The 56781-nt window shown below is 61.6% G+C and carries 55 protein-coding genes, 3 tRNA genes and 1 pseudogene (1 of these 59 only partly in view); 17 read left to right on the top strand and 42 right to left on the bottom strand.

Annotated features, from left to right (window positions below; genetic code table 11):
* From H3T92_RS07380 to H3T92_RS07350, 7 genes are all read left to right on the top strand, one after another.
* Positions 1-324: the 3' end of a hypothetical protein gene (locus H3T92_RS07380; RefSeq protein ID WP_110412868.1), read on the top strand. It extends 735 nt beyond the left edge of the window; only the last 324 of its 1059 coding nucleotides appear in the window; the start codon falls outside the window, past its left edge; it ends in the stop codon at positions 322-324.
* Positions 324-953, top strand: coding sequence for a class II glutamine amidotransferase (locus tag H3T92_RS07375; protein ID WP_045924385.1), 630 nt, complete (start codon positions 324-326; stop codon positions 951-953). The genes H3T92_RS07380 and H3T92_RS07375 overlap by 1 nt, the downstream gene beginning before the upstream one ends.
* A 330-nt stretch (positions 954-1283) precedes the next feature.
* Positions 1284-1484 carry a hypothetical protein gene (locus tag H3T92_RS07370; RefSeq protein WP_045924384.1) on the top strand — a complete coding sequence of 67 codons (201 nt, stop codon included), beginning with the start codon at positions 1284-1286 and terminating at the stop codon, positions 1482-1484.
* A 442-nt stretch (positions 1485-1926) separates the two neighbouring features.
* Entirely contained in the window at positions 1927-2445 is a 519-nt protein-coding gene (locus tag H3T92_RS07365; protein ID WP_052692764.1) for a DUF4192 family protein, read from the top strand.
* A gap of 91 nt (positions 2446-2536) precedes the next feature.
* Positions 2537-2740 carry a helix-turn-helix transcriptional regulator gene (locus H3T92_RS07360; RefSeq protein ID WP_082067678.1) on the top strand — a complete coding sequence of 68 codons (204 nt, stop codon included), beginning with the start codon at positions 2537-2539 and terminating at the stop codon, positions 2738-2740.
* A 222-nt stretch (positions 2741-2962) separates the two neighbouring features.
* A complete protein-coding gene (locus H3T92_RS07355) occupies positions 2963-3256 on the top strand; it encodes a hypothetical protein (RefSeq protein WP_198189710.1) in 294 nt (97 codons plus the stop codon).
* A complete protein-coding gene (locus H3T92_RS07350) occupies positions 3249-3437 on the top strand; it encodes a helix-turn-helix transcriptional regulator (protein WP_045924381.1) in 189 nt (62 codons plus the stop codon). The genes H3T92_RS07355 and H3T92_RS07350 overlap by 8 nt, the downstream gene beginning before the upstream one ends.
* A gap of 111 nt (positions 3438-3548) precedes the next feature.
* On the opposite strand, the gene H3T92_RS07345 is transcribed toward H3T92_RS07350, so the two are convergent.
* Positions 3549-4817, bottom strand: a complete 1269-nt coding sequence (locus tag H3T92_RS07345) for a tyrosine-type recombinase/integrase (protein WP_052692763.1) — start codon at positions 4815-4817, stop codon at positions 3549-3551.
* A gap of 91 nt (positions 4818-4908) precedes the next feature.
* Between H3T92_RS07345 and H3T92_RS07340 the strand changes: the two genes are divergently transcribed.
* Positions 4909-5133 (top strand): helix-turn-helix domain-containing protein, encoded by a 225-nt coding sequence (locus H3T92_RS07340; RefSeq protein ID WP_045924380.1) that lies wholly within the window; start codon positions 4909-4911, stop codon positions 5131-5133.
* 104 nt (positions 5134-5237) lie between these two features.
* Here H3T92_RS07340 and H3T92_RS07335 read toward each other — a convergent pair.
* Positions 5238-5311: transfer RNA gene (locus H3T92_RS07335), tRNA-Pro, on the bottom strand.
* 179 nt (positions 5312-5490) lie between these two features.
* On the opposite strand from H3T92_RS07335, the gene H3T92_RS07330 reads away from it, so the two are divergent.
* The 6 genes from H3T92_RS07330 (at position 5491) to H3T92_RS07305 (ending at position 13100) form a co-directional block, all read left to right on the top strand.
* The gene (locus H3T92_RS07330) at positions 5491-6921 is read left to right on the top strand and encodes a UTP--glucose-1-phosphate uridylyltransferase (RefSeq protein ID WP_198189709.1); all 1431 of its coding nucleotides are present in this window, start codon (positions 5491-5493) and stop codon (positions 6919-6921) included.
* A 144-nt stretch (positions 6922-7065) separates the two neighbouring features.
* Positions 7066-9021, top strand: a complete 1956-nt coding sequence (locus H3T92_RS07325) for a helix-turn-helix transcriptional regulator (protein WP_144085932.1) — start codon at positions 7066-7068, stop codon at positions 9019-9021.
* A 21-nt stretch (positions 9022-9042) separates the two neighbouring features.
* Positions 9043-9366: a hypothetical protein gene (locus H3T92_RS07320; protein WP_144085931.1), complete on the top strand. Its 324-nt coding sequence runs from the start codon at positions 9043-9045 to the stop codon at positions 9364-9366.
* Between the two features lie 13 nt (positions 9367-9379).
* Complete coding sequence (locus tag H3T92_RS07315) at positions 9380-11944, top strand: DEAD/DEAH box helicase (RefSeq protein WP_144085930.1); 2565 nt, start codon at positions 9380-9382, stop codon at positions 11942-11944.
* An 84-nt stretch (positions 11945-12028) separates the two neighbouring features.
* A complete protein-coding gene (locus H3T92_RS07310) occupies positions 12029-12376 on the top strand; it encodes an RNA polymerase-binding protein RbpA (RefSeq protein ID WP_198189708.1) in 348 nt (115 codons plus the stop codon).
* Entirely contained in the window at positions 12369-13100 is a 732-nt protein-coding gene (locus H3T92_RS07305; RefSeq protein ID WP_198189707.1) for an HAD hydrolase-like protein, read from the top strand. Before H3T92_RS07310 ends, H3T92_RS07305 begins: the two co-directional genes overlap by 8 nt.
* Positions 13101-13325: 225 nt before the next feature.
* Here H3T92_RS07305 and H3T92_RS07300 read toward each other — a convergent pair whose 3' ends face one another.
* The 24 genes from H3T92_RS07300 to H3T92_RS07185 all read right to left on the bottom strand — a co-directional run bounded on the left by H3T92_RS07300 (position 13326) and on the right by H3T92_RS07185 (position 34825).
* Positions 13326-13922 (bottom strand): MerR family transcriptional regulator, encoded by a 597-nt coding sequence (locus tag H3T92_RS07300; protein WP_024627698.1) that lies wholly within the window; start codon positions 13920-13922, stop codon positions 13326-13328.
* Between the two features lie 13 nt (positions 13923-13935).
* Positions 13936-14379 carry an FHA domain-containing protein gene (locus tag H3T92_RS07295; protein ID WP_024627697.1) on the bottom strand — a complete coding sequence of 148 codons (444 nt, stop codon included), beginning with the start codon at positions 14377-14379 and terminating at the stop codon, positions 13936-13938.
* Between the two features lie 6 nt (positions 14380-14385).
* Positions 14386-15219, bottom strand: a complete 834-nt coding sequence (locus H3T92_RS07290) for a DUF881 domain-containing protein (RefSeq protein ID WP_101432310.1) — start codon at positions 15217-15219, stop codon at positions 14386-14388.
* A 4-nt stretch (positions 15220-15223) separates the two neighbouring features.
* A complete protein-coding gene (locus tag H3T92_RS07285) occupies positions 15224-15556 on the bottom strand; it encodes a small basic family protein (protein WP_015021764.1) in 333 nt (110 codons plus the stop codon).
* 1 nt (position 15557) lies between these two features.
* Positions 15558-16514, bottom strand: a complete 957-nt coding sequence (locus H3T92_RS07280; protein WP_144085928.1) for a DUF881 domain-containing protein — start codon at positions 16512-16514, stop codon at positions 15558-15560.
* Positions 16507-17121 (bottom strand): CDP-alcohol phosphatidyltransferase family protein, encoded by a 615-nt coding sequence (locus H3T92_RS07275; protein ID WP_186279442.1) that lies wholly within the window; start codon positions 17119-17121, stop codon positions 16507-16509. Before H3T92_RS07275 ends, H3T92_RS07280 begins: the two co-directional genes overlap by 8 nt.
* 4 nt (positions 17122-17125) lie before the next feature.
* Positions 17126-17977 carry an ATP phosphoribosyltransferase gene (gene hisG / locus H3T92_RS07270; RefSeq protein WP_144085927.1) on the bottom strand — a complete coding sequence of 284 codons (852 nt, stop codon included), beginning with the start codon at positions 17975-17977 and terminating at the stop codon, positions 17126-17128.
* 49 nt (positions 17978-18026) lie between these two features.
* Positions 18027-18290, bottom strand: coding sequence for a phosphoribosyl-ATP diphosphatase (locus tag H3T92_RS07265; RefSeq protein ID WP_144085926.1), 264 nt, complete (start codon positions 18288-18290; stop codon positions 18027-18029).
* A 31-nt stretch (positions 18291-18321) separates the two neighbouring features.
* Positions 18322-18987: a ribulose-phosphate 3-epimerase gene (gene rpe, locus H3T92_RS07260; RefSeq protein ID WP_198189706.1), complete on the bottom strand. Its 666-nt coding sequence runs from the start codon at positions 18985-18987 to the stop codon at positions 18322-18324.
* Between the two features lie 90 nt (positions 18988-19077).
* Entirely contained in the window at positions 19078-19989 is a 912-nt protein-coding gene (gene lgt, locus H3T92_RS07255; RefSeq protein ID WP_198189705.1) for a prolipoprotein diacylglyceryl transferase, read from the bottom strand.
* A gap of 36 nt (positions 19990-20025) precedes the next feature.
* On the bottom strand, positions 20026-20970 hold the full coding sequence (gene trpA, locus H3T92_RS07250; protein ID WP_144085981.1) for a tryptophan synthase subunit alpha: 945 nt from the start codon (positions 20968-20970) through the stop codon (positions 20026-20028).
* Positions 20970-23075, bottom strand: coding sequence for a tryptophan synthase subunit beta (trpB, locus tag H3T92_RS07245; RefSeq protein ID WP_144085923.1), 2106 nt, complete (start codon positions 23073-23075; stop codon positions 20970-20972). Before trpB ends, trpA begins: the two co-directional genes overlap by 1 nt.
* Before the next feature lie 64 nt (positions 23076-23139).
* Complete coding sequence (hisI, locus tag H3T92_RS07240) at positions 23140-23553, bottom strand: phosphoribosyl-AMP cyclohydrolase (protein ID WP_144085922.1); 414 nt, start codon at positions 23551-23553, stop codon at positions 23140-23142.
* 140 nt (positions 23554-23693) lie between these two features.
* Positions 23694-24470, bottom strand: a complete 777-nt coding sequence (hisF, locus tag H3T92_RS07235) for an imidazole glycerol phosphate synthase subunit HisF (protein ID WP_144085921.1) — start codon at positions 24468-24470, stop codon at positions 23694-23696.
* A gap of 112 nt (positions 24471-24582) precedes the next feature.
* The gene (gene rlmN / locus H3T92_RS07230) at positions 24583-25770 is read right to left on the bottom strand and encodes a 23S rRNA (adenine(2503)-C(2))-methyltransferase RlmN (RefSeq protein WP_144085920.1); all 1188 of its coding nucleotides are present in this window, start codon (positions 25768-25770) and stop codon (positions 24583-24585) included.
* Positions 25771-25814: 44 nt separating this feature from the next.
* On the bottom strand, positions 25815-26804 hold the full coding sequence (locus H3T92_RS07225) for a phosphatidate cytidylyltransferase (RefSeq protein WP_144085919.1): 990 nt from the start codon (positions 26802-26804) through the stop codon (positions 25815-25817).
* A 25-nt stretch (positions 26805-26829) separates the two neighbouring features.
* Complete coding sequence (frr, locus tag H3T92_RS07220) at positions 26830-27384, bottom strand: ribosome recycling factor (RefSeq protein WP_101432300.1); 555 nt, start codon at positions 27382-27384, stop codon at positions 26830-26832.
* A 114-nt stretch (positions 27385-27498) separates the two neighbouring features.
* Positions 27499-28254 carry a UMP kinase gene (pyrH, locus tag H3T92_RS07215; RefSeq protein WP_144085918.1) on the bottom strand — a complete coding sequence of 252 codons (756 nt, stop codon included), beginning with the start codon at positions 28252-28254 and terminating at the stop codon, positions 27499-27501.
* A gap of 209 nt (positions 28255-28463) precedes the next feature.
* Positions 28464-29318 (bottom strand): translation elongation factor Ts, encoded by an 855-nt coding sequence (tsf, locus tag H3T92_RS07210; RefSeq protein WP_144085917.1) that lies wholly within the window; start codon positions 29316-29318, stop codon positions 28464-28466.
* Positions 29319-29344: 26 nt separating this feature from the next.
* A complete protein-coding gene (gene rpsB / locus H3T92_RS07205; protein ID WP_144085916.1) occupies positions 29345-30214 on the bottom strand; it encodes a 30S ribosomal protein S2 in 870 nt (289 codons plus the stop codon).
* A 225-nt stretch (positions 30215-30439) separates the two neighbouring features.
* Complete coding sequence (locus H3T92_RS07200; protein ID WP_015021747.1) at positions 30440-30922, bottom strand: peptide deformylase; 483 nt, start codon at positions 30920-30922, stop codon at positions 30440-30442.
* 3 nt (positions 30923-30925) lie between these two features.
* Positions 30926-32908: an AMP-dependent synthetase/ligase gene (locus H3T92_RS07195; RefSeq protein WP_144085915.1), complete on the bottom strand. Its 1983-nt coding sequence runs from the start codon at positions 32906-32908 to the stop codon at positions 30926-30928.
* Positions 32909-32946: 38 nt separating this feature from the next.
* Positions 32947-33501, bottom strand: coding sequence for a hypothetical protein (locus H3T92_RS07190; protein ID WP_144085914.1), 555 nt, complete (start codon positions 33499-33501; stop codon positions 32947-32949).
* Between the two features lie 199 nt (positions 33502-33700).
* Positions 33701-34825: a GuaB3 family IMP dehydrogenase-related protein gene (locus H3T92_RS07185; RefSeq protein WP_144085913.1), complete on the bottom strand. Its 1125-nt coding sequence runs from the start codon at positions 34823-34825 to the stop codon at positions 33701-33703.
* A gap of 163 nt (positions 34826-34988) precedes the next feature.
* Here H3T92_RS07185 and H3T92_RS07180 point away from each other — a divergent pair, with 163 nt between their 5' ends.
* Positions 34989-36248 carry an NADP-dependent isocitrate dehydrogenase gene (locus H3T92_RS07180; protein ID WP_144085912.1) on the top strand — a complete coding sequence of 420 codons (1260 nt, stop codon included), beginning with the start codon at positions 34989-34991 and terminating at the stop codon, positions 36246-36248.
* A 269-nt stretch (positions 36249-36517) separates the two neighbouring features.
* On the top strand, positions 36518-38065 hold the full coding sequence (locus tag H3T92_RS07175; protein ID WP_186279452.1) for a hypothetical protein: 1548 nt from the start codon (positions 36518-36520) through the stop codon (positions 38063-38065).
* Here the strand turns inward: H3T92_RS07175 and H3T92_RS07170 are convergent.
* The 16 genes and pseudogenes from H3T92_RS07170 to H3T92_RS07095 all read right to left on the bottom strand — a co-directional run bounded on the left by H3T92_RS07170 (position 38035) and on the right by H3T92_RS07095 (position 56258).
* Positions 38035-39861 (bottom strand): AMP-dependent synthetase/ligase, encoded by a 1827-nt coding sequence (locus tag H3T92_RS07170; RefSeq protein ID WP_186279451.1) that lies wholly within the window; start codon positions 39859-39861, stop codon positions 38035-38037. The two genes, H3T92_RS07175 and H3T92_RS07170, sit on opposite strands and share 31 nt — an antisense overlap.
* 120 nt (positions 39862-39981) lie before the next feature.
* Positions 39982-40647, bottom strand: coding sequence for a M23 family metallopeptidase (locus tag H3T92_RS07165; protein WP_144085910.1), 666 nt, complete (start codon positions 40645-40647; stop codon positions 39982-39984).
* 193 nt (positions 40648-40840) lie between these two features.
* Positions 40841-42375 (bottom strand): annotated as a pseudogene (gene arfA, locus H3T92_RS07160) (arabinosylfuranosidase ArfA).
* 316 nt (positions 42376-42691) lie between these two features.
* Positions 42692-42764: transfer RNA gene (locus H3T92_RS07155), tRNA-Asn, on the bottom strand.
* 78 nt (positions 42765-42842) lie between these two features.
* Positions 42843-43886, bottom strand: coding sequence for a tRNA (adenosine(37)-N6)-threonylcarbamoyltransferase complex transferase subunit TsaD (tsaD, locus tag H3T92_RS07150; protein ID WP_144085909.1), 1044 nt, complete (start codon positions 43884-43886; stop codon positions 42843-42845).
* Entirely contained in the window at positions 43879-44391 is a 513-nt protein-coding gene (rimI, locus tag H3T92_RS07145) for a ribosomal protein S18-alanine N-acetyltransferase (protein ID WP_144085908.1), read from the bottom strand. The genes tsaD and rimI overlap by 8 nt, the downstream gene beginning before the upstream one ends.
* Entirely contained in the window at positions 44388-45176 is a 789-nt protein-coding gene (tsaB, locus tag H3T92_RS07140; protein ID WP_198189704.1) for a tRNA (adenosine(37)-N6)-threonylcarbamoyltransferase complex dimerization subunit type 1 TsaB, read from the bottom strand. Before tsaB ends, rimI begins: the two co-directional genes overlap by 4 nt.
* Entirely contained in the window at positions 45173-45775 is a 603-nt protein-coding gene (tsaE, locus tag H3T92_RS07135; RefSeq protein WP_198189703.1) for a tRNA (adenosine(37)-N6)-threonylcarbamoyltransferase complex ATPase subunit type 1 TsaE, read from the bottom strand. The genes tsaB and tsaE overlap by 4 nt, the downstream gene beginning before the upstream one ends.
* Complete coding sequence (gene holA, locus H3T92_RS07130) at positions 45772-46749, bottom strand: DNA polymerase III subunit delta (RefSeq protein ID WP_144085905.1); 978 nt, start codon at positions 46747-46749, stop codon at positions 45772-45774. Before holA ends, tsaE begins: the two co-directional genes overlap by 4 nt.
* Positions 46746-48263 carry a ComEC/Rec2 family competence protein gene (locus tag H3T92_RS07125; RefSeq protein WP_198189702.1) on the bottom strand — a complete coding sequence of 506 codons (1518 nt, stop codon included), beginning with the start codon at positions 48261-48263 and terminating at the stop codon, positions 46746-46748. Before H3T92_RS07125 ends, holA begins: the two co-directional genes overlap by 4 nt.
* Positions 48264-48703: 440 nt before the next feature.
* On the bottom strand, positions 48704-49369 hold the full coding sequence (locus H3T92_RS07120) for a ComEA family DNA-binding protein (RefSeq protein WP_198189701.1): 666 nt from the start codon (positions 49367-49369) through the stop codon (positions 48704-48706).
* 100 nt (positions 49370-49469) lie between these two features.
* Positions 49470-52439 carry a leucine--tRNA ligase gene (gene leuS / locus H3T92_RS07115; protein ID WP_198189700.1) on the bottom strand — a complete coding sequence of 990 codons (2970 nt, stop codon included), beginning with the start codon at positions 52437-52439 and terminating at the stop codon, positions 49470-49472.
* Positions 52440-52514: 75 nt separating this feature from the next.
* On the bottom strand, positions 52515-53345 hold the full coding sequence (locus H3T92_RS07110; RefSeq protein ID WP_198189699.1) for a glutamate ABC transporter substrate-binding protein: 831 nt from the start codon (positions 53343-53345) through the stop codon (positions 52515-52517).
* Positions 53346-53354: 9 nt separating this feature from the next.
* Positions 53355-54305 carry a magnesium transporter CorA family protein gene (locus H3T92_RS07105; protein WP_024627661.1) on the bottom strand — a complete coding sequence of 317 codons (951 nt, stop codon included), beginning with the start codon at positions 54303-54305 and terminating at the stop codon, positions 53355-53357.
* Between the two features lie 106 nt (positions 54306-54411).
* On the bottom strand, positions 54412-55227 hold the full coding sequence (locus tag H3T92_RS07100; RefSeq protein ID WP_029676252.1) for a DUF1287 domain-containing protein: 816 nt from the start codon (positions 55225-55227) through the stop codon (positions 54412-54414).
* A 5-nt stretch (positions 55228-55232) separates the two neighbouring features.
* A complete protein-coding gene (locus tag H3T92_RS07095; RefSeq protein ID WP_144085900.1) occupies positions 55233-56258 on the bottom strand; it encodes a D-2-hydroxyacid dehydrogenase in 1026 nt (341 codons plus the stop codon).
* 213 nt (positions 56259-56471) lie between these two features.
* Here H3T92_RS07095 and H3T92_RS07090 point away from each other — a divergent pair.
* Positions 56472-56544 (top strand) — tRNA-Ala (locus H3T92_RS07090).
* Positions 56545-56781 lie beyond the last annotated feature (237 nt).

Below are 56781 nucleotides of genomic sequence, written 5' to 3'. Positions count from 1 at the left end.
CACATGAAGCCGCTCGAAAACAGCTGGTGCAGGCTCTCGCACGGCCACTACGGGAGCAAGTTCTGCGCCGTCAACGACGAGCACTGCGACACCATCGAACTGCGCACCTTCGGCCCCTGGCACCACGGCACGGCCGGCAAGCTCATACCGGCCATCACCTGGGCCCACACCATGTGGCGCTGCTTCCAACACAGTGAGCCGGGCACCCTGCGCGCCACGGACATACAAGCCATGAGCCGCACCGCCTACCGGGCCGCCATGCCAGCACCCCTGCCGATATCCGAGCGGCTGGCCGTCCGCCGGCGCGAGGAGGTGACCGTCTGATGTGCGTCATCGTCACCGCCCCGGCAGGGGCCATGCCCACCACCACCCAACTGGCCCTCATGAGCGAGGCCAACCCCGACGGGGCCGGCATCGCCTGGCATGACGGACAGCGGCTGCGCCGCTACCGCAACGCCGACAACCACAAGACCCTGGGCTTCATCATCGCCAACCACGAGACGTTCTCCCGGGCCCCCTTCCTCCTGCACTTCCGCCTGGCCACCCACGGCGAGGTGGCTGAGGAGAACACCCACCCCTTCGCCTACAAGAAGAACGGGCGGACGGGATACATCGCCCACAACGGCATAGCCCAGCGATACACCCACGGCCCCCACGCCTCGGACTCCCGCAACGCCATCAACGCCTGGGAGCACGGCAGGGACTCGCTCACGGACGGCAGCCAAGGCAAGTTCGCCCTCATCGACCAGGACGGACGAATCGAATGGCTGGCCGGCGGCCAGGACATCGAAGGCGAGCGCGGAACATTCCAAGTGAGCAACACGAATTGGACGCTCATGGACCCGGACGACCCCTACGGCATATGGCAGGAGGCATGGGACGACGGCTACCGGCAAGGGGCCATCGAAGCCGGGCTCGACATACCCGACTATGCCGGCACACACGGGGTCTGAGCGAACCAGCGTCCCACTCGCGCCGGCAGGAGACAACCGGAGCTGAGGACCCGCCGGAACCCGGACACGGGCGACGGCGGGAATCCGTCGGGACAAGACAGCCAACCAGCCCCGACCAAGGAGGACCCCGGAACGGAACAGAGCGGCGACCCGCCTTGGCTCTCCCGGCAGGCTCCTTGTTGGGTTGTCCGTTTGAGTCGTTCCGACTGTAACTGCGCTGCTCCTACGGGCCCGTCGGAGCGTCGGCGAAGCCGCCGCACGCGAGAGCCCTCCGTGCGCTGCTCGCCACCGCTCCACTTGTTCAAACGGACAACCCAACAAGGAGCAGACATGCGATACACAATCGAACAGTTCACCACCCCCACCACCTACGACGACCCCTGGCAGCCAGATCCCAACTGGATGGAGAGCCCCTTCTTCTACGGAAAATCATGGAAGACCGAGCAAGGCGCCACCAGGGCACTCAACAAGCTCGTCAAGATGGGCAACTACGACCCGTCCAACTTCCGGCTCAAAGTCAGCCAGGATTAGGAGCGGACCAGCCCCCGAAAGGAGGCCAACGCATGAAAAGCGCCGGGAGGACGACAACCTCCCGGCGAACGTGAGGCAAATGCAATTCACCACACACTTCCAAGCATAGCGCGTCCAAGCCCCGACCATGAAAGCCACGCTGTGGACAGCACCCGGCAGACTCATGTCAATCGGTGCCGCCCAGTGCCCCGCCAGGCATGTCCTGGAGGAAGGAAGAAGAGAGGGCCTGCCAAGGATGGTCGTGCCGAATCGTTCACATGCGAACAAGGAGAAAGCTGGCCCAAATCCCACCACGATAATCGAAGGAATTGCAACGTACCCAGCTTGCTTATGTACCCCGATGGGGGTACAATAGTAGGTGTCGGCACGGGATACGAAACCGGGCCGACGGGTGACGACAACACCCCAACCGAATAGGCAAATGCAAGCAAAGGAACACCACATGAACACGCCAAACAACGACACCTCTAGCCAGGCAATCCGCATATGGCTGCGAGCGCTGGAAAAGGACACCGAACTGACCGGCAGCGAGTGCGACACCATACTCGGGGCTATAACCACATCAATGCCCTGCCGTGATACCTTCGTCCTCGCCAGCACCGGGTTCCACGGGTCCACCGAAACACTGGAACACATGGCGGTAGACAATCCGAGCAGGGATAGCGTGGACCTGTTCAGCAGGTCCGCTATGGACCTCTTGACGGGCGAGGCTCAGCCTGATGTGCCCGTACTCACCAAAGCCTGCCGCCTACTCACCCAACTTGAGGAGAGGGCGGAAGGGGGCCAGGCCGCACAGCCCTATGCCATTCACTCGTGGCTGGCATGGCTGGTCGGTGACTTCCACGCCGCCCAGATGGCTGCCCTGCTCGCTCTGGCAGAGGACGAAAACGTGACACTGGCCCATACCGTGCTCACCGGAATCAGACTAGGAGTGCATATCAAACGGGCTAAGACCATCTAACGCCCGAAACAGGCACGGAGAATCTGGGCCACCGACATACAGTCGGCGGCCCAGATTCTCTGCGCGCGCCAAACGCCAAGAAAGGAAGAAGATGACACAACGACCAGCCACAGGAATGCGCCGTATGCGACAGTCTCAGAACCTCACCCAGGCCCAACTCGCAGACAAGGCAGGCTTGAGCCGGCACCGCGTCAGCGACATTGAGTCCGGCACCCGTTCCATCGAAAACATCTCAGTAGCCGTGGCCCTACGAATCGCACAATCCTTAGACTGCACCATCGAAGACCTCCTATGACAATCACAGAGCAAGCACTCACCACAGCCAGAACCAGTCACACATCAGAAGCCAGCACCCGACTAACTCAACCCACCCAAACCAATAACGAACAGTCCACCATTCATCCTCTAATCACCCCACTTTTATACCAATCCAGGTCTGGTCAGCGGTATCGTTCTGGGAATTATTGTCGCCAGCTTCATGCCGCAGACTATGCCATGGATTATTAAGGCACTTATCGTGGCTGCGGCATTTTGTCCAGTATCAGTCAGCCTTTGCTGGGTCATCTTGGTGGACACCGACACCTTGCCCGGAGCAGATCAGCATGCCGGGGAGAACATAGAGAACCACTGGTACGGGAAAGCCGAACAGCTCTCATATCGCATTTTTTTGGGAGTTGTTTCTTTCAGCTGCCTGCTGGCCAGTTTGTTGGGTAAGGATCAGTGGGCGTTCATGTTGGTGTGCATTCTGATAGCAATGCTCTTGGTTTTTGTCCTGGCCTACACAATCGTGAGGTTCATCAGTCGTGGATAACCATCTGGCAAAGTTGCGAAAAGAACACGGTTGGTCTCAGGGGGAATTATCCAAAAAACTGGGAGTGAGCCGTCAGACCGTAATTTCGATTGAAAAGGGCCATTTCGATCCATCGCTGCCAATTGCTTTCCGCCTGGCGGATGCATTCGATTTAACTATAGAGGACATATTCGAACCCTGAACATGCCCGACGCTCAGACCCGGATTGGAAATAAGGGAACTCACTGGAAATTATGCAGAGGTGCTTTTGCCTAACAACAGGCAAAAGCACCCTTATTTATACTCCGCCATGTCAGATTTGAATATCCTGGCCGATGACTTCGGCCACCTCGCCCGTCCGGTTGGGCCAAAGATCAGCGTAAGTGTCCAAAGTCTCTGTGGCCGAGGCATGGCCCAGGACGGCCTGCAGGGTTTTCACGTCCGCCCCGGCCTTGATCGCCAGGGAGGCGTAGGTGTGGCGCAGGGAGTGGATGACCAGGCCCTCGATATCCTGCATGCCCGCATCCCGCAGTGCTGGAGCCCATACCCGGTTCCGCCAGTTAGTGGTGGTCTGTCTGCCGCCTCTCGGCCCGCGCAGTAGGTAATCCTCGGGGCCATGGCCGTCGAGCAAATCTTTAATTCTGGGCAGCAGTTGGCTGGGTATGGGCACAAACCTGGTCCTGTTTCCCTTTGGCAATGTCTCAACGATATGCGAATCAACATCGACCGACTGGGTGCGTAGGACATTAATCCGGTTTCTCCCCAGATCCACGTCCCCGCACCTCAGAGACAGTGCCTCGCCGATGCGCAGTCCCGTATACGCAAGCAAGTAAATGACCGTGGCATTGGCCTCGTCCATCTGACCCGCCAGGATCTTGATCTCTTGTGGGGTTAGATATATTCGCCGTTGAACCGCTCTGTTATGTGGCACCTTGGCTTTGGCGACGGGATTGGTATCTATCCAGCGGTTTTCCACAGCCACATCCAGAATCGAGCCCAACACAATCTTGCCTACGGAGCGGATTGAGGACGCGGACAGCGAGGAGGCCGAGCCTCGTTCACCTCCATAAGGCGCCGTCCCATCGGCTAGGCTGACGTACCAGCGCTGGATCCTCGCCGTGGAAATGTCCTTCAAAGCTACGTCACCCCATTGAGGCAGAACCCACACGCGCAGCTCACGCCGGTAGCGTCCCTCTGTCGATCCCTTGATAGTGCCCGCCAGACCCTGCTGCCATAAGTCCGCTGCCTGTCGCAACGGCCTGCAGGAGTCTCGGGGATCCATGTATCGGTTCGACCGTATCCGGTCCTCGATCTCGGCCATGAAAGCCTCCGCTTCACCCCGGTAGCGAAACAACTTCCTTCGTGTGATTCCATCAATCCTCCATCGCACCTCCCAGCGTGACCCTTTGCCGAAGTCCTTGGCCCTGTATCGCTCAGGGACCTTGGCGTTCTCAGGGTCGTCGGTGTGCTTGGATAGGGAGTGCTTCATATATGCGGACGGTTCCTCCTTGGAGGTGTGCCCCTGTGCCGTCGTGACCAGGGCGGCCTTCAACCATCTGTCGTTTATCCATGCTTTTGCCATATCAACCTCTATGCGTCAGATAACAATTTGTTCCATTTAGCGATATCCAGCACCAGCTAACGGCGGTGCGCGCTGACGCATAGGAACAGGTATGAGCCAAATACAGCAAACAATGAACGATAACCCGGCTATGACACCGACCAGGCTGCTGACCCCTGCGGAAGCGGCCGAGATCCTGGTGATACCGGTGAGCACCCTGAACGCCTGGAGGGCGCAGAAAATCGAGCTTCCGTACGTGCATATAGGTCGTCTGGTTAGATACCGGCCCGAGGATGTGGCGGCACTTATCCGTCGCAATACGGTGCGGCCGGAATGAGCCGGAATGTGCCCGAAGGCAAGGGCGATGTGCCCGAAATGTGCCCGATTCGGGGCATACAAAAAATTCCAAGGCCCGGAAGCCTTGGAATCATTGCTATCTCGTCGGGCCGGCGGGATTTGAACCCGCGACCCCTTGACCCCCAGTCAAGTGCGCTACCAAACTGCGCTACGGCCCGACGGTGCATCAGCACCGAGTAGAGATAGTAGCACAGCGTCACCGGGCCGACAATGGCCCGGCGAGTCCCGGCAGACAAGTGCAGACAGACGGGGCCACCTGATCAACTTGCTATCATGATTCTTGACGGTCGGCGCAACCCGCGTCGGCCGCAAGTCGTCCCAGCCCGGAAGGGGTTTCATGAGCACAGACGTTTTCGACCTTTCGGCCGCAAAGATGCGCGACAAGGGCATGAGCGAAGTCTCCATCAACCAGTTCAGGCACCTCTACGAAACCTGGGAACGGGGAGATGCCAAAGCCTGCGTGCGTGAAAAGGACGTTACACCGCTTAAAGACGTGCCCCGCACCAAAGACATCCACGACTCCATGGACATGGACATGGCCCTAGACGCGTTCTCCCGCACCGCCTTCATCAAGCTCAACGGCGGTCTGGGCACCTCCATGGGTCTGGAAAAGGCCAAGTCCCTGCTGCCCATCCGCCGCCACAAGGCCCGTCGGATGCGCTTTCTGGACATCATCATGGGCCAAGTGCTGACGGCCCGCAAACGCCTAGGGGTACCCCTGCCGCTGATCTTCATGAACTCCTTCCGCACCTCCCGCGACACCATGCGCGTGGTCAAGCAGGACCGCCGCTTCGTTCAAAATGATGTGCCCATGGAGATCATTCAGCACATCGAACCCAAGATCGATGCCGACACCGGCCGTCCGGTCGACTTCCCAGCCAAGCCCGATCTGGAATGGTGCCCTCCCGGCCACGGCGACATCTTTTCGACCATCTGGGAGACAGGCTTGCTGGACACGCTCAAGGAGCAGGGGATCGACTACCTGTTCATCTCCAACTCCGACAACCTGGGCGCCAGGCCTTCAAGGACCCTGGCCGGTTATTTTGCACAGTCCGGAGCGCCTTTCATGATCGAGGTGGCCGAGCGGACCGAGGCTGACCGCAAAGGTGGCCATATCGTTATCGACAAGGCCAGCGGACGCCTCATTCTACGGGAGATGTCCCAGGTGGATCCGCACGACCGCAGCTCGGCCATGTCCATCCGCAAGCATCCCTACTTCAATACCAACAGCATCTGGGTCAGAGTCGATGCCCTGCGCGACAAGCTGGCCGAGTACGACGGGGTGCTGCCCCTGCCCATCATTGAAAACCGCAAGACCGTGGACCCCACTGATCCTTCCACCCGCCCCGTGGTGCAGCTGGAGACAGCCATGGGTTCTGCCGCCACGCTCTTCGAGGGGGCCATCTGCGTGCAGGTGGACCGCATGCGCTTCCTGCCGGTCAAGACCACCGACGACCTGTTCATCATGCGCTCCGACCGTTTCCACCTGACCGACTCCTACGAGATGGAGGATGGCAACTACGATTTCCCCAACGTCCAACTGGACGAACGCTACTACAAGTACATCGCCGACTTCGATGAGCGCTTCCCCTACGGGGTTCCCAGCCTGGCGGCTGCCAACTCGGTCACCATCGAAGGGGACTGGACCTTCGGCAGGGATGTGACCTTGTATGCGGATGCCCATCTGAGCGACCTGGGGCGTTCCTCATATGTGCCCAATGGCCAGTATGTGGGACCCCAGGGTATCGAACCGGACGAGTGGGTCTAAAGCCAGGCGCAAGAAGGTTCAGCCTGTCAAGAAAAGGGACCGTATTTGAGCGTTTGGCTCCCACGTTCCTAAAAATGAATCTATGATAGACAGATGTGCGTTAGGCGCACTAACAGTCAAAATTTTAACGATACGCGAGGACTGATGGCAGAAGGTACGAACGGAAGACGGCGTTTCTCAGATAAGTGGGGCAAACACGAACTCGATGTCCTGGCCGTCTTATCGTCCGCTTTCCCTCAATGGTTGACTTCTCGGCAGATAGCGCAACGGGTCAAGGCCTATGCCGACTCTTACGGTGAGCTGGCCGATCAGGCTGCCAAGGCCGCCTTCGCCAAGCAGTTCCAGCGTGACCGGGCCAAGCTGGCAGCCATGGGAATCGCCATCGAATCCCGCCAGCCCGAGTACTCCTCCAAGTCCGAGGGGCAGGATTTCGCCTCCTACCGCCTGCAACTGGGGGACGAACCCCGCATCCGTATGCACTTCAACCAAGAGGACATGCCGGTGCTGGCCGCAGCCAACTATCTGGCCCGTTCCATCGCCATGTCCCAGGAGGCATGCGAAGAGCCGGTCCGCCCGGCCTCGCGCACCACTCCTCGGGTGCCACAGGTGCCCATCCCTGGTCTGGGCCTGGATTCCATAGCTCCTGGACTGGGTACCCAGCGCATTCCCGACAATCTGGTCAAGGTCATCGACTCCCGCCGCTTCGCCGCCACCGTGGACGTGGACGGGGAGAACCTGAACGTGGCCTATGCCGACTCGGACGATCTGGCCATGTTCGTCCTGGAGCACCCCGATGCCTCCATCGTCAGCCCGCAGGAGGCCGCAGACGCCTTCCGACGGCGCCTGGATGCTGCCGCCCGCTTCAAGCTGGCCGACGAGTCGATAAGCCCCGGCGCGGCAACGGTCATTTCCCCGGAGATCGCCCGCACCAGCGTCGAGCACTTCGCCACCGACCTCAGTGACGACGATACCGACCTCAGGCATGCCCGCCGAGCCAGCGCATCCTCCTTCCAGACCGGATCCGAGGTGGACCGCCGCCTGCGGCTCATGCTCTTCCTGTCCGCGCACCTGGGCGAGGAATTCTCCCTGGCCGAGCTGGCCGAGCGCTTCATCGGCCATCCCAACAGCAAGGAAGAGCTGCGCAAGTACGTCAACACCATCCACAAGGACATCAACACCCTGACCACGGTCTCGGACGACGGGGAGATGGCCGGCAGCCAGTTCTTCGACATCGACTGGTCCCTGCTGGACGACAGCGGCATTGTCTCGGCCACTAATTCGCTGGGGCTGGAACGACTGGCCGGCATTTCCCCCCAGTACCTGAGCATGCTGACCGCTTCGCTCAACTACCTGGCCCATTCGCCCCTGCTGCCCGAGCAGTCCCGCACCCAGGCCGAGTCGCTCTACCAGCGCCTGCGCACGCATGTGGGGCCGGGCGTGACCCCCTGGCTCTCCCTTACCGGGTACGAGACCGAGCCCAAGAGCTTCTCGGTGGTCCGCCGGGCCATCAAGACCGAATCCTTGCTGGACATGGAGTACACGGATGCTGCCGGCCGAACCCGCCGCAAAGTGGTGGCACCTGCCAAGATCTTCGTGGACGAGGGCGTCTATTATGTCGCCGCCTGGACCGATATCGGCGACGCAGCAGAAGGCACTGAGGCTGCGGACGCTCCCTCGGATTCCAGCCGCCACCTCAAGCAGGGCACCGGACGCAACAGGCAGTGGCAGGTTCTGCGAATCGCCAGAATCGAGCATGCGACCATCGTCAAGCCCAGCCATAAGGTGGAGTTCCCGGATGTGCCGGTCAGCGAGCTGCGCAAATGGTCCTTCGACAACGGCACGGCTGCCGTCTTCATCACCGACCGTCCTGACCTGCCCTACATCAAGTCCCTGCCGGGCGCCTCGGTGGAGCCCTGCGGATCAGGACAGAAGGTCCATCTGACCGTCTCCTCGGACTCCTGGTTCGTGGCCTTCTGCATCGCCCACGCCAAGCACATCACCGCAGTGGCGCCCAAGACCCTACGCACTATGATTCTGGCCCGCGCCCAGCGCGAGATCACCATCAGCGACGCTCACGACAAGGAGCAGGACCGGCACTAGTCCCGGTCGGAGAGGAGTTCCATGCCTGGATGGATCTGGATCCTTCTGGTGATCTTCATGTTGGCCATGCTGATCGGCGGAGCCGTCTACGCCATCCGTCACGCCATGGCAGCCAGCCGCTCCATAGGACGGGTCTCAGAAGATCTGAACCGGCACATGCCCCAGCCACCGGCGCCGGGGCAGTCCCAGGCAACGGATAGAACGAAGGGTCCGGCCTTCGCCCTGCCCCTGTCGCAGTCAACCGAGCGATACAGCCAGGCCCATGCCCTGGTGCTGGAGCGCAAGGAGCAACGCAGGAGGAACCACGGTCGCATCTGGCGGCGGTGGAAGCAGTTCAATCAGTAATTCTTGGAGGAACATGTCAGGTCATCGTCACCACGGACAGGATTCATCAACATCCGAACCGGGGCCGGCGGAACGCTACGCCCGTTTCAGTCGTCACCGCAAACGCATGACCGGAGCTCCAGCACGCTTTCAGTCCAAGCTGCCCTTCCCCTTGGACGACTTCCAGCTGGAGGCCATCACCGCCCTGGAGGATGGCGACAACGTCCTGGTGGCTGCCCCTACCGGCGCCGGGAAGACCATCGTGGCTGATTTCGCAGTATTCCTGGCCCAGGAGCAGAATGTCAAGACCTTCTACACCACCCCCATCAAGGCGCTGAGCAACCAGAAATACCACGACCTGGTCGACCGCTATGGCGAGGACCGGGTGGGGCTGCTGACCGGCGACACCTCCATCAACTCGGAGGCGGACATCGTGGTCATGACCACCGAGGTCCTGCGCAACATGCTCTATGAGCAGTCCTCCACCCTGACGGCACTGAAGTACGTGATCCTGGACGAGGTTCACTATCTGGCCGACCGCTTCCGGGGGCCCGTCTGGGAGGAGGTCATCATCCATCTGCCGGCCTCCACCCGCATTGTGGGGCTGTCGGCCACCGTGTCCAACGTGGAGGAATTCTCCGACTGGATCTCCTCAGTGCGCGGACGCACCCATCTGGTGGTCTCCGAGCGCAGGCCGGTACCACTGGAGCAGCATGTCCTGGTCCAGGCCGACAGGCACACCGAGCCAGAGATCCTGGACCTGTATCGGCACGACGGCTCAGGACGGCAGACCCCAAAGATCAACCCGCGTCTGGTCTCCCGGCTGGCCCAGCTGGACAAGGCCGGACAGGAGCGCATCCAGGCCCGCGACAAGGGGCATCACCATCGCCATGGCCGTGGCGGCAGGCCGGAGCGACGGATGGGGGAGCGGTATCGTCCAAGCCGGGCCGGCGTGGTCGATGAGCTTGACTTCATGGACATGCTGCCCGGCATCTACTTCATCTTCTCCCGCACCGGCTGCGATCAGGCCGTCCAGCAGTGCATCCGGGCGGGGCTGCAGCTGACCACCGATGAGGAGGCCCGCCGCATACGGCACATCGTGGACTCCATGGCAGCCGGCCAGCTCAGCAAGGAGGATCTCAAGGCGCTGGGGTTCGCCCAGTTCCGCTTCGCTCTGGAGCAGGGATTCGCCGCCCATCACGCAGGCGTGGTCACCCTCTTCCGGCAGATAGTCGAACATCTGTTTGAATTAGGCCTGCTCAAGGTGGTCTTCGCCACCGAAACCCTGGCTCTAGGCATCAACATGCCCGCCCGCTGCGTGGTGGTCGAGAAGCTGGAGAAGTTCGACGGCACCGGCCATGTAGCCCTGACACCTGGCGAGTTCACCCAGCTGACCGGTCGGGCCGGTCGGCGTGGCATCGACGACATCGGCCATGTGGTGGTCGTCGATCACCGGGATTTCAGCCCCAAGACCATGGCTGCTTTGTCCAGCAGGAGGGTCTACCCGCTGCACTCCAGCTTCCGGCCCACCTTCAACATGGCCGTCAACCTGCTCAACTCCTCCAGCTATAGCCGGGCCCGGGACACCCTGGACCACTCCTTCGCCCAGTGGGAGGCCAACCGATCAGCTTCACAGCTGGAGGAACGCATCGAGACCCTGACCAGCGGTCTGGAGGACTACCGGAAGGCAGCCCAATGCAGCCGTGGCGATCTGATCGAGTTCATGCGCATCCGTACGGCTCTCTCTTCGGCCCAGAAGAACGACCGCCGCCGTCTGAAGCGTCAACGTTTCACCAGCGAGAAGGCCCGCGACCGGGCATTCCGAGACCTTGACCGGCACATCGACCAGCTGCGCGAGCAGGAGCGCAACCATCCCTGCCGCCAATGCCCGGATCTGCCCAAGCACCTGCGCTGGGGGAATCGATGGATCCGCATGGACAAGGAGCTGCAGCGCACCCGGGAACAGTACGAGTCCAAAACAGGCTCAGTCTCACGCCAGTTCGACAGGATCTGCCGGATTCTGGCCGAACTGCACTACACCCGGCCCGTGGATGCTGACGACTGCCGACTGACCCGGAAGGGGCAGCTGCTCCGGCGAGTTTACAGCGAACAGGATCTGAGCCTTGCCGAGATCCTGGATCGGGGCATCCTCAACGATCTGGAGCCCGCTGAACTTGCAGCGGCCGTCTCCGGGCTGGTCTACGAATCCCGTCGTGGGGTAGGGGAGCAGCCGGGGGAGAGGGCCGGGTATCGAGCTCCCAGGCTGGTTGAGGCCATGGAGGATATGAAGCGTCAGTGGTCCCAGGTGCAGGAACGCTGCGATCAGGCTGGATTGGAGCTGCCGCCAGAACTCGACTTTGGCTTGGGGCCGACCATCTACGACTGGGCCTGCGGCGACTCGCTGACCACCATCCTGCGGGACAGCGATCTGACGGCAGGGGACTTCGTGCGCAACGCCAAGCGTCTGTCCGATGTGCTCACCCAGATCGTCCAAGTGGAGCCCTACCTGGGCAGGGGAGGGCATCACCTGGCCAGGACTGCCAGCATCGCCGCAGACCAGGTCAATCGCGGCATTGTGGCTTATACAGGCGTGGAGTGAACACGGGCCCAATCAGGGAATAAGTATCAGGTCAACACTGTTCTGTAGCTTGGAGGCAGTGACGGACACGAGTATGGAGGAATCATGGCAGAGCGCAGTCTTCGCGGCATGAGCATTGGGGCGAAGTCCCTGGAATCCGATCAGAATGTGGATTTTGCTGCACGCAGCGAGGTCGCCTATGTCTGCCCCAAGGGCCATCGGACCATCCTGCCCTTGGCTGAAGGCGCTGACGTACCGCAGGAATGGGAGTGCCGCTGCGGGCAGATCGCTCACCTTGAGGGACATGACGAGCAGGAGTCCGGCAAGACCGGCAAACCGACCAGGACCCACTGGGACATGCTGCTGGAGCGTCGGTCGGAGGACGAGCTCAAGGCCGTGCTTGACAAGCGCCTGAAAATGCACCGCGAAGGATGGTTCCCTGACTATGAGTAAATCACCGCGCCGCCTGGTTCTGCTGGACCTGGACGGCACCCTGACAGCCTCGCATCCAGGCATTATCGCCTCCGTGGTGCAAACCTTCAAAGAGCTTGGTCATCCCGTGCCCGATGAAAGCGAGCTTCGCCGATTCATAGGCCCTGCCGTTGAAGTATCCCTGCGCCGCAACGGCATCAGAGAAGAAGACATCGATAAGGGCGTCCAGATTTACCGGCGCTATTACAGCGAGATAGCGGCATTTGATGATCCTGACCATCCTGGACAACACATCCCTGGACGTCTGCTCGCTACGGTCTTTGACAGCATCCCCGAACAGCTGAATCGTATGCACAGGCATGGTCTGACCTTGGCCGTGGCCACCTGCAAACCCGAGTACCAGGCGCAACCGGTATGTGACCACTTCGGACTGACGCCACTGGTAGATGGTGTCTATGGTGCCAGCAAGGATTCCACACGAATCACCAAGGCCCAGGTCATCACCCATGCTCTGCAACAGCTTGGCTTTGACACCAAACTCGGTGACCGTGCCCTTATGGTCGGCGACCGCTGGACTGATGCCGATGGCGCACTGGAAACCGGCCTGGACTGTCTGGGATGCGGCTGGGGCTATGCTGAGCCCGGAGAACTTGAATCTCACGGCTGTTATCGAGTCATCAACCAAGTCGACCAATTGTGCCAGGCTGCCGAGGATTACTTCGACAACGATCCAACTCAGCACTGAGTCGGCCAGAACTGTATCGTCTCTTTTAGGGTCACCCGAGGTCACCTAGGTGACCCTTGCAACCTCACCAAATTGGCCACAACGAGTAACCATGAAATCACCGGAAAACGCAAAATCGAATCGTGACCTAGTAAGCCGATAATGTACGTTATGTCAGATTATCTATCCTTTTTCTCCCCTGTTCAGCTTCCACAAGCCGCTGGTGCGATTTCACCATCGCGGGGTTCAGGCAGCCCGTTGACGCTGCTCGTGCTGCTGCTCCAGGCGCTGACGCAGACGCATAGCCGTCAGCTCGTCAATAGGTCGCTCAGGAAGACCCGGGGTCAGCTGTCCAGTGGTCAAATCCACATGGTCACAGGTCTGCAGCTCCAGATCCATGCGATGCCAGATAGCACCCACAGAGATAGCAAAAACGGCACGCCCGGACTGCATCAGTGCAAAGACCTGATCCGGGCCTGAACATTCTGTGACCTGATCACCATCGCAGACCACAGTCACATGCTCAAGTTGACCGACAGTCCGACGCTCAAGATAGTTCACCGTGTTCGTAGCATTGACCAAATTGACACCGGCATCCAAGAGGCGCTTGAGGACGGCCAGGATGACCACATCCTTGAAGGAGTAAAGCCTGCGGGAGCCTGATCCGTGTGAGGCTTTGATCGACGGCTCGACGATTCGCTTACGGGCCCAATAATCCAGTTGCCGATAGGTAATGCCAGCCACCTTGGCCGCGACTGTGCCCCGATAGCCCCGGGTTGTGCCCTCAGCCTGCTCAGGTGAAAAAAGTTCCCCCTGCACCAGCGTTGGCATCTCACCGGCCATGTCATGCCCCCTGTCAGTTCTTGGCGATGACTGCCCGATTATCGAAGTAGACCAGCCTGAACTTGCCGATCATGATCTCGTCGCCGTTGTGCAGGTCGGCCTGGTCCACGCGTTCACGGTTGACGTAAGTGCCGTTGAGGCTGCCAGTATCCTCGACCCGAAAACCATGGTCGGTCCGTACGAATATGGCGTGCGCCCTGGAGACCGTCGAATCGTCCAACAGAATATCCGCCTTCGGATCGCGACCCACGCTGACCTGATCCTCGTCCAACAGATAACGCGATCCTGACACCGCTCCCCTGGTAGAGATCAGCAGCGCTGTGCCCTCAGGCAATCGTGCCATGGTCTCCAGATCGTCCTTGGTCAGTGGACGGTCACCGTTGGAGGTGACTGGAATGTTCAGGGCCGGCATGCCGATGATGGTCGTCTCGCCCGCAGTGGGAATAGGATCTGTCATAATTGCCTATTCTACAGGCTTTGCATACTGGTAGTCCTGCACGCGTCGAACCTGGTCGATTCTGACACTATTGGACTGCTCCACGGATACGGTCGCATGGAACTGCACCTTGATCCGCGAGCCCACTCCCCCGGCGATCTGAACGGCATTCTGCAGGCTGTCCGGATCCCCAATGGCCTTGACAATGTAGGGGCTGCGCAGCTTGGCGTGGTCGCATTGCAGACCGGTGCGGGTGTCCAGCAGATAGGTGCTGGTAACCACTCGGACATCGTTGAAGGATATGACCTCGGCGCCAGCGTTGCGCAGTTCTTCGATCAGATTGAACATGGTAGAGGCGTCCACCCGGTCACTGTCTTCGGTGACCGTTACCACCACTCCCCTGCCCTGGGCAGGCAGCCGTCCGGCTAGGATGCCGCTGCTCTGCTCATTCTGCTGGGCTATGCGGGCGGCCTCCTTCTGCTTGTCGGCGGCTGACTTGATGGAGGTCAGCTGCTGGTTGAGCTGGCTCTTGCGCTCCTCCAGCTTGTCGACCTGGTTGCTGGTCTCGTCCAGCACCCGTACCAGCTCCTCCTCGGACAGACTCTGGTAGGAGGACTGGTTGTTATGCACCTGGACCGCATACCCGAAACCCAACAGGGCGCACATAAGGGCCACCAGGACGCTGGTAACCAGCCTGACCCGAGTGGCGTTGGAATTGAGGGTGCGCAGAGGCCGACGACGGACCACCGGAAAAGCACCGGTCTGCGTATCGTCGGCCGGGGCCCTGACCCGTCCGGGCCTCCTGGGCGGAATGCTCTTGGGCATTCCCTCGTCGCGCTTCTTCCTCAAGGTGTGTCTCATATGCTCACCCCTTGAAAATGAATCGTCGAATAGCGGAAACGTTGGAGAAGATGCGGATGCCCAGGACCACAATGACGGCCGTGGACAGCTGAGAACCCACGCCCAGCTGGTTGCCCAGGAAGACCAGCAGAGTGGCCGTGATCACATTGGAGATGAAGGAAACCACGAAGACCCGGTCCGAGAAGCTGCGTTCGAAGTAGGAGCGGACTGCGCCCATCAGGGCATCCAGGGCGGCCACCACCATGATGGGCAAATAAGGCTGCAGGACAATGGGAATGTCGGGCTTGAGGAAGATGCCCGCCACCACGCCTAGGATCAGGCCGAGAATTGCCGACATGTCAATGACTCCTTCCGGCATAGGACAGATTGGGCAAACTCACTGCATTCAGATTCAGGCGCCGCTGCTTGGCCACATTGACAGTGATGTTCGCCCTTTTGAGGTCACGCAGGCGGCCCTGCAGATCACTGCGAACCATCAGATCGGACAAGGCGCCTTGGTCGCCGATGGCTTCGATCTTGTAGGGTGACTCGATCGAGGTGGTCCCCACCAAAATGGTCTGACCGGCTGTACGCACTGATGTCTGTGTTCCTATTCTATTGCCGTTGATGGCGATGGCTTCGGCCCCCGCAGACCAAAGCTTGGTCAGGAACCACTGCAGGTCCTGGTCGGTGAGCAGTTTGATCTGATCGGCATTGTCCCGGGAATCCTTGGAGGCAATAGGGTTGGCCAGGGTGATGACGACGCCCTGCCCCTGCACCTTGCTGGTGCCGTTGGTCAGATCGTCAGCGGTCTGCGTGCTGTTCGGCCCCTGGCCGCCCTCCTGAGCCGAGAGCGTATCGATATTGCCGTTAAGGTCCGATATCTGACTGTTGAGGTCATTGGCACGCTTGCTGACCCCCTCCACCTGGGAGATGAGCTTCTCGCGTACCTTCTGACGGGGGTCCCGGTGCAACACCTGCACTATACCCGTGCCCGCCAGGCCGACCAGCACGCAAATGACGAAGACCAGTATCCGATTGACCCAGACGCTCAGCGGCGATCTACGCTCGGCGGGCAGCAGACGGGCATCCTCGAACATGGGGTCCATGGGACGGTTGGTCAGGTCGTCAATCAGCCTCAGAGACTCATCAGCCATGCGCCGACGCATGGATTCCTGGGCGGGCTCCGAGCTTTCCTGGTCCACGTAGTGACGTTCCAGACCTGCGCTGGAATGCGAAAAAGCCGCCCGGCGGTGAATCAAGGCACGGTCAGGCGGCACAGGGAAGGATTCCGGGGTCATCTGCGGTTCAGTCATGATGGCCGTCCTGACGAAGCAGTCCGATGCCCTGACGTGCGTAGATCAGCCCTGCCAGCCAGTAAAGGCCAACCCCCCAGATGACGGCTGCAAGAGCCACCAGGTGGAAGAAACGGAAGAAGGTTGAAGTGCCCACATCCGCAAAAATCAGAGCCGGTATGGCCAGCATGAGCACGGCCGTTCCAGTCTTGCCGGCGAAATGCACCGGCAATGGGCCATAATCATGCTGGGCCAGCGCCAAAACCAACAGACCCATGAGCACATCCCGGGCACCGACCAGGGCCAGAAGCCACCATGGGAGTATGGAGGCGATGCTCAGGGCAAGAACGGAACAGAGAATCAGCAGCCGATCGGCGACCGGGTCCAGGATCTGTCCCAGCTTGCTGACCTGGTTGAACCTGCGGGCAATGATCCCGTCCACACCGTCTGAAAGGGCCGAAATCAGCATGACCACCAAGGAAATGATCAGATGCCGGTTGGCCACCAGATAGGCAATAAGAGGTATGGATAGGATACGAAGCAGACTGATGACATTGGGTACGGTGAGAATCACCGACCGTGGCTCAGGGCTGTACCTGCTGCGTGAAATTCGATCAATCAGTGCCATCCGACTACATTCTAGAAGCTTGAAGGGCAGTTACAAGGATGGCACGCGCACCGATCTCATAGAGACGGTCCATGAGGTTGTTCACCTGGTCCCTGGGGACCATGGCCCTGACTGCCGCCCACTGTTTGTCGTGCAGGGAGGAGACTGTCGGCGACTCATAGCCGGGGGTGATGCCCACCGCCATGGCTACGCGCTCCACCGGGATGTCATAATCCATCAGCACATAGCGGCGGGCTGTCAGCACACCCTCCAGCCTGCGGGACATGACCGCCAACCGCTCATCATCTGGATCCAGACGGGGTGATCTGATGAGAATCCCCTCCGATTTCAGAATGGGATCGCCGAAGACCCGAAGCCCGGCGTTGCGCAAGGTGGTGCCGGTGGAGACCACATCGGCGATCAGGTCGGCTACTCCAAGCTGAACCGACGACTCCACCGCCCCGTCCAAGTGGATCAGTTCGGCCTTGAGCCCCTTGCCGGTCAGGTAGTCCTCAAGAAGCCTGTCGAAGGTGGTGCCGATCCGCTTGCCGTCCACGTCCTGCAAAGTTTTGATAGCACTGGCCTCCGGAGCTGCGAACCTGAAGGTGGACGCGCCGAATCCCAGCTCAATGACCTCGACGGCCCTGGTTCCGGAGTTGAGCAGCAGGTCACGCCCGGTGATGCCCAGATCGATGGTTCCCAGGCCGACATAGACCGCTATGTCGTTGGGCCTTAAGTAAAAGAGCTGGATGTCGTTGTCGACGTCATCGACCACCAGTTGCCGGTCATTGGAACGCAGACGATAGCCGGACTCTGACAGCAGCCTCCATGCGGGCTGGGACAACATGCCCTTGTTGGGCACCGCGACCTTCAACACGGCAACCTCCTAATTGCGGAAGCGAATCTACAGCGGGATGGGATGGGGGTCACAGATACCTGTAGACATCCTCCAGGGTGATGCCCCGATCGATCATCATGACCTGGATGTGGTACAGCAGCTGGCTCATCTCCTCGGCCGTCCGTTCCTTGCCCTCGTACTCAGCGGCGATCCAGGTCTCTCCGGCCTCTTCATTGATCTTCTTGCCGATGAAATGCGTGCCCTTATCCAGCTCGCCCACGGTCAAGGACCCTTCTGGGCGCTCCTTGGCCTTGGCCGTGAGCTCCTCAAACAACCCATCGAAGGTCTTCATCTGGCTATCTCCATTCTTCCTGCAAAACCTGTCAGTCCTTGTAGCTTACCTGCGCGGCTTGCCTGATCTGGTCAATGGCCTTGGCCGGGTCGTCAGCGTCGTAGACCGCGGAGCCTGCGACCAAAACGTCGGCTCCAGCTTCTGCCACGATGGGAGCCGTGGTGGGGCTTACCCCGCCATCCACCTGGATGTGGGTCTTCAGGCCACGTGCGGTGATCTGGTCACGAAGGCGGCGGGTCTTTGGCATCTGATTGTCCAGGAACTTCTGCCCGCCGAATCCTGGCTCCACAGTCATGACCAGAATCATGTCAAACTCATCGAGAATGTCGAAGATCGGCTCCACGGGTTCGGCAGGGCGCACGGCCAGGCAGGCCTTGACCCCCATGTCGTGCAGCTGGCGGGCCAGACGGACCGGGGCATGGACGGCTCCGGTGTGGAAGGTGACGGAGGCGACACCCAGCTTGGCGAATTCCGGGGCCCAGCGGTCGGGGTCCTCGATCATCAGATGCACATCCACCGGCAGGTCGGTCACCTGGCAGATGCGCTCCACCACGGGCTCGCCAAGGGTCAGGTTAGGAACGAAATGGTGGTCCATCACATCCACGTGGACCATATCGGCATCGGCAATAGCCTTAAGATCCCGCTCCAAGTTGGCGAAATCGGCGGAAAGAATGCTGGGTGCTATCTGAATGCTCATGCAGATTATTCTATGTTGTACGGAAGACCGGCGGCACCGGTTTGTGGCCCAATTGCACACCTGCCGGCCCTTGGATAGATGACCCCTGCCCTACTTGCTCCGGGCCTCGGATTCCTGACGTACCTCAAGCTCGGTGATGGTCCGCAGCTTTTCGGACAGCAGGGAGGTCGGCTTGCCCTTGCGCGCTATGAGGACGAAGGCTGCGGCCGCCAGGAAGAAGACCGTCATGGACACCCAGACGTTGACCCTGACTCCCAGGAATTCGTGGGCGAAGTCGATGCGCAGGGCCTCGATCCAGGTGCGCCCCAGGGTGTACCACATGACATAGAGGGCGAAGAGGGAGCCGGCCTTGAGCACGTTCACGGCCTTGTGGCCGATCCAGACCAGGAGGGCCGCGCCGATCAGGTTCCAGATCATCTCATAGAGGAATGTGGGTTGGAAGAGGGTGCCGGTCGGGCAGGTGGCCCCGTCATAGCACTGTTCGCTGCTGCCGATGGCGGAACCTGCCGCATCGATCTTCAGTCCCCAGGGCAGCGTGGTGGGGGCCCCGTAGAGCTCCTGGTTGAACCAGTTGCCCAGTCGCCCGATGGCCTGGGCCACCAGAAGGGCAGGAGCCACGCTGTCGGCCAGCAGGGCGGTCGGGTAGCTCTTGTGACGGCACCAGGCCCAGGCTGCCAGTGCTCCCAGGAGGACTGCACCCCAGATGCCCAGACCGCCACGCCAGATGCGCAGAATGTCTGCTGGGTTGCCATCAGCTCCGAAATACCGCTCAGGGGTGGTGATGACGTGGTAGAGCCTTGCGCCGACGATGCCGGCCGGTACCGCGCAGATAGCGATGTCCAGAATCTGGTCGGTCCGGCCACCCTCCTTCTTCCAGCGCCTGGCGGTGATCCAGGCAGCCACGATGATGGCCAGAAGCATGGTCAGCGCATAGAACCGGATGGTGACCGGCCCCAGATGGAAGCTGGAGATTCCCGGCGATGGAATGTAGGCAAGCGTCATAAAGCCCCAATCTAGCCCTTGGGCCTTACAGCCCATTCACTTCCTTGACTGGGAGATGCCCCAGCGCAGGTCGGAGCAGACCTCAGCCAAGGAATCCAGTGCCTTTCTGCGGTCCTTCCTTGGCCTGCCCTCGTCATCCAGAAGACAGTGGACCAGGGCCGAGCCGACGATGACCCCGTCCGCGTAGGCGCCGACCTGTGAGGCCTGCTGGGCGGTCGACACTCCGATGCCCACGCACACATAAGGGGCACCTGCATGCCTGACTCTCGCCACCAGGTTCTGGGCCGAGTTGGACATGCTGGTCCGTTCGCCGGTCACGCCCATCCGGGAGGTCGCGTAGACGAAGCCCCTGGCTGCACGGGATGTGATCTGCAGACGGGCATCGGTGGAGTCTGGCGAGACCAGGTAGACCCGGTCAAGTCCATACCGGTCCGACTGCTCTATCCACTCCCCGGATTCGTCGACGATCAGATCCGGGGTGACCAGACCGGACCCGCCGGCCTCGGCCATGCGGGCGGCAAAGTCCGCCACTCCATGATGCATGATCAGATTCCAGTAGCTCATGACCAGAGCCCTGGCACCGTCCGCCTGGACCTGACGGACCGCGTCGAAGACACCGTCGACCTTGACGCCATTGTCGATGGCGCACTTGCTGGCCGCCTGGATGACCGGACCATCCATGACCGGGTCGCTGTAGGGCAGTCCGATCTCGAGGATGTCCACCCCGCTTTTCACCATGACCCGCATGGCCTCCAGGGATGTGGGCACGTCGGGGAATCCATAGGGGAAGTAGCCGATGAAAGCCGGCCTGCCCTCTTGGCGGAGGGCCTGCAGCGTGGACGCCACCGGGCTGGCCGTGCGACTGAACCCCTTAGGTTGAACAGGCTGGGGTTGGACAGGCTGGGGTTGGACAGGCTGGGGTTGGACAGGCTGGACAGGCTGGGCGGGGGCTTTCTGCCATTGCCATTGCTGGTTGACCATCATCGGGCCTCCTCTTCTGCTTGATCGCTTCTGTTGCGCCCGGCCTGGGCTTCCAGAGCGCTGGCCTCCTGCTCGGACAGGTAGCCGAACCATCTGCCCGCCGTGGCCACATCCTTGTCGCCCCTGCCCGAGATGTTGATCAGAATGACAGGATTTCTGATTCCCTTGCGCAAAAGGTCGGTGGCCGCCTTGCTGGCTCCAGCCAAGGCGTGCGAGGACTCCAGGGCGGGGATGATGCCCTCGGTCCGGCACAGGTCGCTGAAAGCCTGCATGGCCTCATTGTCAGTTGCATAGTCATACTTGACCCGGCCCATGTCGTGCAGCCAGGCATGCTCAGGCCCCACTGAGGCGTAATCCAGGCCGGCGGAGATGGAGTAGGTGTCCATGGTCTGGCCCTGGTCGTCCTCCAGCATATAGGACTTGGTCCCTTGGAAGACACCGATCTGACCGGTGCCGGGCGAAAGGCGGATGGCATGCTTGCCCGACTTGGGCCCGTCCCCGCCGGCCTCGTAAGCGTAAAGGGAAACCCGGGGATCGTCCAGGAAAGTGTTCATGATGCCGATGGCGTTGGAGCCTCCGCCGACGCAGGCCACAACCCCGTCGGGATGGTCGATGCCGTATGCGGACAGCTGCGCGGAAGCCTCTTCGCCGATGATCTTCTGGAAGTCCCTGACGATGGTCGGGAAGGGGTGGGGGCCGGCAACCGTGCCCAGCAGGTAGTGGGTGGTCTCCACGTTGGTCACCCAGTCGCGCAGGGCCTCGTTGATGGCGTCCTTGAGGATCCTGGTCCCGGTGGTCACCTCGACGACTTCGGCTCCCAGCATCCGCATCCTGGCCACGTTCAGGGCCTGTCTGCGGGCGTCTATCTGCCCCATGTAGATTCGGCACTTGAAGCCCAGGAGGGCACAGACCGTAGCCGTGGCCACGCCATGCTGGCCGGCGCCGGTCTCCGCAATGACGCGTGTCTTGCCCATACGCTTGACCAGGAGCCCCTGACCCAGGGCGTTGTTGATCTTGTGGGCGCCCGTGTGGTTCAGATCCTCCCTCTTCAGAAAGACCCTGACCTGACCGCCGACCCGATCGCCGATCAGCTTGGCGAACCGAGGCGCCGGCGTCAGGGCCGAAGGACGCCCCACATAGACCCGGTTGAGCCTGTTCAGCTCCTCGCGGAAGGCCGGATCAGCCTTGGCCTCCTTGTAGACGCGCTCCAGCTCGTCGAGGGCGCCCACCAGGGCCTCAGGGACGAAACGTCCGCCATAAGGGCCGAAATAGGGACCGTCATGGGTTGAGAGGGGCCTGGCCTCGGCGGCCTTGAAGCGGTGACCAGCCTGAACCAGCAAGCGGACGGTACCCTCCTGATCCTGTGAGGTGACCAGACCTTCTCCTATCAGGACCGCATCGGCCCCGGCCCGGGCATACCGCTCCAGCTCGACCGTGCCGAACACTCCGGACTCGGCCACCTTGACCACATCCTTGGGCAGGTTGGAGGCCAGGCGGGCATACTGGTCAACGTCGACGCTCAGGTCCTTCAGATTCCGGGCGTTGATGCCGATCACCCGAGCGCCGGCCGCAATGGCCCGCTCGATCTCCTGGCGATCGTGCGTCTCGACCAGGGCGGTCATGCCCAGGCTCCCGGCCAGGTCGAGCAGGTGCTTGAGGCGGGCGTCATCCAAAGCCGCCACAATCAGCAGGATCATGTCGGCCCCATTGGCCCTGGACTCCCAGACCTGGTAGTCGGAGACGATGAAATTCTTGTTGAGCACGGGAATGCCTACGGCCTGTCTGACCTGCCGCAGATCCTCCAAGGATCCCAGGAAGCGTCTGCCCTCGGTCAGGACCGATATGGCCGAAGCGCCCCCGTTGGCATACTGCCGGGCCAGGGCGGCGGGATTGTTGATGTCGGCAAGGTACCCCTTGGAAGGCGAGGCGCGCTTGATTTCCGCGATGATCGGAATGCCGACGCTCTCCCTGAGCAGTCGCGCGGCATCCAGAGGTTTGCGCTTCATGCTCCTGACCTGTTGCTTGAGGCTTTCCAGGGGAATCTGCTGTACCCGGCTCCTGGCATCTTCCACGGCGCCGGCTACCAGTTCATCCAAGACGGTCATAGAGCCCTTCCCTCCAGTTTCCTGTGTGTTCCCTGCCACAACCTTAGCGTCTTTCTGCACTGAATTACCCTTCCTGGTTCTGCATTTGCGCCTGCGTGCGATTGCCCTGCACCGCGGGCAAGGGCCCTCCGGCTTCAAAACACGACCTGTGTCCAGTGTGGCAGGCCGCCCCCACCTGGTCGACTTCGATGAGCAAGGCGTCCCCGTCGCAGTCGATGCTGACCCCCTTGACGTATTGGACATGCCCGGAGGTGTCGCCCTTGCGCCAGTATTCCTGCCTGGAGCGGGACCAGAATGTGACTCTTCCTGTTGTCAGGGTCCGTCTAAGGGCTTCCTCGTCCATGTAACCGACCATAAGAACCTGGCGGCTGTCATACTGCTGGACCACTGCGGCCACAAGTCCCTTGGCGTCCTTCTTGAGCCTGGCCGCTATGCTCGGGTCCAAACGTGCTTCCTGGTCCTTCGAAGACTGTGACATTGATCCTCATTCTCCTGATTTGTCCGACATATCCTCGTCGGTTGCTTGTTTATGGTATGGGTACAGTTTCCCGATTGCTGCCAACAGGGCCTGCAAATGCCATGCACCGTATGGTGCTGAAAATTCTCTTCGGGATTGGTTCAGGCCTGCCATCGAACCGGATACCCGGCCGCATGGAGCGCCTGCTTGACATCCTTGATGGACACCTGGCCGAAATGGAAGACGGAGGCCGCCAGGACCGCATCGGCCCCAGCCTTGACAGCAGGAGGAAAATCGGCGGCCTTGCCTGCGCCGCCACTGGCGATGAGGGGAAGGGATACGGCCTTGCGCACGTCGGCGATCATCTCCAGATCGAATCCCTGACGGGTACCGTCCGCATCCATGGAGTTGAGAAGGATCTCGCCGGCTCCAAGCTTCTGGGCCTGCTTGACCCAGTCAATGGCATCGATGCCGGTGGACTGGTGGCCGCCCATGGTGGTCACCTCATATCCTGAGGTAATGCCCTGGGCATTCGATCGGCGGGCATCGACCGAAAGCACCAGAACCTGGCGACCGAACCGTTGGGCGATGTCGCCGATGACCTGCGGATTGGCAATGGCTGCCGTGTTGATGCCGACCTTGTCGGCCCCTGACCGCAGGAGAGTGTCGACATCCTGCGGGGTCCGCACGCCTCCGCCTACGGTCAGCGGAATGAAGATCTGGTCGGCAGTGCTCTTGACCAGGTCCACCATGGTGGCTCGCCCGCTGCCCGAAGCGGTCACATCCAGAAAGGTCAGTTCGTCAGCGCCCTGTTGGTAGTAAGCGGAAGCCAGTTCGACCGGATCGCCCGCATCGCGCAGATTCTTGAAGTGGACGCCTTTGACCACACGGCCCTTGTCGACATCCAGGCAGGGAATGACACGAACCGCTACCGTCATGCGACCCGCCTTCCTGCCTGAACCGATTTGTTTGAATCAAGACCTTAGCTTCTCTGGCATCCGAAGACCATGGCATGTCCACACTATGGCATGGTGATTGCAGAACGCCGGATTAGGCCTGGAGCTTGACGGCCTTGGCTGCCAGCTGGCCGCAGGCGCCGTCGATGTCCGATCCGCGGGTGTCCCTCATGGTTGCAGCGATGCCGGCCTTGTGGAGAATGTCCAGGAAGCGCTGCTCATCCTCGGGCTTGGAGGCCGTCCAGCGAGACCCCTCAATCGGGTTCAGAGGGATGGGGTTGACGTGCGCCCAGTCGTCCCCGTAATGGTTGAGACGCTTGGCCAGCAGACGGGCATGCTCGGCCTGGTCGTTGATGCCGCGCATCAGGGCGTACTCGATGCTGACCCGCCTGCCGCTGGCCAGGTAGTAGTCGTGAGCCGCGTCCAAGACTTGGGTGGTGTTGAAGCGGCGGTTCATGGGGACCAGCTCGTCGCGCAGCTTGTCGCTGGGGGCATGGAGGGAGACGGCCAGACGGACCGGGATCCCCTCTTTGGTCAGCTTGCGGATGCCGGGTACCACGCCGACCGTGGAGACGGTGATGTTCCTGGCCGAGATGCCGAATCCCTTGGGCGGCAGGGCGCTGATCTGCCTGACTGCGGAAAGCACAGCCCGGTAGTTGCCCATGGGCTCGCCCATCCCCATGAAGACGATATTGCTCAGGCGCCCCGGGCCTCCGGCGACCTGTCCGGACCGCATCATCTGGGAGGCTGCCCTGACCTGTTCCAGAATCTCACCGGTCGACATATTCCGGGTCAATCCCAGCTGACCGGTAGCGCAGAAAGGGCAGCCCATGCCGCAGCCGACCTGGCTGGAGATGCAGAGGGTGGCCCTGGAGGGGTAGCGCATGAGCACGGACTCGATCCTGGACCCGTCGAAGAGCTCCCAGAGGGTCTTGATGGTCGTCCCCTGGTCCGCCTTCTGAACAGTGACCGGTGTGATCAGTTCAGGAAAGAAGCGGCGCGCGGCTTCTTGACGGCTGGACGCGGGAAAATCCGTGAAGTTGTCCGGATTGGTGGACAGATGGTTGAAATAGTGGTTGGCCAGCTGCGAGACCCGGAATTTCGGCAGGCCCAGTTGAGCGCAGACCTCCTGACGCTCCTCTAGATCCATGTCCGTAAAGTGACGAGGCGGCTTGCCTCGACGCGCATGGTCGGCCGCCAGCACGTCCCTGAAGGCGCCATCCTTGCCTCCGGGGGTGATGCCGGTTTCAGGCTCGGCACCGGTCGTATCGACATCTGTCATACCTCTACCTCATCCAGTATCAGTTATCCGACCATCAATACCGGTCACAGGCCGGTGATCAAAAGGACCAGTGTGATGAACGGTGCGGACATGAGAATGGAATCCACCCTGTCCAGCACCCCGCCGTGGCCCTTGAGCAGGTGACCCATGTCCTTGATCCCCAGATCGCGTTTAATCAAGGATGCACTCAGATCGCCTAGGGTGCCTGTGGCTCCGACCATGATGCCCATGAGCAGGGCGACCCACCAGATCCGTCCCCAATCCGCCATGGGATAGGTGGCTGCGAAGATGACCAAAGCGCCAACCAGGCAGCAGAGCATGGAGCCTGCCAACCCTTCCAGCGACTTGCCGGGAGAGATGCGGGGCGCGATCTTGTGCTTGCCGAAGAGCGAACCAAAAAGAAGACCGCCGATGTCGCTTAAGGCGGGCAGGAAAATCACCATGAAGGCATGAGCTGCAGGATGCCCGCCGAAGGTGGTGGGCAGGGTTATCAGACAGGCCAGGAGGGTGATGTAGACAACGGTCAGGAGGGTGACGCCCACATTGGCCAGGCTGCTGGACCTGCTCCCCTGCTCTGCAGGGCCGTAGGAGGCATCGGCCATGGTCTGCGCGTCCTTGCCCGACAGCTTGGCGTTCACCGCCTTGACCAGCCGACCGCCCAGACGATGGTTGCGGGTGGCCGCGAGAGCCCCGACCAGGGCAGTGACCAGAACACCGGCGGTCATGACCGCCACGTGATCCGGTGCGTAGAAGGAGGCCAGCATGGTGGCCGCCGAGCAGATCCAGAGCTCGACCACCGGTATATGCAGGCCCGCTGTGGCAAAGTCCACCCTGAGCTCCCAGAGCCCCAGGGTCATGAAGATCACGATCAGGTAGATGAATGCGTCGATGCGCACCAGGATGCAGGCCAGGATGATGACCACCAGAAGCGCGCCAGTGGCCACCGCCTGCGGCATGTTGCGCCCGGTTCGCTTGTTCAGGGTTGCGACGGCATCCTGACCCGCCTTCTCGGCAGAGCTTTCCTTAGTACTCATGAAGTGTGGATCCTCCCCAGGCGGATCAGACCTCGAGGATCTCCTTCTCCTTGGCATCCAGGAGCTGGTCGATCATGTCGTTCTTCTGCTTGGTGACGGTCTCCAGCTCCTTCTGCAGCCGGTTGCCCTCATCCTCACCCAGGTCGCCGTCCTTGACCTTGGTCTCCAGCTCCTCCTTGACCTTGCGCCGGATGTTGCGGACGGCCACCTTGCCCTCCTCGGCCTTGGTCTTGGCCAGCTTCACATAGTCCCGTCGGCGCTCCTCGGTCAGCTCGGGCATGGTCACCCTGATGACGTTGCCGTCACGGCTGGGGTTGACGCCCAGGTCCGAATCGCGGATGGCCTTCTCGACTGCGCCCGCCTGGGAGGGGTCAAAGGGGGTGACGGCCAGGGTGCGGGGCTCTGGGACGCCGATGGATGCCAAGGACTTGATGGGTGTGGGTGTGCCGTAATACTCCACCATGATGTCGTTGAGGAAGGAGGGGTTGGCACGCCCGGTCCTGATTCCCGAGAAGTTCTCCTTGGTCGCCTCGATGCTCTTGTCCATCTGCCTTCCGGCCTGGTCCACCACTGTGGTCATGATCTGCTCCTTGCTGTATGGACCATCCGCCTGTGCGCGCGAGGTCCGTCATTCTTATACTCTACGGCCATGGGGCCACGGGGGCCAAGCGGCGCGGGGTGTGCCCGCAATCGGTCACAGGGTATGATCAGGACCGCCGTGGACCAGGGTGCCCAGGCGCTGGCCCTTGAGCGCTTCGGTCACGTTGCCTTCGCCCTCCAGTCCGAAGACGCGAATGGGCATGTCGTTGTCCCGGGCCATGGACAGGGCTGCCGCATCCATAACAGCCAGATTGTCCACCAGAGCACGCTGGTAGCTCAGGTTGGTGAACATGCGCGCGGAAGCCTGCTTGTGCGGATCAGCCGTGTACACGCCGTCCACGCCGTTCTTGCCCATGAGGACCTCGACGCAATGAATCTCCAGGGCCCGCTGGATGGAGACCGTGTCGGTGGAGAAGTACGGCATGCCGGATCCGGCGCCGAAGATGACCACACGTCCCTTTTCCAGGTGACGGATGGCCTTGAGCGGGATGTAGGGCTCAGCCACCTGGCCCATGGTGATGGCTGTCTGCACCCTGGTGGCCTGACCATCCTGCTCCAGGAAGTCCTGCAGGGCCAGGCAGTTCATGACCGTGCCCAGCATGCCCATGTAGTCGCCGCGCGAACGCTCGATTCCGGCTTGGCTGAGCTCGGCTCCGCGGAAGAAGTTGCCGCCGCCCACCACGATGGCCACCTGCACGCCGCTCTGCACCGCCTGAACGATCTCCTTGGCCACCCGCTTGACCACCTGCACATCGATGCCGACTTCGCCTCCCCCGAAGGCCTCTCCGGAGAGCTTGAGCAGCACACGACGAGGCGATGCTGGGTTTTGCGCTGAATCGGATCCGGTCATAAAAGCCCTTTCTCCAAACATGATGACAGGCGGAATACGCCGCTAATAGGGTACCGGGGCTGGGCGACAACCCCTCCTCGAGCAGGCTCGGGGCAAAAGAAGGGGAGCGGCCACGAAAGCCACTCCCCCACTGTCAATTGCCATCAATGCGGGTCGCCTGCCTATCCCTCAGGCAGGATCAGGCCAGGCAACTCAAGTACATTGCTGGGCTACTCCTCCTCGTCGCCCTTGCCGACCTCGAGACGGGCGAAGGCCAGAGCCTTGCCGCCAGCCTGCTTGAAGAGATCGCCAATGGTCTTGGAGGTGTCCTTGACGTACTGCTGCTCCAGCAGGACGGTCTCCTTGAAGAAGGCGTTCAGACGCCCCTCGACGATCTTGGGAATGATCTTCTCGGGCTTGCCTTCAGCCTGGGACTTCTCGGTGGCCACGCGGCGCTCGGACTCCACCACGTCGGCGGGCACATCCTCGCGGCTGAGCCACTTGGGGCTCATGGCGGAGATCTGCAGGGCCACCTCATGGGCCACCTGGGCGCCGGCCTCATCAGTGGCGATCATGGCCACGATGGATGGGGGCATCTCCACGGACTTGCGGTGGGCGTAGATCTCCACACGGGGACCTTCGACCCGGGCCACCTGGCCGACCTTGACGTGCTCATGGAAGAGCGCGCCAGCCTCCTCAACGGTCTCCTTGACGGTGCCGGACTTGGATGGAGCGGCATCGACCTGCTCGGCGTTGGAGGCATCAGCCTTGGCCACGTCGTCGATGACCTCCTGGCCGAACTCGATGAACTGAGGGGTCTTGGCCACGAAGTCGGTCTCGGAGTTGAGCTCGACGGCATAGCCGATCTGGCCCTGTCCGCCCTCGACGACGGTGGAGGCTATCAGGCCCTCCTGAGCCTTGCGGCCCTCACGGGCGCCTGCGGCCTGGATTCCGGTGGCGCGGATGATCTCCTTGGCGCGGGCCATGTCGCCCTCGGCCTCGGTCAGGGCCTTCTTGACGTCCATCATGCCGGCGCCGGTCTGGTCACGCAGCTCCTTGATCAGTGCAGCGGTGATTTTTGCCATAAAACTCTCCTATCTAGATGCCAGGTTCAGGCGGCCTGATCGGCAGCGGGGGTCTCCTGCTGCTCTTGCGCAGGCTGCTCGGCCTGGGGAGCCTGGGCGGTCTCCTGGGCCTGCTCCTGCGGCTGTCCGTCCTTGTTCTCCAGCAGGTTCTTCTCCCACTCGGCCATGGGCTGGTCGGAGGCCTCCTCGGTCTTGGCAGCCTTGCCGGAGCGCTCCAGCAGACCGTCGGCCACGGCATCAGCCATGAGCCGAGTCAGCAGCTCGACGCCGCGAATGGCATCGTCGTTGGCCGGGATGGGGTAGGTGACGAGCTCAGGATCCGTGTTGGTGTCCACCAGGGCCACAACCGGGATGCCCAGCTTGTTGGCCTCGGAGACCGCCAGGGCCTCCTTGTTGATGTCCACCACGAACAGGGCCGAGGGGGTGCGGTTCATGTTGCGGATGCCGCCCAGCTGGCGCTCCAGCTTGTCCTTCTCGCGCCGCAGGAGCAGCAGCTCCTTCTTGGTCAACCCCGAGCCGTGCACGTCGTCGAAGTCCATCTCCTCCAGTTCCTTCAAGCGGCCGACCCGCTTGGTCACGGTCTGGAAGTTGGTCAGCATGCCGCCCAGCCAGCGCTCGGAGACGTAGGGCATGTTCACCCGGGTGGCCTGGGCCTTGATGGCCTCCTGGGCCTGCTTCTTGGTCCCCACGAAGAGCACGGTGCCGTTGTGGGCCACGGTCTGCTTGATGAAGTCATAGGCCTGGTCGATCAGACCGAGCGACTTGAAGAGGTTGATGATGTGGATGCCGTTGCGCTCCGTCAGGATGTACTGCTTCATCTTGGGGTTCCAACGACGGGTCTGGTGTCCGAAGTGGACGCCGGCCTTCAGCATTTCGCTCATGGTGATCTGTGCCATGTCCGTACCTTTCATTGTCGGTTATTGCCTGGCCATGTGCACCTGCGTGCAACTCCGAGGAGCCGACCGACACAGGACGTCGCGGACATGGCGCGAATTTGCGGCGTGTGTTCGGGAATACTCTTGGCGCGCCTGCCCACCCGTGACAGCGGACCTGCGCAATGACACGCCGAATTACCATGATACCCAAGGCCAATGACCTCGGGTATCGTGTTCGCCCTCTGCCTACCTGGCTGATCTCAGCTGCTGCATGGCCTTGCGGCGAACGTCGCTCTCCAGCCGATCCACATAGACATGGCCGTCCAAATGATCGCACTCGTGCTGGATCATCCGCCCCATGATGCCATGGCCCTCGAGGGTCACTGTTTTGCCATCCAAGTCGATGCCGTGGGCTCGGGCGTAGTCGGCCCGCCTGGTCGGATACCAGAGGTTGGGCAGGGACAGGCATCCCTCCTCGCCATACTGCTCGCCGGAGGTCTTGTCGATGACCGGATTGATGATGTAGCCCACCTTGCCGCCAATATTGTACGAGAAGACGCGCAGGCCCACCCCGATCTGGTTGGCCGACAAGCCTGCCCTGCCGGGATCGTCGACGGTGTCCACCAGGTCACGGACCAGACTGCGCACAGCCGGGGTGATGCTGGTCACAGGATCGCAGGGGGTGCGCAAAACCGGATCGGGAACCACTCTGATTGTACGAATCGCCACTGCTTACTCCTCGTCATTCCGGCCGTCACGGCCGTCCTTCTCGTCCTCTTGGTCTGTTTGCTCCTCCTGGTGGCCATCACGCTTGCGTCCGGTCATGCTGGCCAGGGAATCGCTCATGGTGGTCCGTGCCCTGCTGACGATGTCGTTCTCCTTGGCGGCGGGCTTGGCGGGCGTCCTGGGCGCATAGAGGACCTTGTCCACGAGTTCAGCGTACTGGCTGAGCACCTCGGGCCGCACGACCTTCAGGCTGGGGGTCAGGGTGCCGTCCTCCTGGCTGAAGTCCTTGTCCAGCACCAGGAATTTGCGCACCGACTCGGCCCGTGAGACGTTGCAGTTGGCCTTGTCCACATATTGCTGGATGAAGGCATGGATGGCATCGTTATGGCTGGCCTGCTCCATGCTCATGTCAGCGTCCAGGCCCTGGGAGGTCAGCCAGGACCTGAGCATGCCGGCATCCAGGGTGACCAGGGCGCCCACGAAGGGCCTGCCGTCGCCCACGACCACGGCCTGGGAGACTATGGGGCAGGTGCTGATGACATCCTCCAAAGGCGCCGGGCTCACGTTCTTGCCGCCGGCGGTGATGATGACGTCCTTCTTCCGGCCGGTGATGAAGACGAAACCCTGGTCGTCGATCTGGGCCAGGTCGCCGGTGTGCAGCCAGCCGTCCTTGTCGAGCACGGTGGAATCCAGCTCGGGCTGGTGGTAGTAGCCCATGAAGACACTGGGGCCCTTGACCAGGAGCTCATCGTCGTCGCTCAGCCTGACCGTGATGCCCGAGCCAGGACGGCCGACCGAGCCGACCTCGTTGGCATCTTCGAAGTTGACGATGCAGGGGGCCGCCGTCTCGGTCATCCCATAGCCCTGAATGAAGGTGATCCCGTCGATCCCGTTGAAGAAGTGGGCCAGGTCGGCATTCATGGGCGCGCCGCCGCAGGCCAGGTAACTCAGGTTGGAGCCCAGGGCGGACTCGATCGTGTTGCCGACGGTCTTGGTGTAAAAGGCGTGGGCCAGGCGCGTCAGGAGCGAATGGCCACTCCCCTCCTGCTCGTCCTTGGACCACTTGATGAAGTGCTTGGTGGCCTTGGCGAAGACCTTGCCGGCCAGACCTGTGCCGGCCTTCTGCGAGGCGGCGTTGTAGACCTTCTCGAAGACGCGGGGCACGCCCAGCAGATAGGTGGGCCGGAAGGTGCGCAGATCAGTCAGCAGGTGCTTGGCGTTGGAGACGTATCCGACCACGCCCTGGGCGCCGATGGCCACGTACTGGATGTAACGGGCGAAGCAGTGGGCCAGGGGCAGGAAGAGCATCAGGCGGGAGGGTGCTGCCAGCATGTGGTAGAGCACATCCCAGCCCACGAAGACGATATGGACAAAATTCCGGTTGGAGAGCATGGCACCCTTGGGCTCCCCAGTTGAGCCAGAAGTGTAGACGATGGTGGCCAGATCGTCGGCTTTGACCTGGGCAATGGCCTGATCCAGGCGCTCGTCTTCGATTCCCTGGCCGAATTCACTGACTGCGTTCAGGCCCCCGGCTTCGAAATTGAAGACGTACTTGAGCTTGGGCGAGGATCCCCGGACCTGCTCCAGGATCTGCGCATGCTCTGAGTCGCCGGCGAAGGCCAGGACGCAGTCCACGTCCTGAACGATCTTCTGGGCCTGGGTGGGCGAGTCGGTCTCGTAGATGGGCACCGAGACCGCACCGATGGCGGCGCAGGCGAAGTCCGTGACCCCCCAGTCGTAGCTGGTGGAGGCATAGATGACCACGGTGCTGCCCTTTTCCACGCCCAGAGCCATCATGCCCTTGGCCACGGCGCGAACCCGTGCGGACATCTGCCCGGCCTTGACATCGTGCCAGTTTCTGGTCATGGGATCCTGCCACTGGGCAACCAGCTCCTCAGGGTCGCGGGCGGTGCGTTTTGCCAGGAGTGAATAGATGGTGTCCTTGTCCGTCGTCGGGTGTTGAAGCTCGACCGTATATTCACGCAACATACCCACCATCATATGGGTCACCCCGCCAAAGCCGCCGCCTAGCCCATGTCGAAGCGGACGCAAACCCAGCGCGAACCGCTTCTGGCGACGATCAGGTTGGTCAGCACAGTGCGCTCGCCGACCAGAAATCCGATGGTGGTTTCGTACCGGTCACGGTCTACGCGGTAGATCTCGACCAGTTTAGGAATAAGCGGCAGGTAAGTCATGCCGGCATGATCCGCCGTGCGGACCATGCCCAGATGCCGATCCCGCAGCAACTGGGCCAGCAGAGCCAATCGTTCCATGCAGACGCGGTTAAGCACACGGTCCAGGTTCTTCATAGGCAAACGACCCCGCAACACATCGAAGACCCTGGATGCTAAGGCGCACAGGTTGACAAGAATACGCTTGAGATCCGCCGACAGACCCTCATGTCCGGCAGCATCCCCCGGCCGAATGAAGTTGACCGTTCGCACGGTCAAATTGATGTCGCCGAGCCCCAGCGGCACCTGCGTACAGGTTGACGGCCACCAGCCGCCGATCTCCTGCCCTGTCGACTCCTCGGTTGCTCGATCGTGATCCCAGACCGGTGCCAGATCCATATACTCCGTCATACTTCTCTCCTCGCACTCCGATGTGCTTGTTCCCCCTCCCATGCCGGCGAGGCGCACTGGGCAACCGACGCAACGACAGCGATTACGTCCAGAGTAGGAATGCACCGAGGGATTGTAAAGGCCGGTTCAGGAATGTGGTCAACCTGAACCGGCCTTGATGCGGATTGTGGATAACTGAACCGTGAATGCCCTATTCTGCTCAGCAGCGGGGGGCGGGGGTCACTGCCACACGGCACTTCTGGAAGTTCTTGACATCCACATAACCGGTGGAAGCCATGGCCCGGCGCAGGGCCCCGATCAGATTCAGACTGCCGTCGGTGCGGTCGCTGGGGCCGAAGAGTATGCGCTCCAAGCTCCCCACCTGACCTACCTGGACCCTGCGACCCCTAGGCAGTTCAGGATGATGAGCCTCGGCCCCCCAATGCATGCCCTGGCCGGGAGCCTCCTTGGCCTTGGCCAAAGGCGTGCCCAGCATGACCGCGTCGGCCCCCATGGCCAAGGCCTTGACAAAGGAACCCGAGGTGCCAGTCTCCCCGTCGGCGATAACCTGAACGTAGCGTCCACCGGACTCGTCCAAGTAGTCACGACGCGCCTCGGCTACATCCGAGATGGCCGTGGCCATCGGGGCTTGAATTCCGACGGTGGCGGAGTCAGTTGAGGAGGCTCCCCCGCCGAATCCGACCAGCACCCCGGCAGCACCGGTGCGCATCAGATGCAGGGCAGCCTGGTAGGTGGCGGCCCCGCCGACGATGACCGGCACGTCCAGGTCGTAGATGAACTTCTTCAAATTCAAGGGCTCATGGCTGGTGGAGACGTGTTCGGCCGAGACTGCCGTTCCTCGGATCACAAAGAGGTCCACACCCGCATCGACCACAGTGGTATAGAACTCCTGGGTGCGCTGAGGGGACAGGGCTCCGGCCACCGTGACCCCGGCCTTGCGAATCTCCTGCAGACGGCGGGTGATCAGCTCCGCCTTGACCGGCTCACGGTAGGCCTCCTGAATGACCCCGGTCGCCTGCTCTGGCGAGGCATGGGCTATCCGGTCCAGCTGGGGGCGCGGATCCTCGTATCGGGTCCACAGCCCCTCCAGGTCCAGCACACCCAGTCCGCCCAATCGTCCCAGGGCAATGGCCGTCTCAGGGCTGGTCACCGAGTCCATGGGCGCCGCCAGCAGAGGCAGGTCGAACTCGTAGGCATCCACCTGCCAGGCCGTGGAAACATCCTGGGGATCCCGGGTCCTTCTGGAAGGGAGTATGGAGACATCATCGAGCGTGTAGGCCACCGTGGCCTTCTTGCCGAGACCGATTTCGATTTCCTGTGTCATGTCTGCCAGCCTAGCGCCTCATGATGACGCTCCGGCTTGCTACGAACGGGTTACGAGCAGGGGAACAGAGAGTAACAAACTTGGGATAGAACTGTTCGCGAGCGCAACTGCGGCACCGGGAGCAGGATCCGGCCCCCGACCCGCCCACTGTTAGGAGGCCGCCATGGAGAAGATCGCCGTGAAGGGACGCATCGTCGAGCTCGACGGTGACGAAATGACCCGGGTCATCTGGAAAATGATCAAGGAACGGCTGATTCTGCCCTACCTGGATGTGGACCTGGACTACTACGACCTGGGCATCCGCAACAGGGACGCCACCGACGACAAGGTCACCGTGCAGGCGGCCCAGGCCATTCAGCGCGAGCATGTGGGCGTCAAATGCGCCACTATTACCCCTGACGAGGCTAGGGTGCAGGAATTCGGTCTCAAACGCATGTGGAAGTCGCCCAACGGCACCATCCGCAACATTCTTGGCGGAACCATCTTCCGTGAGCCCATCGTCATCGACAACATCCCCCGGCTGGTTCCCGGATGGTCCAAGCCCATCGTGGTGGCGCGCCATGCCTTCGGCGACCAATACCAGGCTACCGATTTCACTGTTCCAGGGCCGGGAAAGCTGAGCGTCGTCTTCACCCCTGAAGACGGGAGCGACCCGGTGACCCGCGAGGTGACGGTCTACCCAGGTCCAGGCGTGGCCCAGGTCCAGTTCAACCTTGACGACTCCATCCGCGACTTCGCCCGCTCCTGCTTCAACTATGCCCTGCAGAGGCACTATCCGGTCTACCTGAGCACCAAGAACACCATCCTCAAGGCCTACGACGGCCGCTTCAAGGATATTTTCGCCCAGGTCTATGAGCAGGAGTACCAGAGTCGGTTCGAGCAAGAGGGGCTGACCTACCAGCATCGACTGATCGACGACATGGTGGCCTCCTCGCTCAAGTGGCAAGGCGGCTATGTCTGGGCCTGCAAGAACTACGACGGCGATGTCCAGTCCGATGCAATTGCTCAAGGGTTCGGATCCCTGGGCCTCATGACCTCCATGCTGATGACGGCCGACGGGCAGACGGTAGAGGCCGAGGCCGCCCATGGGACCGTGACCAGGCATTACCGGCGCTGGCTCAAGGGGGAAACCACCTCCACCAACCCGATCGCCTCCATTTTCGCCTGGACCGGAGGGCTCAGGCAGCGGGCGCGACTGGATGACACACCCAAAGTGGCCGAGTTCGCGCAAACACTGGAATCCGTAGTCATCGAGACCGTGCGCGCCGGTCGCATGACCAAGGATCTTGCCAGTCTGGTAGGTCCTGATCAGCCTTGGCTGGACACCGACGGGTTCATGGACGCCTTGGACCATGCACTTGCCGAGCGTATGGCTTCAGGTCCTGCAGAGACCAGGGGGCGCAAGACAGCCAAAGCAGACTAGCAGATCGGACAAAACCACTATCTCCTGCCATTGCACAAGGTTCTTGCAGGCGGTGAATCTCCTCAGATCCGCCTGCACTGTCAGTCCCATCGGCGAGGACCGTGTACGCGAAACATCGACCCTTCATACGCTCCTGCCCGAGAGCCCATAGAATGGTTGCTCGGGACCCGGCCAGAGTCGGGCTTTGTCGGAATGAAGGAGCGAACGTGAAGAAGACCGGCTTTGCACGGCGTTTGTCCAGCTTGCTGGCCCTGCTGGCAGGCCTGGCCATGGTAGCCTCGGCTGCTGCTTGCGGTGGTCCGGCCTCGGGCAGTGGACAACAGTCTCCGAGCGCCTCACAGAGCCAGGGAACCACAGCGGCCGCTGAGGTCCCCGGTCGGGTGGCCATTTTCACTCCCTCCGACGGCATCACCCTCTCCCAGCACACGCCCATCAACAAGTGGGCCGCGCTGGTTCCTGAGCTTAAGGCGGCACTGGCCAAGGAGCATCTTTCCGATAAACACATCGATGCCTACACCAGCGGGAATCTGGAGGATCAAAGCAAGGAGCTGCAGGATTACCTGGTCAACCGTCTTTCGGAGCGCAAGGCCGGGAAGACTTCAGAGCCGACCACACTGGTGGTGGCACCCATGACCTCGCCGGATTCCATCACCCGCCAGTATGGCGACTATATCAGCAAGTCTTTGGATGCCGATGCCAAAGACAAGGCGCGCGCACGTCTGGTCTCGTCTCTGCGGCTGGCTGCGGGCGCGGGCATGCATGTGGTCCTGCTGGCCAACCAGGTGCCGGGAATCCAACCGGATCTGTTCGTGCAATTGTCTGATGCACGGGCCATCGGTCAGATGCAGGCGGACAAGCTGGCCAGCAAGCTGGAGCTGGACAAGGCCAGCAAGGACAACCCCTGCCGCATCGAGATTCTGCTGCCGAACCGGACAGCTGATGCATCATCCGATGCATCCCCTGCTGACAAGGGCGTTGACACCGGCCAGGCTGGGCAGAACCAGCAAGAGGATCAGGATGAACAGCATTCCTTCCCCGCCCAGGCTTTCGCTGGCATCTGGCAGGTGCTGGGGCCCTATTTCAAAGATGGACGGGCTGTCAGCCCCTCGGGGCTCCTGACGGCAGACAGCACCGAGAAGGACTGGCAGGCGATCGCCTTTGATCCAGGCAAGGACGCCTCGGCTACCGGCAAAGAGCTGGCGACCCGCCTGGCCACGAACGATGGCGCCAAGACCCACACTGAGGTGGACGGCATTCTGGCCATGAACGATTTCATTGTTTCCGGTGTGGTCTCTGAGCTCGGGGATCTGGGATATCGGGGTTCTTCAGCGGACGTCAACCCAGAGATCTCAATATCAGGCATTGTGGGATCCATGGTCGGTCGCCAGGATCTGCACCGGAAGCGCGTGCCCAAACCCGCTCAGAGTCCTACAGCGCAGAATCCGACAAGGTCGCAGGCGGATCCTTCACAGGGCACGGGCAGGACCCAGGATTCCACACCCTCGGACGACCATGCTGCCTGGCCCATCATCAGTGGATACGGCGCCTACGTAGACAACATCCCTCAAATCGTGGACGGACGGCAGTGGATGACTGGTCTGGAGGACAGACTGGGGCTTGCGGCTGATATTGCCAAGGCCTGTGTCGGGCTCAACAGCCAAGGCAAGGTGCCAGCCATGGATACGATCCAGACCGTCAACCAGGACGGCAAGCAACTGCGCCGCCTATCAAGACCCCTGGTTGCGGTTTCGGCCTCCAACCTCAAGGCGGCGCTGATCGATACAGGCTACATCAAGCCAGCCGACGCGGGTCTTTGAGCATAGATCTCCTGCTCGATCCGGTCCTCATACCGCTTGAGAACCTCCTGACGGCGGGGCTTGTATGACGCGGTCAGCAATCCGTTTTCACGAGTGAAGTCCTGATCCAGAATTAGATAGCGGCGGATGCCCTCGGCCCGGGAGACCTGAGCATTGGCCGCGTCTACTGCACGATCGATCTCCGTGCGGATGATAGGGTTCTCCCCAGCCGAAGCGGCATCGTCCAAGGGTTCAGCACCCTGATCCCGCAACCACTTGTTGACCTCCTCGAGATTGAGGGTGATCAGGGCCGAGATGAAAGGCCTGCGGTCCCCGATGACCATGCAATGGCTGATGATGGGCGAACGTTCAACGGCTGTTTCCAGCAGCGACGGCGAAATGTTCTTACCCCCTGCGGTGATGATGATCTCCTTGCGCCGGCCAGTCAACCGAACGAATCCGTCTTCGTCCAGACTGCCCAGATCGCCGGTCATCAGCCAGCCGTCGCGAATCTGCCGGGTGGTGATTTCTGGATGGTTGTGGTAGCCCATGCAGACATCGGGGCCCTTGACACACAGCTGGCCCTCCTGGTCAATGCCCACGGTGATGCCGGGCATGGGCAGGCCGATGGTGCCCAGACGGTAGCCTTTGGTGGGGTTGACCGTCACCGGACCCATGGTCTCAGTCATGCCGTAGCCCTCCAGCAGGGGCAGACCTATGCCGTTGAAGAAGTCCGCGATGTCCCTGTCCAGAGGAGCGCCGCCCGAAATGGCATACCGGACCCGGCCGCCCAAGGCCTCCAGGATGGGATCGTAAACGGTGCCCGTATACATGAGGTGCTTGGTCTTCAGCGACATGGGAACCCGGCTTCCGGTCTGCTGATGACGAGACCACTGCCTGGCCACCCCTGCGGCATCCAGGAAAATCCTGCCCCTGGCGCCTGCTCCGGCCCGCTGGGAGGCCGCGTTGTAAATCTTCTCGAAGATTCGCGGCACAGCCAGGATGAAAGTGGGTTTGAAGGTCTGCATGTCCTGCAACAGATTGCGGATGGATCCGGTAAGCCCCAGCGTGAGATCCGTGGCGATGGCGAAGAACTGCAGACAACGGGCGAAAGCGTGGGCCAGGGGCAGGCAGAGCAGAAGCCGTCTGCCCTCGCCCAGACAGATGTCAGGGACGGCCTGGACACCCGAACGGACGGTGAAGATGATGTTGCTATGGCTGAGTTCTATGCCCTTGGGCTTGCCCGTGGAGCCTGAGGTGTAGACGATGGTGGCCAAGTCGGAGCCCTGCACCGAGTCGGCACGGGCTTGGAAATCCGCCTGGTCCACCGCCTGTCCATAGGCGGTCATGGTGGTCAGTGCTCCCCTGGTGATCACATACAAGTCGTTCAGATAGGCACACTGGGAACGAACAGCGTCCACTCGGGCCCTCATGTCGTCATCCTCCAGAAAGGCCATGCCGACATGGGAGTCGTTGAAGATGCGCCGAATCTGATCGGGAGAGTCCGTCTCGTAGACCGGCACCGTCACGGCTCCGATAGCCAGGATGGCCATGTCCAGGGCGGTCCATTCCCATCGGGTGTGCGAGACGATGGCTACCGAATCCCCCCGGCCAACCCCCCGGGCCATAAGCCCCTTGGCCAGCGCGACCACACGGTCGCGAAACTCCCGGGCCGTTATCGTGCTCCACTCGCGTCCGCTCCGATATTCGATCAAAGGATCGTCGCCCAGGCGCTTCACCCTGTCCTCAAGCAGGGAGAAGACACCGGCATCGGCGTCTATGGGCTTCTCAAGCGGACGCGTAAATTCTTGCTGCATGTTCTGCATGACCACTCCCTGCTGAAACGGCGTTATGCTTTACGATTCTAACCGCTCCCCCGGGCCGGCGATATACCCGGCCTGCAGACGCGCGAGTCTTGCAAACGGACCCCCGCACTCCTAGAGAGGCTTGAGACGAATGCGATGCCGTCCGACTTTAGCGCCTGGATCCAGATAGTGATTATGACCATCTTTCAGCCCCCAGTGCAGGCAATCCTGATCACAGTGGTCAGACACCCCGTCTACTTTTCCCCAGACTGCGCCTGCCTGCAGCCGGGTTCCCGCCGGCAAAGAGCTCTTGGCTGGCTCATAGGTGGAGGTCAGTTTGCCGTGACGAATGGAGACCACGTCCTTGCCTGCTACAGAACCGGCAAACGTGATGACACCGTCTGCTGGGGCCCGGATGGGCCTGCCTTGTTGCACTGCCAGATCGATCCCGCGATGACCGCTCAGCCACGGATGATCCGGAGGATCGAAGGGACGCATAACCTGCGGAACAGCCTTGTCGCCAGACAAAGGTTCAAGGGGCCACAGCCAGCCCCGGCGGCAGGCAGAGGTCGATGAGGTAACTCGATCATTCTGCGCCGGAGCTGCAGCCGAAGGCAGGGTCGGCGCAGGCTGAGCCGCGACGGTTGCCGTAGGTCCCGCGGCCGACAGAACCAAGGCCAGCGTCAATGCCAGCAGGGTCCTGGGGAACCAGGGAGGCCGACAGCCGGAAGGCATGTCAGGCATCCGGCCGGTAACCCTCTGGATACCCTTCTTCTTATGGTCACGCGCACAGGCCATAATCGCACCTTCATTCCGTCATCACGGATGCCCGATTGGGCGTCCACCATCATGATGGACTTAATGCCAAAGCCTTGCCGACTAATAGGAGGCATGTGGTCGAATATGGAGTCGTCCACACTCAGATGGATCGTCAAAACACGCTACTCGAGAGTCCTCGAAAGGATTCCCAGCCAAGATGCCTTCTTGCCCTCTAAGCCAAATGAATGAGCGTCCAAGAGATGGGAGGCAGTTGAAGGTTGATGACATTTTCTTCCATCTTGAAGTCTTGTCTGGCGTGCATGACGACCTGTTCCTGATGTTCAAGGGTGTTGCGAGCCGACGGGTCATCTTCGTGCAGGGTGCTGACCGCCACCTTCCGATGTCGATCCTGTTCAGGCAGCACGATGCTAAAATCAACGGCACGCTCAAGACTACGGTTGACCGCAAATATGCTTAGGGAACCGTCGGCACCTCTAACGGCCACAGAATCAGTCATGGGCACCTGACCATAGCGAGAGGTCTCATAGGTGTCGCCGCTTTGCACGCTCTTGAGTACACGGGCACCCCGCGCATAACGGGCAGTCAGGGCGAAGGGATAGAAAATGGTCTGCCTCCAGGCCGGGCCGCCGGGCTCGGTCATGATGGGGGCAATGACGTTGACCAGCTGGGCCAGGCTGGCCGCATGAACGACGTCAGCATGCCTGAGCAAAGTGATCAGCAGGTCACCCACCACCACGGCATCTGCCACCGAATAGACATCCTCCAAGAGCGGCGCGCCTAGAGGCCAATTGCCGATGCCTTCGGGCGATTTGCTGGCCCTTTCATCCTGGTACCAGACATTCCACTCATCGAAGGAGATGAAAACCTGATGATCACTGCCCAGCCGGGCACGCGAGGCGGCGATGATGGCCGCCACATCAGTGATGAAACTGTCCATGTCCACACCGGAAGCCAGAAAGCTGCCCATGTCTCCATCCTTGGGCGCGTAATAGGCATGGCATGAGAGGAAGTTCACATTTTCGAAGCAGCGCTCCAGGACGGTACGCTCCCAGAGGCCGAAAGTGGGCATGGTGTGCGAAGAAGATCCGCATACGACCAAATCCAAGCCCGGATCGATCATCCGCATGGCCACAGCCGTCCGGTTGGCCAGATCGGCGTATTCCTGTGCACTCTTGTGGCCGATCTGCCAGTCGCCGTCCATTTCGTTGCCCAGGCACCACATCCTGATGTCGAAGGGACGATCATGGCCGTTGGCACGCCGCCGTTCCGACAACTCGGTACCAGATGGCACATTGCAGTATTCGAGCAGGTCCAAGGCCTCCTGCATGCCCCTGGTGCCTAGGTTGACGGCTTCCATGAGCTCGTTGCCACCCAGCTTGTCCAGCCAATCGCTCATCTCATGCAGGCCGAACTCGTTGTTTTCGCTGGAGTGCCAGGCCAAGTCGAGACGACGAGGAGGCTTTCGCGCGGACCCACCCCATCTTCCCAGCGATAGCCTGAGACGAAGTTGCCGCCCGGGTATCGGATGGTGGTCACGCCCAATTCCTTGACCAAATTCATGACGTCACCGCGAAAACCCTGCTCGTCTGCTGTCGGATGCCCCGGCTCATAGATGCCCGAATAGATGCCCCGGCCCAAGTGTTCCACGAAAGATCCGAAGAGTCGATCGTCAATGGACGTGGACTCCTGCTCCTCATCCACATTGAACTGTGCCCTGCTCCTGCGAGTTTGCTGCCCTTGCGTCACTGTCTGACTCCCTCGTTCTGACTTTGTCGTCCATACTTCTCGTCCATGTTGGAACTATGGATCATCTGAATGGTACAACGTTGTGTATTCTGCAAAGCACTCAGCTACAGCTTTGCGCAATCTCGAAAAGGGACAGCCCCGTGTCGGACGAACGGCTGCCTAATCATTCATTTTGAACAGCAATTCAATCAAATGATCATTCTGATATCTGTACATACAGCAACCAAGAGCGCTTGGGGCAATGGGTCTTGCATTCGTTGTATTGATCGCACAATACAAATAAAAAAAAAACCGCCGGAGAACCGGCGGCTGAGAGCTCCCGCAGCTGGGCTTGAACCAGCGACATTTCGATTAACAGTCGAACGCTCTGCCAACTGAGCTATGCGGGAATGTCCCGTTCAACTCTCGCTGAACACAATTACCATACTATAGTCAGGACTCTCGTATACGACAACTTGGCGTGTCGATCACATGAGAATCCTGTCCATGGGCATGGCCGAATCGATGGAGAAGTCAGGAGCAGAGGGGGGCAGTCCGGCCTGGACCAGGTTGACGCCCAGCATGGCCACCATGGCGCCGTTGTCCGTGCACAGATTGATCTTCGGAATGCGGACCTTGACGCCCTCCTGGTCGCCGAACTCCTGGAGCTTGCCGCGCAGCTGCGAGTTGGCTGAGAACCCGCCGCCGACAATCAGGGTATCCGTATCGAACCTGTGACAGGCGGCCATGGCCTTGCGGGATAGAACGGTGGCCACGGAACCAGCCAGGGAGGCACAGACATCATCCACGGGAATGTCGAGCCCGGCCTGCTGTCTGCGTTCGACCCATCGAGCCACGGCCGTCTTGACTCCGGAGAAGCTGAAGTCATAGGGATGCTCGGCTCCGGCCCGGCCCTTGGTCAGCCCCTGGGGCACGGCGATGGCATGAGGATCGCCCAGACGGGCGTGGCGGTCGATGTGGGGGCCGCCCGGATAGGGGAAGCCGAGCAGACGGGCGATCTTGTCGAAGCACTCCCCTGCCGCGTCGTCCAGGGTGGTGCCCACCACTTGGACCGATCGCGCCAGATCATCCACATGCAGCAGTGAGGTGTGGCCGCCGGAGACGATCAGAGCCAGGGCATTCTGAGGGAAAGGGCCGAATTGGAGCTGGGTGACCGCTATGTGTCCTATGACGTGGTTGATGCCATACAAGGGCTTTTTCGCCGCCCAAGCCAGCGCCTTGGCACCGGAAACGCCTACAGCCAGGCATCCAGCCAGTCCAGGACCAGCCGAGACCGCTATGGCATCCACTTGGGACAGGTCCATATCCGCATCCTTCAGGGCCTTGGAGACGACCGGCACAAAGGACTCAGCGTGTGCCCGCGAGGCGATCTCGGGTATGACGCCGCCGTAGCGGGCGTGCTCGTTCATGGAGGATGCGACCACGTTGGACAGCAGCCGGTTGCCCTGGACCAGGGCGGCAGCGGTCTCGTCGCAGGTGGATTCGATACCCAGCACCAGGGGCTCACTCATGATCAATGATCCTTTCCTGTCCCTCCGAAAGCTTGTTGCTGACAAAACCCACCGGACCCGGTCCAACCGAGCTTAAAGGTCTGGTCATAGCCCAGGCGTCAACATCCTCAGGCTGATAGTAGCCCTTGCATAGACCCGTCTGTGAGAAGCCGAAGTCCTTGTAGAGGTCAATGGCCGCAGGGTTGTCTACGCGGACCTTCAGGTTCATGCGTTGCAGACCCTTGCGATCGGCTCCGGTAATTATCCTGGCCAGCAGAGATCCTGCAATGCCGCGATGCCGGGCTTCCGGCAGCACCCCGAGGGTCATCAGCTCGGCATCCCTTTCGCCTGACCAATAGCCTCCGTAGCCCAGTATGGCACCCTGGTCTTCCCATACCAGGTAGGTGCGTGAAGGCGCAGCCAACTCGAACCGCAGCTCCTGCTGGCTCCAGGCCTGGTCGCCGAAGACGCGCGACTCCAGATCGACCAACCGGTCCAGGTCCTCCAAGACCGCCCCGCGAATCATGATTGGACTGCCACATGCTTAAGCGGATTGGGCACCGAGACGTCCGGACGGCGAAGATACAGGGGCTCCACCGGGTCGATCAGCCCATGCTGGGCACGTATGCTAGCGCAAGCAGCCATCAGGCCTGTCCCCCGTGTCCGATCCTCCAGGAAGGATCCTTCGTCCAGCATCACCCGTATATCGGAATGCTGATCCAGACGCTCCCACTGGTCGGCATAGCGGCCGGCTCCATGGCCGCTAATGACCAGAGCGACAGGACCCTGATCCACCGACTCCCGCTCTTCCGCGATGGCCGCGATCTTCTCACCGATAGCCGCCGGATAGTCGATGCCCATTTCGGTCAGCGGCCGGGCCGGAGCCTCGGCGCCACCGAAGTCGTCAAAGAGACGGTAGTAGAGCTGCCGCCGCCGAGCATCGTTGACAGCCAGGACCAGAAGCCGTGCATGGTCTTGGCCCTGCCGTTTGAACCTGCTGTAGGCATAGCGGGCCTGCGGCTCCAGGATGTCCTGTCCCAGCAGACGGGCACCCGTGGCAAACGCCAGGGCTTTGGCGGTGACGATGCCTGCCCGCAGACCGGTGAAAGGCGCAGGCCCCAGTCCCACCACGATGGTCCGCAGATCGTCTGCAGACAGCCCAGCCTGATCCATGACCTTGGCGATATTGACCTGGAGGCGTTCTACGTGCGAGCGCGAGTCGGTCTCGATGCACGGCTCACGCCCTGGCAGCCCCACAGTCGAGCCATAGGAGGTATCGATCACCAAAAGGGACGTATCGGTCCCGCTCATGCCGTCATCGCCTTTCTCAGCTGATCCATTCTCTTGGCCCATGACGGACCCACTCCACGCAGACGTACCATACGCTGACCCTGGGAGCTGGGTGGCGCCTCAGGATCTTCCCGGGGATCCACGTGCCGGTCGATGGTCACTTCCAGACGTTGATCGGCCAGGGCAGAGGCCATCTGCTCGCCCCATTCCATCAGAATGATGGTCCTTTGGCCCGGGTCTTCCAATTCCTCATCCAGACCAAGGGACTCCAGCTCGTCCAGGAGCCGATCCACGGCATCCTCGCCAGGAAGATAGCCCTGTCCGCCCAGCCGGTAGGCATCCACGTGGATCAGGGTAACCGGCGAGCCATTGAACAGGTGGCCATGCAGTTCTCTTGCGATGGTGAACGTGGGCGAGACCACAGGGCCGTCCACTCCGAGTCCGTCGCCCAGTCCCTGGGCCAGCGTGGTCTTGCCCGCTCCCAGAGGCCCGGACAGGAGGATCACGTCCCCGCCTTGCAGACACGAGGCCAGGTTTCTGCCCAGGCCTTGCATGTCCTCGCCTGTGGGCACAGCCAGTTCAAATCCGTCCTGTTGCCCGGCACTGTCCTGCAAGCTCATGCCCGTATCCTTCCCTTGGCGGCGATCAGCTCGACTGCCCGTTCCAGCGCATATCGGGCGTCGCCGCTGCTGGTCTTGCTGATCTCATCAGCTTGGGCCAAGGCCTCGATGCAGGCCGCCAGGCCGGAGGAGGTCCATCCATGCAGCTGTCTCTTGGCCTCCCGCAACTGCCAGTAAGCGGCCTTGGCCTCGGCTGTGGTAATGGATCCCGACTCGATGGCCGCCTCCTTGCCAAGCGTCCGCAGCTTCAAGGCCAGTACGCCAATTAGAGAGACTGGTTCGTTGCCCTGCTCCAGGGCGGTACGCAGAGCGACGACGGCTTGGGCCGGCCTGCCGGCAAGGGCCCTGTCCGCCACAGCGAATCCGGATACAGCCGGGTTATCGGTCAGATAATCGTTGACGATCTCCAAGGTCATGGGATCCTGGTCAAAATCGAAGCAGAGCTGGGAGCACATGGCAGCCAGTTCCGGAGTGCGCTCGCCCAGGACGTCCACCAGACGCTGGGCCGCCCGTGGCTGGATGCGGCGCTGATGGGCTTTGAAACGCCCATAAACGAAGTCGACCTTGTCGTCGAACTTCTTCAGATCCGGCATCCGCTCCGTGACCGCTCCGGCTCGCGCCATTTGGTCCAGAAGCCTGCGACCCCGGTTGCCCCCGTCATGACGTGCGATGACGATGCTGGATTCGGCTCCTGCGGTCTCACGGCAGAAATCGATCAAGGCCTGGCTCAGGGCTTCATCAGCCGCCTGCAGATCATCCAGACAAACCACAGCCGTCTGACTGAGCAGGGAGGGTCCGACCGCTTCCTGAAAGGCGTAAGCGTCGCAGTCGGCCGCGTCCAGCTCGATGTATTCGCTGTCCGGATGGGCGGCGCATGCCTGCGCGCACAGCTCCTTGAAACGCTGAGCGTTGAGGAAGGGATCGCCGCCGACCACCAGATGGACGGAAGGGTTCTCCTGCTGAGCTTTGGTCATGACTCAAATCTCCCTTCATCGCTGGACATTACCCTCGGTCTTTTTTTGAAGACCATCTGGGCAAGAAGGCCATAGGTCTGCCGTAGCCAGCCCTTGATGGACACCCAAGCCGACGGCCGGAAGGGAACCCCTGAATTCGCCGCTGCCGTAGCCGGCCATGAATGAACCCGCCCCCGGGCACGGATGAATCGAATCAGCCGATGATCGATCAGGGCCATGAGACCCAGACCGACCAGGCAGGCGCTGCCGACCGGCCCCGGTGGCCAGGCCGCCGGAGCAGCTGCTTCGCCCAGCCAGGTGGCGGCAAAAGCCATGACTCCCGTACCCAGGGAGGTCAGTCGGGCCAGCAACAGACCCACTGGAGGCCAGAGCCAGGAGGTGAGCAGTGCCAGCAGACCGGTCACTGTGGCAGCGTCGACCACAGGAGTGACCAGCAGGTTGGCCAGTGGAGCCAGGAGAGGCAACCCAGGACTCATCAGCATCTGCACGGGCAGCGTCCCGGCCTGGGCGCACAGGGTCGTGGCCAATGGACGTGCCAGAAATGCCGGAAGATGATCTTCAAGGAGGGCCGCCAACCGCCGGTTGCCCAGGCCGATGCCCAGCACGGCTCCGCAGGAAAGTGCGAAGCCGAAGCTGGCAGCCATGGAAGGCCGCAGGATCAGGATCAGCAGGACACACCAGGACAGCGTGTTCAATGACTGGGCAGGCCGGCAGGCAGCCAGAGCCCATGCCGAAAGAAGACCCATGGTCTGAGCGCGCAAGACTGAATCCCCGGGGACCATCAGCATGCCCAAACCCAGATAGGCGGCAGACAGAACCAAGGCCATCAGCAAGGGCGGCGAGCGCAGGGCTCGCATGATCCTCACCAGCAGCGAGGCCAGGATCATGAAGTGCCCGCCGGAGACAGCCATCAGGTGCAGGATGCCCGATGCCCGGAAGTCCTGGGTCAGACGGGTTGCATAGGCGGGCTCCACTGCCGGTCTGCCCAGGGAGCCATCTGACCCAGGCAGGGCCTGGTTGCCCAGGATGCCCATGGTCAAACCCGGCACCAGGATCCGTCCCTGATCGTCCAGGCTGTTGGTCTGTTCGAGAAAGGCCCTTTGCATACGGGCGATCAACCGTCTACAAGGGCCTGGCGGCTCGACTTGTTTCGTGCCGTCTTCCGCAGCCAACCAGGGAATAGGACGGCCGTAAGCAGGGGGCTCCAACAGGCCTCTCGCACGATACTGCCCTCCCTGTTGCAGCAGGCATGACCGGCTGCGGGCGAAGAACATGATGCGCTCATCGGAAGGCATGCGCACTCCGGCCACAGTCACCCATTGCAGTCGGATCTCCGCCTGACAGTCCCAGCCCCGCCGGGAGGATGCACTCATAGGGCCCACAGCCCGGCCACGAATCTCGGCCAGCGCTTTGCCCTGACGTATCTGCCGGGCTGCCGGCCCGCTGCGCGCTGACTCATGACCGACTGCGGCGGCCAATGATGCAGTCAGAGCCACCGCAGCCAAGACAGCCAATGTCGGCAGCCTCCGGGGACCAAGCCACGTGGACACCAAGGTCGGCCAGGTGGGAATACACGGAGACTGACAAACTTGGTGCAGCCGGATCCGCCGGCATGAGCCATGGGGCCGACGCAATACCTCTGTAGCGACCAAGCAAACGAGTTTGAAGGCAAGCAGGACCATAGCTATGAGTAATGGAAGCGCCAAGACAAGCGGCATCAACCAGACCGACATGCCCGTGCCCCCACCAGCTATGCCACCTCTGGACTCCCCTGCCGTCTTGGACCAGCCGCCGCTTTTGGCTGACCCGGCTACGGATCCGCCCATGCTCCGGTCCAGAAGCCACGGGACAAGCAGGGCAACCGCCCAGGCCAGACAAGCAGCGGGGAGCATACGAAGATTGCGATTGCCGTTTGCCCGATCAGCAGCAGGACGATCTCTTGCCCGGCCGGCCATCATTGCGCCACCAGATATGGGCGTAATCGGGCCAGGGTCTTGGCACCGATGCCGGGGACATCCAGCAGCTGATCGACCGAGGCGTAGCGACCGCCGATAGCACGCCGATGCTCCAGTATTTTTGTTGCCGTGACCGGTCCAATCCCCTTGACGTTCTCCAGATCCGCTTGGCTGGCGCTATTGAGATTCACGCGTCCGGTCTGATCCGCTATTCCCGCGGATGCATCGGAGATCGGAGCAGCAGAGGCATTGCCTGCCCTTTCGCCATCGTGAGCGGAATCTGATGCTGCATTGGTATGTTCGCTGCCTTCGTCGCCATGGGTGTTCCGGCTACGATCGCTTCCAGACGCATGTTTGCTGCGGTGTGCAGCACTGTGGGCATCGCCGTTTGCCGGAGTCGATGACATGCCCCCGGATCCGTCGACTGCTGCTCCTGCAGCCAGCGCCCGTTCCTGCTGGGCCAGCAGGGTCAGGCTGACCGCAAGGGCAACCACCAGAACAAGAATGGCTGTCAAGGCCTGAAGCGGCGTAAACGACCAGACGGGTCGATCACGTCGAATCTGTGATTCGGCCATGTCTTCAGCCGATCGCTCCGACCGACTTGACTGATTCAGGGCCAGAGCCTGCAGGGGCGGCGCCGGCGGCTGGGTGATGTTGATGCTCATGGGCCCAGCCTGGCATGAAAAAGCCCCCCGATATGAGGTCGAGGGGCTATGTGGTCGAAGGTCATCGCCTGTCCACAGCCTGGCTGCGGGCAGTGCAGGGTCAGGCTGGCACGACCGAAACGATCTTGGGCGCCTTGACGATGACCTTGCGAGGCTCCTTGCCACCCAGCCGCTCCTGAACGGCAGGCAGCGCCAGGGCCATGGCCTTGAGCTGGTCAGGCGCGATGTCGGGGCTGACCTGCAACTTGCCGCGGACCTTGCCCTTGATCTGGACCACGGCAGTGATCGTGTCCTCGCCAAGATAGCGATCATCCCAGGTCGGCCACTGGGCATGCGCCAGGGATTCCTCGTGACCCAGACGGCTCCACAGCTCTTCGCAGATGTGGGGGGCGATGGGCGAAAGCATGAGCACCAGTGGCTCGATGGCTGCCCTAGGCGTCGGATTCAGCCCGGTCAGATGGTTGTTGAGCACGATCATCCTGGCGATGGCTGTGTTGGGCCGCATGGCCTCCATCTCCACAGTCACGTCGTGGATGGTGGTGTTGAGCAGCTTCAGGGTCTTCTGGTCGGGCTCGCCCTCATCCAGAACCACCTCGCCGGTCTGCTCGTTCACCACATTGCGCCAGAGCCGCTGCAGGAAGCGCATGCCGCCCACCACGTTGCGCGTGTTCCAAGGCCTCGACTCGTCCAGGGGTCCCATGCTCATCTCGTAGAGGCGGAAGGTGTCGGCCCCATAGGTACGGTACATGTCGTCCGGAGTGATGATGTTCTTGAGGCTCTTGCCCATCTTGCCGAACTCGCGGTTGACCGGCTGCCCCTGCCAGGTGTAGCTGACCTTGCCGCCCTCCTCATGCTCCTCCACCTCGGCGGCGGGCACGTACTGGCCGCGCTGGTCCGTGTAGGCGTAGGCCTGGATCATCCCCTGGTTGAAAAGCTTGTGGAAGGGCTCCTTGGACGAGACGTACCCCAGATCGTAGAGGACCTTGTGCCAGAAGCGGGCATAGAGCAGGTGCAGGACCGCGTGCTCCACGCCACCCACATAGAGATCGACACCGCCTGACTCCCCGGCCGTAGCGTTGTGCTTGGGCCCCAGCCAGTAGTCGTATTCCTCCGGATCGACCATATGCCGGTCGTCCTTGGGGTCGATGTAGCGCATGTAGTACCAGCAGGAGCCGGCCCAGTTGGGCATGGTGTTGGTGTCCCTGTGGTAGACCTTGGGTCCGTCGCCCAGGTCCAGGGTCACGTTCACCCAGTCCTGGTTGCGGCTCAGCGGGGCCTCCGGGCTGGACTGGGCATCCTCGGGGTCGAAGGTCTTGGGCGAGTAGTCGGGCACATCCGGCAGGGCCACCGGCAGCTGGTCGTCGGGCAGCAGGTGGGGCAGGCCCTGGTCGTCATAGACCACCGGGAAGGGCTCGCCCCAGTAGCGCTGACGAGAGAATAGCCAGTCGCGCAGCCGGTAGGAGACCGTCCCATGACCGACTCCTGCCGACTCCAGCCATTCAGTGACCTTCTCAATGGCCTGGTCAACCCGCATACCGTCCAGGCTGAGCGGGTCGCCAGCGGCCTGGGTGGCCTGGACTGAGGAGTTGACCACAATGCCATCGTGGGAAACGAAGGGGGCCTTGCCCCGATAGTCGTCCAGGGTCTGTCCGGATTCAGGCAGCGGGCTGACCGTATAGACGACGGGCAGGCCATACTTGACGGCGAAGTCGTAATCGCGCTGATCGCCGCCTGGCACAGCCATGATGGCTCCAGTGCCATAGTCCATCAGCACGTAGTCGGCGGTGAAAATGGGCAGCTTGGCCCCCGTGATGGGGTTGAGAGCGTACAGTCCGGTAAACAGGCCGGTCTTGGCTCCGCCTTCGTCTACGCGATCCTTGGCGGTCTTGGCCTCGGCGGCCCTGCGATAGGCCTGCACGCCCTCCGCAGGATTGGCATAGCCGCCCTTCCACTGTTCAGGCACATCCTCAGGCCACTCCTGTGGCAGATGCTGCAGCAGGTCGTGCTCGGGCGAAACCACGGCGAAGGTGGCGCCGAAAAGCGTGTCGGGACGGGTGGTGTAGACCTCCATGGTCTGGTTCCCGTCGGGGCTGGGCACGGTGAAATCCACCGAGGCTCCGTGCGACTCCCCGATCCAGTTGCGCTGCATGAGCTTGACCTTTTCGGGCCAGTCCAGAATGTCCAGGTCCTCCAGAAGCCGGTGGCCGTAGGCGGTGATGCGCATGGACCACTGCTTGAGCTCACGCTGGTAGACCGGGTAGTTGCCCCGCTCGGACCGCCCCTCGGCGGTCACCTCCTCGTTGGCCAGGACCGTGCCCAGCCCGGGGCACCAGTTGACCGGCGAGCGCGAGATGTAGGCCAGACGGAAGTCGTTGAGCACCTCGGAGCGCTCGGTCTCATCCAGGTCCTCCCAGGAGGCGTCGGGATGGCCAGGGATGGCCTTGCTGCCGGCCTTGAAGGCTTCGACCAGTTCGCTGATAGGCCTGGCCGAGCCCGTCCCCCCGTCGGCACGGCGGTAGTCGGGGTCGTACCAGGACTCGTAGATGCGCGAGAAGATCCACTGGGTCCAGCGCACGTAGTCCGTATCGATGGTGGCGAAGGAGCGGCGGTCGTCGAAGCTGAGCCCCAGCCGGTGCAGCTGCCAGCGCATGTTGGCGATGTTCTGCTCGGTGGTGACCCTGGGGTGCTGGCCGGTCTGGACCGCATACTGCTCGGCGGGCAGGCCGAAGGCATCGTAGCCCATGGCGTGCAGGACGTTCTCGCCCTTCATCCGATGGTAACGGCTGACGACATCGGTGGCGATGTAGCCCAGGGGGTGGCCCACATGCAGGCCCTTGCCCGAAGGATAGGGAAACATGTCGATGACGAAGTAGGGACTGCGGCCCCCAGCATGATTGCCCTGGGCATCGGTCAAATCACCCTTGGTGTTGGCTGCCCAGAAGGTGCCCTCCTTGTCCCAGCGCTTCTGCCAGTGCTCCTCAATGGTCTGCGCCATGGCGGCATCGTAGCGGAACTTGGGCTGATCGGATTCCTGGGTCTGCTGATGATCCCTGTCTTCATTCGCGTTCATATGGTGAATTATCGCCATTCACATGGACACGGCCGAGCCAGTGTCCAGCATCCGTCGCCTTGGCGGAAGCCGTGCTCAGCGATCGCCGGGCCGCAGGGTGCGGGCGGCGGCATCAATGGAGTAGCCGATGGACCTGGAGGCCCGGCCCAGGGCGACCTTGAAGGACCCGTCCCGCATCATCCTCTTCAGGGCCTGGTCAATGACGTCCACCAGCTCCGGATCCCCGTGGGGCACGCCGATGCCGTAATGTTCATTGGAGAAGGGGTTGCCGACCAGACGCAGCTGGCCACCGCCACGAACATGAGCCAGTCCAGCCAGGGCAAAATCGTCGCCGCTGGCAGCATCCGTGTCCCCGCTGAGCAGAGCCGTGACGCACTCAGGAAACTCCTCCCGCTCCTGGACCCGGGCTTGCGGAGCCAGCGAGCGCACTAGAGCCCCGGAGGTGGAGCCCGCTGCCACGCAGACCCGCTTCTGGGCCAGATCCTCCACCCCGGCGATGTCATTCTGGGTTCGACGAACCAGCAGGTCCTGCCCTGCAGCCAGGTAGGGTCCGGCGAAATCCACCAGCTTCTGCCGCTCCTGGGTGATGGAGTAGCCGGCCACGACCATGTCCACCTGGCCCTGTTCGAGCATGCGCTCGCGGTCTGCAGGCTTCACCTGGCGGAAGACGATCTGCGACTCGGCGTATCCCAGCTCGTGGACCACGTACTGGGCCACATCCACATCCAGACCCCGGTACTGGCCGGACTGAGCGAATCCAAGCCCGGGCTGGTCGAAGGAGATGCCCACGCTGATCTTGGGCCCGATGGAGCCGGCCCGGTAGCGATCCTCCTGGCGGCCGCACCCGCTCAGGGGCACCGCCAGAACCAGCGCCGCCAGAGCCGCCGCAATCCTGCGTGCAAACATGATCAGCCCCTACTTGAACATTCTCGAGCGCGTCAGGAACCAGGTCACCAGGGCGGTCACCAGACCTGACAGAATCACCACGACCGCGAAGCCCCAGGGCTTGTCGGTGAAGGGCATGCCGAACATGCCCTGGTTGAAGTTCATGCCGTACATGGAGAAGATCAGCGTGGGCACCGACAGGCTGATGGAGATGATGGTGAAGATCCTCATCACATTGTTGACGTTGTTGGAGACGATGGAAGCGAAGGCATCAGTCATGTTCGAAAGCACGCTTGAGTAGATGTTGGCCATCTCAATGGCCTGCTTGTTCTCCGTGATCACGTCGCCCAGAAGGTCCTCGTCGTCCGGGTAGCGCTTGATCCGCTCCAGCCCGGTCAGCTTCTCCAGGACGATCTCGTTGGACTTGAGGCTGGTGGCGAAGTAGACCAAGGTCTTGTTGAGCTCCAGCAGCATAAGAATTTCGCGGTTCTGCATGGAGTGGCGCAGCTTGAGCTCCAGCCGGTCCGACTCGCGGTCGATGATGCGCAGGTAGCGCAGGTAGAGGGTGGCGTTGCGGTAGAGGATCTGCAGGATGAAGCGGGACTTCATGAAGGTGTTGAAACCCCGGATGGTGCCCTCCATAAAGGGATGAAGCAGGACGGTGTCCTGCATGCAGACGGTGACGATCAGATCCTCGGTGACGATGATGGACAGAGGGATGGTCTCGTAGTAGTCCCGGCCGTCGCGTTCCTCAGCCCGGGGAATGTCGACGATGACCATGGTGTACTCGTCCTCAACGTCCACACGCGAGCGCTCCTCATCGTCCAGGGGGGCACGCAGGTCAGCCAGGTCGATACCGGTGGTCTGGGAGACGTTGGCCAGCTCGACATCGGTGGGCGCCGATAAGCATATCCATGAGCCCTTGGAAGCCTTGCCGATCTGCTCGATCTGCCCGTTCATGGTGCTGAATACTCTCATCATCGCCATCACCGCCTCTCGTGCTCGAACCTGGCCGACGTTTCTGGCCGAACCGATAGTAGCAGACAACCAGTTACCGCCGTGTTCAATTCCGCAGGGTAGTCCCCGGTCATCCCCGCCATGGCCGCAGGACGGCGGGTTGGATTTTGGAGGCGTCGAAGCGAAAATGCCCGGTGATGGGACGGTGGCCTGGCGAGCCCAGGTAGTCGTTCTCCCTGTCGCGCTGGCCCATGTTGTGCAGAAGCAGGGGAATGCCACGGCTGTCCCTTCTATCGGAGGCCATGCCGATGTGCCAGGAGGTGTCGAAGATGACGATGTCGCCCTGCTGCCACTGGTCGGTGGTCGCAGTGTCGTTGGTCAGACGCTGGGCATGCCGGGACAGGAATACGCCGAGGACGTTGGTCCGCCTGAAGTCGATGTTCGGATCCGGGCTGTTGATCACTCCGGCATAGGCCCCAGGAGACGAGGCGATATCGGCATCGACCATGGTCTTCAGATCGTAGCCGGCCTGCCGGAAGGCCCTCCAGATCTCGTCGGTGCAGGCGCCGCGGTCATCGGGAGGATAGCCGCCCTGGTAGTAGCCGCTGTCATAATGAGGATGGCGGCGGGCCTCCTGATGGGCTCCACGCACCATGGCCGTGTAGTCATCCACGCCGTCATGGTTGTAGTCTACAGGCGAGGTCAGAGGCGAATGGGCCGCGGTCTGCTCTGGAGAATATCCAGGAGGGCCGTGAGAAGCGGTCCTGGGGCCGTTTGCGGAGGAGTTTTGATTGTCTGAATGGCGAGCAGGCCCGACGCCCACCAGCCTGCCAGCCAGGGCCAAGGAGCCCGCCACAATCAATGCAAGCGCCAGCAGGACAGCCGCCCACCGCAGAACCACTGTCCGCCGCTGGCTGCGGCCGCCGCGGTTTCGCTCTGTAGACACAGCGGTCACCTCATCCGGTTGCGCAGGGGCCTGCCATCCATGAACCGATGAAGGTTATCCAGGCAGATTTCCCGAACCTTGTCCATGTTGGAGGGCAGGTAGGCTCCCCCGGCCACATGCGGGGTGAGCAGGCAGCGTGGTTGCCTCCAGAGCGGGTGGTCTTCAGGCAGGGGCTCCGGTTCAGTCACATCCAGCCCTGCACCGAAAATGCCGTCCTTATCCAGGGCTTGGGCCAGAGCCATGCAGTCCACGGCATCTCCCCTGCCCGCGTTGATCAGCACGGCGGTGGACTTCATCAATGCAAGACGATGGTCATCGATGATGTGCCGGGTCTGCGGCGTTGAAGGCAGGGCCAGAGCCACTACATCCATCTCAGGCAGCAGGGCATCCAGATCGTCAAAACCAGCCAGACGGTCGAACCCCTCCACCGGCTGGTCGGGATGGCGCCTGATGCCGATGGTCCGAGCGCCTACGGCCTTGGCCAGACGAGCGAAGGAGGCTCCGATATCCCCTGTGCCTAAAACCAGGACCTGGCAGCCATGCGGCGAAAGGACGGGCCCGCGAGGTTCCCAACGGCCCAAACGCTGATTGTCCCGGTAGGCCGGCAGGTCCTTCATCAGAGCCCACATCATGGCGAACATGTGCTCGGAGACCGACTGCCCGTAAGCGCCTGAGGCACTGGTCAACATGGCGCCCGGAGGCAGAACCCCCGGTTTCATGTAGGCATCCACACCCGCGCTGCTGGTCTGCAGCCAGACCAGGTTACGGCAGGCAACCACCTGCTCGGCCGGCGGATTACCCAAAATGATCGTGGCCTCCGATCGGAGGGATTCAGGGACATCGATGAGCCAATGCATGCTCTGCCGCATGTCCGTGTCGACAATGAACTCCTGACGAACGCCTGGAGCCGCCTGGAGGAATTCCTGTCGTTCACTCTGGTCCAAGGGCAGACAGTTGATGATGAGCTGGTCCCCAGGATGGTTCTCGTTCCGCTTTTCAACCCGCACTTCGGCATCGTTTTTGCCGGTCATGGTCCGCCGCCTTTCCGTTGCTGCCGACCCCCTTGGTCGCCCCTTGTTCATCATGCTAGCGCACTTGCAAGCTCAGGAATGACTCAAGACCATTCGAGGATAAAATCCATCAATTAGCTCACAATCCCTGCAATTCCGGGGCAACACACTGAGTTGCTCCATTTGCCAATCCCGGTGTACTATAAGCAAGGCTTCACCAAGCAAGGCAAGCACGGGGCTATGGCGCAGCTGGTAGCGCGTCTCCATGGCATGGAGAAGGTCGGGGGTTCGAATCCCCCTAGCTCCACAGATAGGATCCCGAGGTCACCTCGGGATCTTTTTATATTCATTGGGCTTGCAAACGCCAGATCGGGCCTATAGGAACTAAACGCGTTGTTTTAGGTTCTGTGTGTGGGTTTGGTTGTGTGTTGGTCAGAGTGTGGTGTTGGGGTATCTGAATGGTGTGTGGAACTCGTTCCAGTTGATGGCGGTGCCGTAGTGTTCGGGCTCGTCCTGTTCCTGTCTGGTTTCCCGTTTGGGTGCT

The organism is Bifidobacterium sp. W8112, from assembly GCF_016101425.1.
Classification (GTDB): Bacteria; Actinomycetota; Actinomycetes; order Actinomycetales; family Bifidobacteriaceae; genus Bombiscardovia; species Bombiscardovia apousia.
The sequence above is the reverse complement of the archived record's forward strand: the minus strand, read 5'-3'. Positions and strand labels throughout refer to the sequence as shown.

Bases quoted from the DNA above. Each gene is read 5' to 3' on its own strand.
- H3T92_RS07375 (WP_045924385.1), top strand. From the start codon at position 324: ATGTGCGTCATCGTCACCGCCCCGGCAGGGGCCATGCCCACCACCACC.
- H3T92_RS07370 (WP_045924384.1), top strand. From the start codon at position 1,284: ATGCGATACACAATCGAACAGTTCACCACCCCCACCACCTACGACGAC.
- H3T92_RS07365 (WP_052692764.1), top strand. From the start codon at position 1,927: ATGAACACGCCAAACAACGACACCTCTAGCCAGGCAATCCGCATATGG.
- H3T92_RS07360 (WP_082067678.1), top strand. From the start codon at position 2,537: ATGACACAACGACCAGCCACAGGAATGCGCCGTATGCGACAGTCTCAG.
- H3T92_RS07345 (WP_052692763.1), bottom strand. From the start codon at position 4,817: ATGGCAAAAGCATGGATAAACGACAGATGGTTGAAGGCCGCCCTGGTC.
- H3T92_RS07340 (WP_045924380.1), top strand. From the start codon at position 4,909: ATGAGCCAAATACAGCAAACAATGAACGATAACCCGGCTATGACACCG.
- H3T92_RS07330 (WP_198189709.1), top strand. From the start codon at position 5,491: ATGAGCACAGACGTTTTCGACCTTTCGGCCGCAAAGATGCGCGACAAG.
- H3T92_RS07325 (WP_144085932.1), top strand. From the start codon at position 7,066: ATGGCAGAAGGTACGAACGGAAGACGGCGTTTCTCAGATAAGTGGGGC.
- H3T92_RS07320 (WP_144085931.1), top strand. From the start codon at position 9,043: ATGCCTGGATGGATCTGGATCCTTCTGGTGATCTTCATGTTGGCCATG.
- H3T92_RS07315 (WP_144085930.1), top strand. From the start codon at position 9,380: ATGTCAGGTCATCGTCACCACGGACAGGATTCATCAACATCCGAACCG.
- H3T92_RS07310 (WP_198189708.1), top strand. From the start codon at position 12,029: ATGGCAGAGCGCAGTCTTCGCGGCATGAGCATTGGGGCGAAGTCCCTG.
- H3T92_RS07305 (WP_198189707.1), top strand. From the start codon at position 12,369: ATGAGTAAATCACCGCGCCGCCTGGTTCTGCTGGACCTGGACGGCACC.
- H3T92_RS07300 (WP_024627698.1), bottom strand. From the start codon at position 13,922: ATGGCCGGTGAGATGCCAACGCTGGTGCAGGGGGAACTTTTTTCACCT.
- H3T92_RS07295 (WP_024627697.1), bottom strand. From the start codon at position 14,379: ATGACAGATCCTATTCCCACTGCGGGCGAGACGACCATCATCGGCATG.
- H3T92_RS07290 (WP_101432310.1), bottom strand. From the start codon at position 15,219: ATGAGACACACCTTGAGGAAGAAGCGCGACGAGGGAATGCCCAAGAGC.
- H3T92_RS07285 (WP_015021764.1), bottom strand. From the start codon at position 15,556: ATGTCGGCAATTCTCGGCCTGATCCTAGGCGTGGTGGCGGGCATCTTC.
- H3T92_RS07280 (WP_144085928.1), bottom strand. From the start codon at position 16,514: ATGACTGAACCGCAGATGACCCCGGAATCCTTCCCTGTGCCGCCTGAC.
- H3T92_RS07275 (WP_186279442.1), bottom strand. From the start codon at position 17,121: ATGGCACTGATTGATCGAATTTCACGCAGCAGGTACAGCCCTGAGCCA.
- H3T92_RS07265 (WP_144085926.1), bottom strand. From the start codon at position 18,290: ATGAAGACCTTCGATGGGTTGTTTGAGGAGCTCACGGCCAAGGCCAAG.
- rpe (WP_198189706.1), bottom strand. From the start codon at position 18,987: ATGAGCATTCAGATAGCACCCAGCATTCTTTCCGCCGATTTCGCCAAC.
- lgt (WP_198189705.1), bottom strand. From the start codon at position 19,989: ATGACGCTTGCCTACATTCCATCGCCGGGAATCTCCAGCTTCCATCTG.
- trpA (WP_144085981.1), bottom strand. From the start codon at position 20,970: ATGGTCAACCAGCAATGGCAATGGCAGAAAGCCCCCGCCCAGCCTGTC.
- trpB (WP_144085923.1), bottom strand. From the start codon at position 23,075: ATGACCGTCTTGGATGAACTGGTAGCCGGCGCCGTGGAAGATGCCAGG.
- hisI (WP_144085922.1), bottom strand. From the start codon at position 23,553: ATGTCACAGTCTTCGAAGGACCAGGAAGCACGTTTGGACCCGAGCATA.
- hisF (WP_144085921.1), bottom strand. From the start codon at position 24,470: ATGACGGTAGCGGTTCGTGTCATTCCCTGCCTGGATGTCGACAAGGGC.
- rlmN (WP_144085920.1), bottom strand. From the start codon at position 25,770: ATGACAGATGTCGATACGACCGGTGCCGAGCCTGAAACCGGCATCACC.
- H3T92_RS07225 (WP_144085919.1), bottom strand. From the start codon at position 26,804: ATGAGTACTAAGGAAAGCTCTGCCGAGAAGGCGGGTCAGGATGCCGTC.
- frr (WP_101432300.1), bottom strand. From the start codon at position 27,384: ATGACCACAGTGGTGGACCAGGCCGGAAGGCAGATGGACAAGAGCATC.
- pyrH (WP_144085918.1), bottom strand. From the start codon at position 28,254: ATGACCGGATCCGATTCAGCGCAAAACCCAGCATCGCCTCGTCGTGTG.
- tsf (WP_144085917.1), bottom strand. From the start codon at position 29,318: ATGGCAAAAATCACCGCTGCACTGATCAAGGAGCTGCGTGACCAGACC.
- rpsB (WP_144085916.1), bottom strand. From the start codon at position 30,214: ATGGCACAGATCACCATGAGCGAAATGCTGAAGGCCGGCGTCCACTTC.
- H3T92_RS07195 (WP_144085915.1), bottom strand. From the start codon at position 32,908: ATGTTGCGTGAATATACGGTCGAGCTTCAACACCCGACGACGGACAAG.
- H3T92_RS07190 (WP_144085914.1), bottom strand. From the start codon at position 33,501: ATGACGGAGTATATGGATCTGGCACCGGTCTGGGATCACGATCGAGCA.
- H3T92_RS07185 (WP_144085913.1), bottom strand. From the start codon at position 34,825: ATGACACAGGAAATCGAAATCGGTCTCGGCAAGAAGGCCACGGTGGCC.
- H3T92_RS07180 (WP_144085912.1), top strand. From the start codon at position 34,989: ATGGAGAAGATCGCCGTGAAGGGACGCATCGTCGAGCTCGACGGTGAC.
- H3T92_RS07175 (WP_186279452.1), top strand. From the start codon at position 36,518: ATGGTAGCCTCGGCTGCTGCTTGCGGTGGTCCGGCCTCGGGCAGTGGA.
- H3T92_RS07170 (WP_186279451.1), bottom strand. From the start codon at position 39,861: ATGCAGCAAGAATTTACGCGTCCGCTTGAGAAGCCCATAGACGCCGAT.
- H3T92_RS07165 (WP_144085910.1), bottom strand. From the start codon at position 40,647: ATGGCCTGTGCGCGTGACCATAAGAAGAAGGGTATCCAGAGGGTTACC.
- tsaD (WP_144085909.1), bottom strand. From the start codon at position 43,886: ATGAGTGAGCCCCTGGTGCTGGGTATCGAATCCACCTGCGACGAGACC.
- rimI (WP_144085908.1), bottom strand. From the start codon at position 44,391: ATGATTCGCGGGGCGGTCTTGGAGGACCTGGACCGGTTGGTCGATCTG.
- tsaB (WP_198189704.1), bottom strand. From the start codon at position 45,176: ATGAGCGGGACCGATACGTCCCTTTTGGTGATCGATACCTCCTATGGC.
- tsaE (WP_198189703.1), bottom strand. From the start codon at position 45,775: ATGAGCTTGCAGGACAGTGCCGGGCAACAGGACGGATTTGAACTGGCT.
- holA (WP_144085905.1), bottom strand. From the start codon at position 46,749: ATGACCAAAGCTCAGCAGGAGAACCCTTCCGTCCATCTGGTGGTCGGC.
- H3T92_RS07120 (WP_198189701.1), bottom strand. From the start codon at position 49,369: ATGAGCATCAACATCACCCAGCCGCCGGCGCCGCCCCTGCAGGCTCTG.
- leuS (WP_198189700.1), bottom strand. From the start codon at position 52,439: ATGAACGCGAATGAAGACAGGGATCATCAGCAGACCCAGGAATCCGAT.
- H3T92_RS07110 (WP_198189699.1), bottom strand. From the start codon at position 53,345: ATGTTTGCACGCAGGATTGCGGCGGCTCTGGCGGCGCTGGTTCTGGCG.
- H3T92_RS07105 (WP_024627661.1), bottom strand. From the start codon at position 54,305: ATGATGAGAGTATTCAGCACCATGAACGGGCAGATCGAGCAGATCGGC.
- H3T92_RS07095 (WP_144085900.1), bottom strand. From the start codon at position 56,258: ATGACCGGCAAAAACGATGCCGAAGTGCGGGTTGAAAAGCGGAACGAG.